Genomic DNA, 55,433 nt, shown 5'->3' with positions numbered 1-55,433 from the left:
CCGACACCCCAGCCCAGCGCAGGTCTCCGAAAGGGCGACCAGGGCTCTACCATTCAGGAGCAAAACGGCTCCGCCCCCACTGCCCGGGGGCGGAGCCGCAGTACCCGCCGGAGCGGGTCAGATTCCTTGGTTAGTCTACGCCGGGCTCACCGTTGTCGGAGCGGGTGTTGCCGGAACCGGCCTCGAACTCCTGCCGGTAGCCCCGAAGCTTCTCCTGGACCCTTGCCGCAGCCTCCGCCGGCAGCATGAACAGCTCCCGCATGCTGAGGCCCAGCTCGTAGGCGGGATCGACTTCCAGGGCCTGGGCGAGTGCGGCCCGGGCCACGACGTCCTCGTGGAGCAGCCAGCTGTTCCAAGCGAGAAGGGTCAAGGGAGCTGCGGCGAAGTTCTGGTACGGGGGCACGCTGCTGACGGCGAGGTGCCGCCACAGGGCGATGGCCCGGCTGCGTTCGCTCTCTTCGCAGTAGCCGAGGGCCACGTCCCGGAAGTCGCGGTTCTGGAGCGCGGCAAGCAGGGTGGCGGTCCGGTCGGCGGCGGGCATCTTGTCCTCTTTGAGCAGTTCGAGGAGTAGGGCGTGCGCGGCAGTCATTCCGATGGGGCGGAAGATGGCGGCCGGGATGGCGACCTCCATCTCCTTCTGGTGGAGTCCGTCGGCGGGTTGTAGCTGGCGCTGGACTTCCTGGAAGCTGGGGAAGGGCGCCCTGCCGACGAGCGTGTAGGCGACAGCTACCGGGCTCGCCGCGGTGCCCTGGAGGGGGATGCCGTTGGGCGGGCAGCAGGAGTTCTCCGCGCAGAGGTAGGAGCTCCAGGAGTCGTTGGACACGAGCAGGACCTCCAGCCGGGGAAGGTCCGCCTCGGAGGCTGCCTGCACGAAGTGCTGGACGAGGGTGGCCGTCTTGGTCCTCACGCCGGCGTGGTCTTCACCGGTGTCCGGCTCGCTGTAGAGAACGATGGCGATCTTCTCGATCGGCTCGTGGTGGTTGGCGTGCATCTGGGTGAGCATGCCGATGCCTGCGGAGGCGACGGCCTTGGGCTCCTCGGGCTGCGGGATGCTGACGCGGAATACCCCGCCGACGCGGTTCCCCTCGCTGATGCCGACCAGGGCAACCGCGTCCTTGGGGTGATAGCCCAGGTGGTACGGGACGAAGGCCACGACGTCGGCGGGCCCGTGGAGCGTCGCGATGAACGTGCTTTCGGTCACTGTGCGTCCTTCTTGGTGGTGGTGCGCCTGGGGAGGCGGGTCAGTCGGAGCCGGGGCAGGGGCTGCCCCGGGTCCCAGGAGGCAGTGTCGGACTTGGCCGCGTAGCGGGGTTTGTTGGTGAGCGCGGGGATCAGGTGCCTGGTCACGAGGGTGAGCAGGGCCTTGTGCGGGTCCCTGACGCGCTCCAGGCTGATGACGGCGTGTCGGGTCCGGTTCGGCTGCAAGCGCGCGTCGAGTGCGGTCTGCGCCTTCGCGGCCTCGTCCGGCGTGGAGGCGGCAGGCAGCTCGGGGAGCGGCCCGGCGGTGATCCAGGTCTGGATGGTGCCGTGGGACTGGAGGCGGAGGCCGAGGCGGTGACCGTCTGGGTGGGCGAGGTAGGCCGCTCCCGGGGTGCCGGCGGGGTCGTCGTAGCGGGTCCAGTCGGGCAGCTGGTCTGCGAGTTGTGCCGTGTAGGTGTGGGCGTTGGGCAGGGTCATGCTGTCCTTTCGAGGGGTTCGGTGAGCTGGGTGAGGAGCCGGATGGCTCGGCGGTGGGCAGCTTCGGTGGCGGCCAGCTCCACGACGCGGTTGCGGTGGGCGATGACCTCGGCGCGTTCGGCGCGGGCGCGGGTGGGCCAGCCGGGGTCGGCCAGGGAGTCGGCTTTGGCGATGACGACGTTGGGCCCGAGGCCCCAGATGATGGAGTTGACCGCGAGGCAGGCGACGGCGATCTCGTTGATGTCGTTGCCGTACCACTCGTAGTCGGCCGGGTCGTGGCCGTGGTCGCGCAGGTGGGCGGCAGCGGCGCGGAGCATGCCGCCGCTGCCTGCGGCGGGGTCCATGAAGCTCATGCCGGGCGTGAAGTCCTTTTGCCCGAGCAGGACTTGGGCCATTAGGTCGCATGCGGGGTCGGGCGTGTGGAACTCGCCGTCCGCGAGGCGCTTGGCCTTGGTGCTCATGTCCATGATGAGCCGGGAGAGGACGTCGGTGTCTGTGCGGAGACCGGGGTCCTGGTGGCTGGTGATCTGGAACAGGCCGCTGTTGATCGCGGCGTGCGCGGTCTTGTGGACGGCATGCAGGATCTCGGGGTCCGGCTCCGGCACGGTCAGCCACTCGTGCAGCGGCAGGGCGCACTGGATGAGGTAGGGGTGCCGGTACCAGGTGATGCCCCAGATGTCCTTGAGGACGGCGCCGAGTTCGGCCGGGTCCAGGGCAAGGAACTGGTCACCCAGGTCGGGCCCGGCCTCGTCCTTGACGACTACCAGGGCGAGGGCCGCGACGACGCCGATGGGGATGGCGTGCTGGGAGCCGCCGCGGGCCTTGAACCAGGCGTCGGTGACGTCTTCTGCGAGCCGGTTGGCGATCTCTCGGTGGCTGGCGAACGGAGCCCGTCGGCGCTGGCCCATGTGGATCTCGGGCTTGGGCGGTTCGGCTGCGGCCTGCTGGGCCGTCACGACCCAGGAAGGCAGGGGGCGGGGGACGACGACGGGCGCGGCTCCGGGGAGCAGGGGGGCAGTCATGTCATGCACCATCCGGAGTCGCAGGCCCCGTCCGTCTCGGAGTCGAAGAGGGTGTCGACGCCGTCGGGGATGGCGCTGCGCAGGGGCCTGCCGAAGGCGCTGAGGTAGACGTGGTCGCGGCCGAGGCGGTCGCGCCTCTCGTTCAGCAGGTCTTCGAGCTGGCAGGCCCGTTCGAAGAGGTCCGGGTTGGTCCGCCTCATGTCGAGCCAGCCTTCGACGCGCTTGAACGGGCAGAACCAGCAGGCCGACTTCGGTGGGACGGGCAGGCCGGCGTCGTTGATGATGCGCATGCAGTCGGCGCGGCGCAGTCCCAGTTCAAGGAGCGGGTAGGCGATGCGCTCGTAGGGCTCGCACCGCCTGTCGTTGGCGCGTTCGATCTCATCGAGGCTGATGCCGATGCCGACGGTGGCCGGGGTGTCCTTGGTGGCTCCTCGGCGTCGCAGCTCGCGGCCGATGACCCTGATCTTGCAGTCGAGCGTGCAGCTTCTGGTGCCGGGGGCCCCGTTGGACATGCGGACCGGGATTTTCAGGGAGCGCGAGCCTTCCCGGGTCAACTCGCTGTACAGGGTGCGGACTTCTCCGGTCCTGACCATGACGCGGTCCAGGGTGGTCAGTTCGAGGCGGTGCGCCTTCGCGAAGGGTCGGGCGTACTGCTCGACGTAGGCGAGGGTGGCGGGGTTCTCGGAGTCCGTGCCGACGTTGGCGAACAGGAAGGAGGTGTAGGGGATCTCCTTCCGGGCGGCGAGGACGAGCGCGGCGACGCTCTGGACGCCTCCCCCGAATGAGAAGGATCGGAGCTTCGTGGGTACTCCGGCCTGCCACAGGGGGGCCGGGAGCAGCGGGGTCGCCCCTGGCATCAGGGCGTCCTGGAGAAGGAAGGGCATGGGTGTCTCCGGTTCGTTGGAGTCGGGCGGGGTGCCGCCCGGGCCGGTCCGTGTTCGCGCGTCCGGTCCGGGCGGCACCGGTGTCAGCGGGCGGGCGAGGAACCGAGGGCCTGGCGGATGTGGTCGGGCAGGCAGATGGCGAGCAGGCCCGTGTCGGGCTCGGGGCGGGTGAGCCAGCCCGCGAAGCGCATGACTCGCTCGTAGCCGCTGGGGCCGCCCGCGAAGCCGGTCCGTTCGGCGTGCTGGCTGTCGCGGGCGATGAACAGCCAGCCAGGCAGCTCGGGTCCGGCGGGGACGACCTGGAAGCCGTCTCCGCGTGGCGTCTCGATCGGGGGCAGGCCGGCAGCAGCGAGAATGGCGACGGCGGCCTGAACGTCGGGGTGGTCCGCGTCCTCGGGGGCGCAGCCCGCAGTCGGGCGGATGCGCGGGGCACCGGGCTCGGGGTGGGCGGCAGCGCGGATCGCTTCCACTCGGGCGGCGTCCTCGTCCCGGTGGAGGAGCCGGAAGGAGGCAGCGGCGATGAGGGCCAGGGCGTAGCCGTCGGCGAAGGCGAGGCGGACGTACGTCTCGGCGGGCATGGTGGGGTGGTACTGCTGGCGGTGCCGGTCGAGCGCCTGGCGGACCGTGCGGTAGCTGATGGCGACGGCTTCGGCGGGCAGGTCTAGCTGTTCGGCGAGGCGCTGGACGGCGCTTGCGCGGGCGGTCACGGTTTCTCCTTCGCTCATGGGTCCGCCCCGGCTGGTTGGCCGGGGCGGAGGGGTTGGTGGGGTGCGCCCCCGGCTGGCCGGGGGCGCTTGGGGTCAGCGGCGGGGGCGGCGGCCGCCGCAGCCGGCGTGGCCGCAGCCGCCGCAGAATCCGCCTCGGTTGCACTCGCACGGGCAGGCAGTCATTTGATTTCCCCTCTCGTCGCATTCGGGGTTTCCCGAATTCCTTACTTATATCTTAGTCGCAATTACCACCTGATCAAGAAATGGACGGAATTGATTTACCGATTTCCTTGCATTTCCCGGCTTTCTTTCTCCGCTGCTTCGAGAGCCAGGCGGCGGCGGCGTTCCCGCTGGTAGACACGCTGCGCCTCGCGGCAGGCATCGCAAGCCCGTCCATCCCCGTGGCGCGAGTGGGCACGGGCACCGGCAGGCGTGCCGCAGGAAGCCCTGAGGGGCGGCTCGTCGGAATCGGGGCCGATCCCGTAGGCGGAGGCGACGGGCACGCCGTCGATCCACAGGTGACCGCCGCACACCCCGTCCAGCCCGCTCCGGCTGGGCTTGACCCGGACCACGCAGTCGACGCGGAACGGGCAGCCCTGGCACAGGCGCAGGAGTTCGTGGGCCCGAGCGAGCAGGACGAAGCGGCTGGAGTCGGGGCCCTCGGCGGGCGCGAAGCGCAGATCGCCGAAGCAGGGGGCGTCCCTCATCCAGCCGTTTCCGGCGGCGGTCACGGAGGTCAGCTCAGGACCTCCATCAACCGGCGGCCCAGGAACGCGGCCGCGTTGACGCTGACCGCGTTCCCGGCCTGCTTGGTGCGCTCCCCCTTGGTGCCCTTGACGATGTACTCGGCGGGGAACCGCTGCGCGGCAAGCTGCTCGCCGGGCTGCAACATGCGGAAGTGGCAGTCGTCCACCATCTCGGCGAGGGAGGCAAGCCCGGCGGAGTCACGGGTGGAGAGGGTGTGGACCGGCTCGGCGGCGGTCCGGACGGCCGCGCGCCGATAGGGGATGACCAGCGTGGAGCTGGCGCGGCGCTGGGCGACATACCGCGCCGCACCCGGGACGGTCAGCCCGTGGTGCCGGGCGGTGGCGAGCGCGGACAGCGGGACGCCGAGGGACCGCGCGGAGCCGTTGCGGCGCATGTCCACGATGAACGGCGGCGTCACCAGGGCCTCGGTGTCCCGGGTCATCCGGGTGCGCATCGGGTCCTGGGTGCTCTCCGGGGAGTCGGCCCAGGTGCCACCCACGGGGACGAGCAGGCCCTCGCCCTGCTTGGCGCAGCGCACCGGCACGGGGGCTTCGTCAGCGGCCATCGCCCTTCCGTCGTGGCCGGCGTGGTTGAGGGTCAGCACCGAGGCACGGTCGGGGAACAGCTCCAGGCCGCGGCGGATGCGCTCGATGGTCTTGGCGGCGAGCGGCCGGGGCCGGTCGCCGATGCGCTGCCCGAGGTTCGACCAGTCGATGATGTCGGCGGCCGGGCGGACGTACGGCTCGACCACCGCGTGTCGGCACTGGGTACGCGGGCAGCGGAAGTCGTACTGGACTCGGTACTTGCCGACCTTCCGGCCGTTGCGCCAGCTCTGGACGGCGTCCACGTCCATGCCGCAGTCGGCGCAGTAGGCGCGGGGCGTGATCCGCAGGTCCGGCAGCGGGATGCCCTTGCGGGTGAAGACCACGTAGATCCGGTCGCGCCACTGCGGGGCCGGCAGGTTGTCCGGGCCGCCGAGATGAGCCGAACTCGCCGACACGATCTGGTGGTTGTAGCCGAGCAGCGTCATACCGGACAGCCACCAGTCGAACAGGGGCCAGTCGGTGACGAACTCGACCACGTTCTCGACCATGACCGCGTCGTAGCGGTGGACTTCGACGGCACGGATCACGTCGGTGGCGGTGACCCGGGTCCGGACGAACGCCTCGGCGTCGACCGGGCCGTCTTCGAGCAGGGAAAGCTGGTTCTCAGGGATGCGGCGGCGGCCGCCGGCGGGCGATATCTCGGTGCAGATCGGGGAGGCCCAGAGCACGCGGGTGCGCGGCAGGCGCCGCATGTCGAGGCCGCTGGTGTCGGCAAGGAGGTGATCGGCGAGGCGGTGGTTCGACGCATGGGTCTCCAGGGCCGTTCTCCAATGATTGACGGCCAGGACGAGTTCGAACCCGGCTTCCACCAGGCCGGTGCTGGACCCGCCTGCTCCGCAGAACAGATCGGTGAAGGTGAGCATGTGGCTTCCAAGAGGGGTGGGCTGGCCCGCCGGTGCGGCGGGCCAGCGGGCGGTCAGCGCAGGGACGGGCAGCCGTCGACGCGCGCGAGGAGGACGAGCTGGTGATGCAGGTCGGGGCTTCCGGCCTGCCGCAACCGCTCGACGTTGGCCGCGAGGTCGTCGCGCACGGCCGGGTGCGGGAAGGCGCAGGGGCAGAGGGCGGGGCCGGGTGCAGGCCGGTCCTGCCGGATGGCGCTGGCGAGCGCCTGCTGCGCGGCCTGCATGTGGCGGACCAGGGGCGTGGCCGCCGGGCGGACGGCGGGGCGGCGACGGACGGGACGTTCGCGGGGTACCGGCGGCCGGACCAACTGGAAGGCCCAGTCAGGGGTTTCGGTCATGGATGTCTCCGGGGGTGGTCCCGGCCAGCCGGGCGGCTGGCCGGGATGCGGGTCAGGGGCGGCGGGTTCGGCGATGGATGCCGACGGGCTGGAAGGTCCTGCTCTCCCATGCGAGTTGCTCGATTCCGGCGACGACGATCAGGCCGAGTTCGACCAGGCCGACGGCGAGTAAGGCGAGAGAGATCACGGGGTCTCCCCCGGGGCGGCGAGCGAGAGCGGGCACAGCTCGGCCAGGTCGGTCCAGACGTGCATGACCGTCCCCTCCCGGCCCCACATGGTCCGGGGCCAGTCGGAGCAGGGGTGGGTCCACAGCCGCCGCCAGCCCTCGCGGGTCAGGCTCTCCTCGTGGCCCTGGTAGGCGACGAGGGCGGTCGCGAGGTCGGCGTACTCGCCGGCGTGCTCGACCGGCCCGAAGCGGGCGTCGGTGGCGTGGCTGTAGTGGATCGCCACCGGGTGCCCGCCTGGCGGCAGTTCTCCCAGGCCCCACGCCGCGATGTGCTTGTCCAGCGCGACGAGCAGCGGGGAGAGGATGGCGTTGGCCGACCGGTCGAGGCCGCTGGGCGTCGAGTCGTAGACGAGGACCGTGGCGTCCTCGCTCTTCGGCTTGTGCTCGACCACCCAGCAGCGGACGCGGCCAGGGTGCAGCGGGAGTCCGTTGCCCGTGGTGATCGTCAGGCGGGTGCCGTCGGGCAGTGCGGCAGTGATGGTGCGCGCGGCGGCCTTGGCGGCGTTCTTGATGTCCACGACGTAGCCGCGGGCGCGCAGCGGGGTGATCAGCCGCACGTAGTGCTGGTGCACGAGTAGCCAGGTCGGGTCGGCGTCCCGACCGGCAGGGATGGGTGCGAGGTTCATGAGGTCTCCAAGAGGAGCGCCGGGCCGCGCCTGCGGCCCGGCGCGGGGTCAGACGGCGGCGATCCGAAGGACGGTGACGTCCGGGCCGAGCGCCCAGACGGAGAGGGCAAGGGCGGGCGGCTCCGAGTCCGGGGCGGGGTCCGGGTCGGAGGGCTCCGGCCAGCTCGGCGCGTAGATGCGCGTCCACAGCTCGGTGGCCAGCGCCTCGGCGCAGGTCTCGTAGACGGAGAGAGCTTCGGCGCGCGACCCGGCCGGGTAGTGGTCCGTGGTGGCTCCGGCCGCGCGGTAGGCCGTGCTGACGATCTGGTAGGAGCGGCCCTCCGGGGGTGCAACTCGCAGGACCCTGCGGACCCGGCCGAGCATCGGGCCGATCTCCGCGCCGTGGTGGCGCTGTGCGCCGTCCTCGGTGGAGTCGTACAGGACGGTGAGGCCGGGGCGGGTCTGGTCCTCGGCCACGCGGGTGACCACCCAGCTCTTGACCTGCCGGGGGTCGAGGGGCAGTCCGGCGACGGAACCGATGTGCAGTTCGGTGCCGTCGCCGACGATGGCGCGGATGATGCGGACGCCGAAGCTGAGCTGGATGTCGGTGGTCCATCCGAACTGGCGCAGCGGGGTGATCACGTGGGCGTAGTTGGCGTAGTACGTCTGCCACGTCGGGTCGGTGATGTTGCCGTGGTCGGGCAGAGGGGCGAGCTTGAGCGGGTGTGACACGTGGGCTCCAAGAGGTGAGGGCACCGTTCACGAGAAACGGAGCCTGATTGCTTCGAGTCGTGTGACCTATCTCTAGAGCGAGAAGATCGTGAGGTCGGGAAGCACGATGACCGCCTGTAGCGTGAGTCGCAGGGGGGACCGGCTGCCCGGCGCGCCGGTGCAGATCGCCTCGGGGAGGCCGTGACGGGTCGAGAGCTGGACGTCGCCGCCCATGCCCACGCCGTACGCCATGCGGACGAGTTCGGCGGCCGCCCGCGGCAGCGAGAGCGGCTCGCCGACGAACGTGGGCTCACAACGGGAACAGCCGCAGCCCACGGCCGCGATCTGCACCAGGTACTTCCTGTCGAGGTTCACGCACTGCCTCCAGAGAGTGAGGGATTCCGACGAATCCGTTACTTATATCTTAGTCGCAAAGCGACCTGGGTCAATGGTTGTCGATCAAGGTCGCCCGCGTTCGCGCCGCTCCTGTGCGGCTCGCGCCGCGATCTCCCGCGCGGTGCTGAACGCAGTGGCCACCCTGTCGGGATCGGCGGCCCTGAGCTGGGCACGCTCCTCCTGGTCCTGGACGAAGGCCCGCACCCAGTCCTCCCGGTTCCGCCGGTCGGCCTCCGCCAGCTCCTTTCGCTGCGCGTCGCGCTGAGCCCGCGCATTCGTTCCGCAGCCCCGGCAGTTGGCGGCCGGACTCGCGTGCTTCGGGCAGCCGGAGGCTTGACCTTCGCCGGGGTGCGCAGCGGGCTCCCCCGCGGCGTCAGCCGTGGGGGTAGGGGGGAAAGGAAGGGAAGAGGAAGGAACAGGAAGAACAGGGGTTCCCGATCCGGAACCCCCGGGGTTCCCGTCTGGCGACCCCGGGGGTTCCGGATCGGAAACCCTGGAGGCCCTGACTTCAGGGTTCCCATTCGGCGACCCTGCTTGAGCAGGGTTTCCTTTCGGCAACCCTGCTCCCCCCTCGCTCCGACCCCACGGGCTGCCAGCGTCGGGGTTCCCCGCTGGCGACCCTGACGGCTCCCGGCGCGTCTTCGGCGCCTGCGCCGCCAGCCGCTCCACCCTCGCCTGGACGTCCGCGTGCGTCCGGGCGGGAACATCCGGCCTGCCCCTCGACGCCGGCACCCGCGCGAGCCTCCCGTTCTTCGGGGCACGCGCCTTGGCCGCACGAAGGGCCTCCAGCTCCTCCGTGGTGGGGATCGGCGGCACGCCGAGAGGGAAGACCCTGTACTCGGCGCGCTGCCCCGCCCGGCCGACCTTGACCCGCTCGACCAGGCCCCGGCCGATCAGGTCGGTGATGGTGCTCACCACGGTCTTATCGCTGACCATGGCCCACGCCATCAGCCGCGTGAGGCCGGGGTGCGAGATGCGAGTCTGGTCGTCCGCCGAGTCGGCGAGCTTCATCAGGACGAGCTTGTTGGTCTTCCCGCCCACCACCTCCTCTTCCAAGTAGCCTGCAACGAGAAGAAGTTGGATGCTCACGATTCCCCTTGAGTGGCATCCAGAGCAGCCCCGGGGCCCGCACCTCGCAGGCCCCGGGACGGTGCACTGGGGTCAGGTACGGGCCGGTTTGACGTTGATGGACCGGGCAGTCCTCTTGCCCGTAAGCCTCATCGGGACGGCGATGCCCTCCTGCTTGAGGAACGCGACCATCGTGTCCACGTCGGGCACCATTGGCACCGGCACGCTGGCGTCGTCGTAGAGGTCGACCATGGCCTCCTTGTCGGGCTCCTTGATCGGGTTCCCGCCGCTCCACGACAGGACGTTGGCCCCGTAGGTGTCGGCCTTGGTCTGGTCGAGCATGGCCCGCGCGAGCTTCTTCACCTTCTTGCCAGCGGTCTCCAGCTCGTGGCCGCGGACGTAGTCGGCCAGTGCCCGGACTCGGTCGTCGTCGTCCTTGACCAGGAGCGTCTGGACCGGGATACCCGGACCGGTCTGCCCCCAGCAGGCCGTGAGCCACGGGCAGAAGTCGCACGTTGCCGCAAGCCCGGGCCCGTCATGGTCGCGCGGCAGTTCTTCGGGATCGGTGACCTCGAGTACGCGCTCCACCCAGAACAGGGCCGCACTGGCCTCCAGGTCGTCATAGGCGAACTCCTGGACGTGCTCTTCGCCGTTGTCCCTGCACACGAACCGGAAGCGGATGCGCTGGACGTCGATAGGGCCGAGCCGAGCCAGCGCCTTCTGGCCCTGGACGTCCGCGAAGCCGTACTTGCGCAGGATCGCGGCGTAGAGGTAGACCTGCCGCAGCTCCGCCCTGGTAGCGCCGTACCGCAGCACCTGGTCCCACTTCCACGTGGACTTCGTCTTCACGTCCTCGACGGTGACGGCTTGGGCCGGGGCGCTGGGCCGCAGGGCCTTCGGCAGCCGGGCGGCCGTGGCCTCGTCCAGCTGGACAGCGTCGACGTGGCCCCGCACGCCGTCGCCGACCACCGTCCGCTCCACCTGCCAGCCGAACTCCTTGCGCGCGTCCTCCAGGAGGCCGGCGTGGATGTAGGTGCCCAGGATCGCGGCCTTCCCCTCGGGGAAGTTGGTGCGGGGGGTTCCGGTGACGATGTACGCCGCGCGGCGGGAGCAGACCGTGTCGGAGGCCCCCAGCTCGGTCTGCCGCGAGCGCGGTCGGCGCCGGTCGGCATTGTGGGCTGCCTGCCAGATGGAAGGGGTAGTGGATGCGCTGTCCGTCAGTGCGGTCATGCGGCCGCCTCCACACCAGATGCTGCCGCACGCTCCGCCGCCGCACGCAGCTTCTCCGCGTCGGTGGTCGGTGAACTGCCCATCTCGTTCTGCGGGTTGTCGATCTCAGCAACACGCTGCTCGATCGCGGCCCGCACCGTCAGTACCTCGTCGCGCGACAGCTGGACGTCCGGCTTGCCGACGGTCTTCCACATCTCCCCAAGCTGCGCTCGGTCGGAGACTCGGGTAACCCGCTCCAGCCACGGCTGGACGCGGTCCCCGGCCAGGGCGGGCATCACCCGGGGCTGGGAGTCCTGGGAGCAGCCGAGCAGGTTGAAGATCAGGTCTTCGATCGAGAAGTCAGGCAGCCGCAGCGGGCGCCTCTTCTCCACCCGGAGCCGCAGGGAGCGAACCTTGATGACCTGCGGGTCCTCGTCCCGGCGCATCCGGACCCAGACCGTGGAGTCGAAGCCGAGGTCCTTGTGGCCCTGGACCCGCCACTCGCTCTTGCCCCGGATCGGGGTGCCGTTGTCGTCAAGGGCGCTGATCTCCTTGCCCCTGGCCAGGACGATCGCGATGCCGGGCAGGGTGCGCAGCAGCCACATGATGCGCTGCCAGCGTTCGACCGAGTCGTTCCAGAGGTTCATGCCGATGTCGATCGCGGCGTCCGGGTCGGCCAAGAGCCGCTTCTTGTTCGCGTTGGCGCGCCGGGCCCGCTCGTGGGTCCAGTTGGTGAGCATCCGCCACAGCGCGGAACCGCTGTCGATGGTGAGGACGACCGGTGGCTCACCGGCGAGGGCAGCCCGCCGGGCTTCGGCATGCACCGCCTCGATCTGCTCCAGGATGTCCCGGTAGGTGCCGTCGTGCTCGATGATCAGGTAGCGGGTGTCGGGGATGGCGGCGTACTCGTCGGCCGACCCCTCGTCCAGGTCGATCCAGTACATCTGGCCGATCTTCTCGGACGCGCTGAATTCGGCGGCCGACCAGGTCTTGCCCGCCCCCTCCTCGCCCTCGATGAGGACGAGAGGCCACGGGACGATGCCGGTTGGGCGTCGGGTCTTGAGCTTCGGGCCGGACGGTGCCGGCGTCTTGGGCGCGGGTGCGCTCACGGTGGGTCTCCAAGATGTGTGTGGTTCAGGCTGCGCGCAGGGCGCGGACCTCGAACACGGAGATCCACTCCGGGTGCCGGTCTATGAGGAGCCGGACGTACCGGGAGCGGAAGTTGTTGTTGAGGCGGAAGGCATCGCCACGGGTGTGCAGCCCGTAGCGCCAGCGCAGGATCTCGAAGAGCATCCCGATGCCGACGTGGGGAAATCCCCTGGTCAGGCAGTCGGCCGTCAGCTCCTCCAGGGCGTCGAGCACCCAGGGGTTGAGCTGGTGGAACGCCTCGAACTGCTGCTGGATCGTCGCGCCGGGATTCCCGTCGGGCTCGTGGATCTCTTCGATCCACAGCCCCGGGATCTCGTCCTGGCTGACTTTCACGCATCCACCCCCATCGACTCGGTTTTCAGTCGTGTGACCTATCTTGGGGGTGGAGTGCGCTAGAGATCAATCCCAATCAGCAGTCGACGTCCGGACGGTGCACCTTGCCGCAGTGGTGCGACTCGACCGGCAGCTTCTCCCAGCGATCCACGGCGAGGATCGCACGGTCCCCCTCGATCCTGTACTCCATCATGCGCAGAGCCTCCTCGACTCGGATACAAACCCCCCTGTGGGGTTGCTTATATCTTAGTCGCAGATGGCCCCTAGGTACACTAATGTCCTATTTTGACGCCATGCGGCCGCGCGGAAGAACCACCGCACCCGGGCCGTCGTAGCGCCCCTCCCGCAGCGCACGGACGACCTCCTCGTCCGGCACCCACGGCAGGCTCCGAGCAGTCTCCCGCAACCGGGCCAACGCCTCTTCGCCCAGCACCGTGTCCAGCAGCCACAGCCCCCCCGATCCACCGAGCTGCCAGTCCGCCGGTGGGAACCGTCCGCTGTCGATCGCCGTCACCAGCGTCGGCTGCGACGGCAGGCGGAACACCTCCACGAGCTCCTGCTGGCCGACGATCGGCGGCAGCTCGGCCTTCGCAGCCGGCGTCCACCCAGGCCCCTGGGACTCCCGCAACCGCGCCAGCACCTCTTCGTCCAGCGCCTTGCCGCGCCCCTGCTTGCCGAACTCGACGGCGACGCCCAGCGGCCAGTACATCTGCCCGGAGATCACTACCGCGGTCTCCCGGTCGAGCGCGCCGCGGCTGATCCACTGGCGCGGCATCTGCTTCTCCACCCCGTACAGCGCAGCGAACTCCTGCGTGCCGACCAGGTACGGCTTCCCGCGACCCACCACCGTCGTCCCTCCGCGTTGTTGGCGAGGAGGCCACTCTAGGCGTCTTACCGGCCCGGGCCCGCTGCTATCGTGATCGACGGGTTTCCAAGAGCCCTGAGGCCCCCGTCCTGTGCAGGGACGGGGGCCTCACTTGTTCAGGCGCTGACCGGGATCAGCGGGTATCGGGCAGCTGCGCCTTGCCGGTGTCGTACTTCGGCGGCCGCGCGTAGCCGAGGAGCCAGCCGAACTTAGAGCTCAGGTGCTCCTCGGCCACGCGGAACACCGCGAAGTAGACGAAGCCGACGACCGCGGTCAGCAGGCCGGACAGTGCCGCCGGATCGAGGCCGAGGCCGTACTTGGCGGCGAGCGCGACGAGCCAGCCAGCGAGGGCCGGCACGCCCGTCCGGATGAGGGACACGAACAGGTTCACGGGCAGTCCTTGCTACGGGGTGGGGGGTTGATGGTCGACGCTGGCTTCGGCCAGACGCCGTAGGGCGGTTTCCACGAGGCGTCGGATCAGGCGCATCGCGAACTCCCTTCACTCGACGGGCGGCCGGGGCTCAGGTGACGGGCGCGGTCCAGGCCGCCGCCCACGTCACGGGGCCGATCACGCCGTCCACCTGGAGACCCTTCTCCTGCTGGAAGGCGCGGGCGATCCGCTCGGACTGCGGCCCGAACTGGCCGTCGACGCTGATCGCCCAACCGCGCTGGGCCATCTGCTGCTGCCAGGTCCGCACGTCCGACCCGGAGCTGCCGTTGCGCAGGTAGCGGCCGGGCCAGGCCGGGGCCCAGCCCGCAGCCGGGGGCGGCGTCACCGGCGCCGGGGCCGTCGAGGTGCCGTCGGGGCGCGGCGCGCCGGCCTGCACCCACCGGTACAGCGGCTCCCCCGGGCAGTCGGTGGCGTACCCGTCCCGGTGGCCCTTGATCTCGCTGCCCGCGCCTCCGGCGGAGCGCAGCCACTCGATCGCGTCGCGCAGGCCGCCGAGCTGCGCGGTGGTCGGCGCGGTCAGGCCCTCGTCGCCGAGCATCGCGCACACCGAGTAGTGCGCGCTGTTGAGTCCCGGCCCGTTGGCCGCCTGAAGGTGCCCCGGCCCGCGCCCCTCGAACACGAAGCCGTGCGGGCACACGACCGCGCTGTACGCGAGATCGATGTACTTCTCCTGTGTATTGGCCTGGTGTGACGCCTGGAGGTCGCGCATCCGGGCGGCGCACCGGCCGTGCTGGTCGGGGTCCGCGAGGGTGGAGGGCACGGCCGTGCCCTCGTAGTGGATCTTGACTCCCTGGGTGCCGGAGATCTGGGTGAACTGGGCCTTCGGAGGGCGAGCGCCCCACTGGTCCCGGGTGATGAGCTGCATGGCGTGCGCACTGTTCTCCCCCGCGCCTGCCTGGGTACTGCTGGCCCGCGAACGGGCTACGTGCTCCTCCCCTGTGCCAGGAGCCAGAGTTGGAGGATCGCGACGACGACCGGCGCGACGAACGCCCCGATCAGCCACCGACGGCTGACGGCCGCCGCCGTTTCAGCGTCCTCCCGGGCCTGGCGCTCACTGGCGATGTCGCGCTCGACCATGTCGATGCGCTGCGCCATGAGCCGCTGGTCTGCGAGATACACGTCCTTGGACACCGACTGCTCCAGCCTGATCGTGAGTGCCCGGAGGTCACCACGAAGATCCTCCCGAAGACCGGCGATCGAATCGCGCTGGTCCTCGCGGAGCTGTGTCAGGGATCGCTGGAGTTCCCACAGGGTGGGCTCGGCGGTCGGCGGGACGCTCACGGACTGCTCCTGAACTGCGCCCCCGCGCCGCAGCCCATCCTACGGGCACTCAGGGACGACACGAGATGTAAGTCACCGTTGACCCGCTTCATGCCGTCGCCCCGGGTCAGCCAGTCCAGCCGCACAACGGGTTCCAGAGGCGGCGGACCGCATCGAGGATCAGGTCGTCGCCGATGGCGGCCTGCACGTCGGTGCCGGTGGCGGTGCTGGCGGCGGCGCGAATCTCGGGGTCTCCGGCGGCGGCCGGTCCGTAGCCTGGGTCGCCTCCGACCTGGGGGCCGAGGGAGCGGACGGCCAGCTGAATCCGCATCGGCTGGCCGGGAGTTGAGGGGTCTTCGCCGAGGACGTCGCGGGCGACGCGACGGACGGCGGCCTGCACGCGGGCGGCGAAGTCGGCGTCCCCGCCAAGGCGGTGCTCGGCGATAAGGGGGAGGTCGGCCATGGATCTTCCCTTCCGGGTTGGCTACTTGGTGTAGGTGAGGCGCAGCAGCGGCGGGTTGGCCATGCCGGCTCCGTTGAACCGGCCGTAGCACGTGAGGTCGTTCGAGTTGGGGTCGAGGGCGATGCCGCGGCCCCAAGTCGGGAAGATCGAGCTGATGTCGACCCAGCGACCCTGGTTGGGGGGCCAACCGTTCTGCCACAGGGTGTCGCCGTCGGCGGAGAACGAGCCGGGTCGGGCGGTCCAGCCGTGGACGCGGATAGCCGCGTTGCCACCCGAGTTGTAGTACCAGTGCGTCGGGTACAGGTAGACCTCGGCCCTGTTGAGGGTCGCGCCGTTGAGGTCGCTGCCGATGGCGTTGCTATCGAATCCGACCAGGGACGCCTGGATGCCCCACCCGGCATCGGGGTAGTTCCCTTGCAGCATCTCGTTGTTGTAATACGAGTTGAAGGCGCTGCGGGTCTTGTAGGTGCCGGACCAGGTGGCCTGGTAGATGGTGGAGTAGGTGACGAGCGGCGGCGGGGCGGACGCGCCGCCGGTGTTCCACACCCCGGACGCGGGCTTCTCCGCGCCGATGTCCTCCACTACCGCGATCGTGGGCTGGTTGGCGTCGTGGTGCAGGACCGCACCCGAGGGCGCGCCGACCTGGGCGATGGTGAACAGCAGCCGGTTGAGTCCAACGGCGAGGCCCCGGCCGACGGCGGCGGAGGCCCGCACCGGCACCTGGAAGCCGTGCCCGACGGGAGAGGCGGCGGGGCTGGCATGGGAACGCAGCATCGGCGAGGAGACCAGCGGCGCACCGGCGCCGCCGTTGCGGACAGCGGTGACGACGGACCCGCCGGTCGCGGACGCCCACAGGATCGGGTCCCAAGTGATGCGGTAGTGCCGACCGGCCTCAGCGACGAACGGCAGCTCGTAGATACCGATCTCGACGCCGCCGCTGGTGGAGACGTCCTTCGCACCGGACGCCCAGGCGACGACGCCGCGCGGACGCCGGTCGAGGATGCGGTCCAGGCCCTCGCCGGCCACGCTCAGCCCAGCGACGGAGACCTGCTGGAAACCCGCGTCGCCGCGCTCGCTGATCGAGGCGACGCGGCTGGTGCCGTCCGAGATGGACAGGTACGTCGGCTGCCCGGTGACCAGGCTGACCGCCTCCTGACCGTCGTTGTCGAACAGCCGCAGGCCCTCCGGGGACAGTTCGGCGCGCTGGCCGGTGCCGGGGGTGGACAGGATCGGCCTGATCTCGGCGTTGTCGAAGGACAGCGCGCCGGCGAGAGCCTGGTACGCCTGCACCCACACCGTGGCGCGGACGGCCTGGGCGGGGGCAGTGCACTTGCTGGCGTAGCGGGTCCACGGCGAGGACGGGCCCGGGGTGGCGGTCGGGCCCTCGTACTTGAGGACCGCCCCCTTCGAGTCCTCCCACCGGCAGAAGAACTTGGCCTGCTGCCCGGCAGGCCACGCCGCGTCGGTCTTCATGTCGACGGCCAGCCACAGCCGCTCCCCCGGCACGACCGGCACGGTGGTCAGCTGCTTGGCGAAGCTGGTGGCTACCGTCGTCCCGGCGGGCACGGTCAGCGTCAGCGCCCAGCCGGAGTTGTTGCCGGGTGCGGTGCGGTCCCAGCCCCCGCCTACGAGCGCGGCGGCCTGCGGGCCCTCGAACGACGGGTCGGGGATCAGGTTGTTGCCGGTGCCGGTGTTCAACTGGGCCGGGCCGACAGAGCCGACGGCGAGGGCGTTGGTCGTGATCGCTCCGGCGGCAAGCTGCGCCGCCGTGATCGAATTCGCGGCGAGCCGGTCGCCGGTGATGGACAGGGCCTTGATCTCGCGCGCGGTCACCGCGTCTGCGGCGAGCTTCCCGGCCGTGATCGCATCCGTTGCGATCTTCCCGGCGCTGACGGAGTTGGCGGCCAGCGCCGTGGCGGTGACCGCCCCCGCCGCGATCTGGCTCGCCGTGACGGCCCCGGCCGCGAGCTTCGTGGTGCTCACCGAGCCTGCGGCGAGTTCCGCTGCCGTCACCGCGCCGGCGGCGATCTCGCGGGAGGTGATCGAGTCGGCGGCGATAGCGGGCCCGGTGACCGCGCCCGGGGCGAGGGCGGCGGCTTGGACGGCTGCCGCTCCGAGCTTGCTGGCGATGATGGCAGCGTCGGCGATGGCGTTGGCGTCGATCGCGCCGACGGCGACCTTCGCGGCGGTCACCGCGTCGTCGGCGAGGGCGAGTTCGGTGACGATCCCGGCCAGGACCTCGTCCGCGACGACCTTGGCCGGGGCCGCGCTCGCCGGGCCCGACGGCTCGGACGGCTTGCCGGAACTGGAGCGGGCCACCAGGAGCACCGTGACCGGCACCGTCGTGGGCACCAGGACGCTGCCGCCCTGCGGGGACTCGATGGTGCCGGCCAGCGTTTCGGGGCCGGGCGTGAAGTCGGTCCCCGTCGTGGAGGCGTGGACCTCGACCCGGGTGAAGTCCAGCGGCGTCGGCTCGCCACCATCGAACTGTCCGTCCCAGGACGCACGGACACCGCCGAGTACGCCGGCGGCCGTCGGGGTGGTCGGGGTCGGCGGCGGCGGCCCGTTGACGACGTTGACTGCGGTGGTGCCGTCGGGCTGCTGCCCGATGATGGCGCGCAGCTTCCCGTCGGCGGTGACGGTCAGCGCGCCGTCGTCCACGGAGGAGTAGGCGAGCGGGGACGCGCGGGACAGCTCGGGCAGAGCTGCTTCCAGGGCGGCGATGCGCCGCGCGAGTTCGTCCAGGGCGTTGGGCACGGTCAGGCTCCGGTGGTGTAGGCGCGGGCGAGGCGCAGGGTGGCGGTCTCGGGCTGCTCCCCCTCCGGGGGGTGCAGGGTCCAGCCGGTGATGCGCGCCCAGCCCTCGTAGTCCGCCCATTGGTCGTGGATGGAGAGCCGCACGTCGTCCCCGACCTGCCACGAGCCGATCGGCGCGGCCGGGTGGTCGTAGACGGTGATCTCCTCGACCAGCGCGGGCTGCTGGCGGCGGGCCCGCTCGGTGCGGGCCAGGGCGGCGAGGGTCGGCATGCTGGTGACGGACGGCCGGTCGAGAACGCTCTCCAGGCGGAGCCGACCGTTGCGCACCGCGTCCACGGTTCGGATCTTCACCGAGCCGGTGCCCGCGCCGAGGGCGATGACGACCTGCGCGTACTCGTCGGCGCTGGAGGTGATCTTCGGCTTCTCAGCAACGTTGATGCCGGTGGCGATCCACAGGTCGTCGCGGCGGGTGCCGAGCCTGGGCCAGTTCAGGGCGATGGTCCGGGTCGGCTGCTCCCCGTCCCAGGCGACGGTCTCCGTCCACTCCGGGCCGTTGTCGATCGTCGTGGCGTCGCGGATCACGCTCGACAGCGCGGTGGCCTCCCACGAGTTGACGGTGTAGGGCTGCTCAGCGGTGCCCAGGCGGGCCGGGCAGCCGCCGGACAGCACCTTGACGCGCACGCCGAGGTCGCCGTCCGGCTGCTCCTGGAGGTACGCCCACGTGTCCGCGATGACCTGGCACGGGTCGACCCCGGTGTACGGGCCGCGCCCGCCCAGGTTGTCGTGCAGGGCGTACCGCCGGGTCGGGTACGACCCGAACCCGGCTGCCTCGATCGGGAGTTCGTCGTCCTGCGGCTCGGCCGACCAGATCAGGCCGCCCCACATCAGCTTCCGGTTGCGCTCCGCCCACAGCAGCACCGACCCGGCGTCCGCCTGGGCTGGCGCAAGGTGAGCGAACCGCGGGGCCAGGGTGCCGCTCATCCGCCCCGGCCCGTTGAGCTCCGGCCCGAACGCGACACCCGACAGCGGCAGGTCGTGGGCCAGGACCTCGCCGGTCAGCGCGTGCGTCGTGAAGTACCGGTAGACCGCCGCCATCAGTACGTGCCTTCTACGAACTCGACGTCGAAGACCACCGCGGTGGAACTGTTGACGTTCGCGCCGCCCTGCACGTTGTTGTAGCGGCCGCCCTGGAGGCGCAACTCCTGCCGCTTGCCTCGGAAGTCCGGGGAAAGGGCAGGACTGTCGGCGACCACGGCCGTGATCCGCGAGGCCCACGTGATGGTGTCCGTGTCGACCGGGTACTCGTTGCTGATCCACGACGCCCCCCACCTGAGACGCAGGCCGAAGAAGGTCTCGCCGCTGACCTGGGCGCCGGTCAGGGTCGCGACCAGGTTGGCCCGCGTCGCCCAGGCAGGCACGTCGGTCTGCACCACGGCGTTCGGCGGCCAGTTGTCCTGCCACACGCCGGACTGCTCGGGCAGCGCGCTGTAGGGGAACCCGATGATGGTGTTCAGCTGCCGGTCACGGCGGGGGTTGGCGATTTTCCGCAGGTCGGTGATCATCGCCGCCGTGACGGTGGCGCAGTTCGGCGGCTGGGTGATCCGCGCGAGCGGGATCGCGCTCATGCCCGCCGGCGGCGCGACCGTGGTGGCCGAGACGCCGGGGATGACGTGGAAGTACCCGATGTCGTCGCGGGCCGGGTCGCGGCTGCCCTCGAACTCCGGGTCTTCGACCCTCAGGCACAGCAAGTCGGTGCGGCCGGTGCCGCCCGTCGGGGCGATCGGCACGACCTGGTCGCCGGAGTTGGCCTGGGTGTAGGAACCCTGTCCCCAGGTCGCTCCAGCGACGACGGCCGAGCCGGTGCCGACGCGGACCCCCGGGCCGGGGGTGGTCGTCGGGGAGACCCGAAGGTCGCCGCCCTCGGTGATGCCCTGGGAGCCGTGGGACAGATCCCGGATCATCATCCGCATGCTGCGGGCCGGGTGGGTGCCGCCGGTGACCATCAGCGGCGGCTGGATGAGCGTCATGGTGTTCTCCGGTGGGGTGGGGGTCAGAGGGCGGAGTGCGCATCGCGCCAGGTGATGGCGAGGCGGGAGGTGCCGGTGGCGTCCTGCGCGGACCAGCGGATCTCGGAGCGGCCCGCCGGGAGCCGGAACAGGTCCAGGCGGCTCGTCCTGGCCAGGGCGCCGGCGTAGGTGCCCTGCCCGTTGCGGACGATGTTGCGCAGACCGGGCCGGGTCTCGACGTCGAGGGTTTCCCCCGGGCCGAGGGCGACGGTGAACTCCAAGACCGCGTCGGGCTGGCCGTCGACCCAGATCCGCGGGTTGATGACGGGTCCGGTGATCCGCAGTGTCGGCCACGCCGGGCGGTTACCGGTGTTGACGGCCCAGCCGGGCCGGGCCGCCGCGCCGGGGGTGCCGGTGGTGATCGGGGCGCGCAGCGGCGCGGTGAACCCTCCGCCGCTGTGGGCGGAGGTGTCCAGGGACAGGGTCAAACCAGAGGTGGTGTCCGCGTACCAGGCCGGGTCGAACCCGGCGAAGGTGATCTCGACCGGGATCCAGCCGTGCGCGGCGTCGGCGAGGCTGATCGCGCGGGCACTGATCAGCCGCCCGTACTGGCGGCGGGTCGGCTGCCCAGGTCGCTGGACCCGCAGGACGTCCGTCGCCCCGGGGGTGAAGCGCACCTGCGTGTCGGCGGCCTCCTCCAGCTGCGCGAGCCGGTCGAACGCTGCGCCCGGGTCGCCGGGCGTGCGGATGCCTGCGGTGATCCGGATCGAGCGCGGCGCGAGGGTGTCGCGGCCCGGGTAGGAGCCGTCCTCCCCCGGGATCGCCCGGTCCCCGACGTGCTTGTCGGGCGTGCCGATGCCGTCGATGTCGCCGATCAGGACGTCGGTGCCATGGCCGATGAGCACACCTGCCACGTCGATCTGCCAGTCGGCAAGGGTGGTGGTCATCAGGCCCGCCCTCCCCGCTGGAGGTGGCGGAGGCGGCGCATCACGGCGTCGGCGACCTGCTCGCCGGTGACGGCGGAGCCAGTCACGGTGATCGGCATCGAACCGACCAGGGGGCCTGGCGGGGCGCTCTCGCGCACGATCACGGTCGTCGTTGAGGTGCTGCGGCCGGGGACGAGCTTGGCGACAGCCCGGTTCGGCTGTGCGGCACGGGCGCTGACTACTCCACCGTCAGCGAAGTGCAGCTGCCCGGGGGTGCCGTACAGGACGGTCCCGCCGAACCGGTGCGCGATCTGGCCCAGGATCTCCTTCGAACGGGCGCGCTTGGACTCGGCGAGCGGAATGTAGCCTTCGCCGCCGGTCTCCGGCTCCGCCCACACCCGCCAGTCCCCGGCCCGGGCGATCTGGGCGACGTGGCGCTCCCCACGCGGGGGCCGCAGCGCACCGTCGGCGAAGAAGTCCACGACGCCGCCGTCCTTCCAACTGCCCATGCCCGCGATGTGCCGGGAGCCGTCGGAGTTGAGGCCGTCGTAGGAGAAGTGCACGGGGATGTCGACGCTGGACGGGGCGTTCACCGACACGTTGATCGTCTTCTGCCCCGGGATCTCCTTCACCGACATGCCGATCTGGCCGAGCAGGTCGTTGACGGCCTTCATGTCGCCGGACATGAGGGCCTTGGTGAGGTTGGTCGCGGCCTCGCTGCCCTTCGCCTGGGAGACCTGGGCGATGAGGGTGAGCATGCCGCTCCACTCGTCCTTGGAGGTGATGCCGGCGTTGCGGAACGCGCTGACCACGTTGGTCAGATCGGGCGCATCCATCGCCGGGGTGTCGCCCCACAACGTCTTGAGCTGCACCATGGCCTTGTCCACGTCACCCGAGAGGAGGGCCGACGCGAGTGCGTTCGCTGCGTCGAGGCCGCGCGCCTTGGCGAGCTGGTTGATCAGGTCGAGGCCACGGCCGAGGTCGCGCCGTGCGGTGTCGCTGGCGGCGGTGACGGCCGTCGACATGTCGGTCACCGCCATCTGCTGCATGATCTTTCCGAACGCCGCGATGTCGTTGGTCTCGGCCGCAGTTGCCCACGCCCTGGCCGTCGCCTGCCCGTACTTGGCCGCGATCTGCGGAACCTGCTCCAGCCCGGCCCGGTACGCAGCCGTCGACCGGCTGGTGCTCTCATCGATGACCGAGGTCAGCTCGTCAGCGACCTTGCTGTTGCCGGACTGGAGCTGTTTCACCAGCTCATCGAGCATCCCGGCCGAGCTCACCCCGAGCTGCGCGAAGTGGTCGACCAGCTCGGTGCGGCCAGTCACAGCGAGTTCGCTCAGGTTGTGCTGGAAGTCGCGCTGGGCCTGGAGCTGGCGGCGCAGCTCGGCCATGTAGTCGTCGAGTCCGGCGCGGGTGACCTTGGTGAGATCGGCGAGCTGATCAGCTGCCCCCGTCTTGCCCTTCTTGAGGTTGTTGACGAGGTCGCGGGCCATGTTCGCGGAGGCGTCGCCCAGCTTGGCGAAGTGCTCGGCGAGCGGCCCATACCCGTGGGCCGTCAGCTCGTCCAGGTCAGACTGGAACTGCCGGGCGGCCTTGCCCTGGTCTGTGAGCGCCTCGATGTAGCCGCCGACCGACAGCTTCGACACGTCGAGCTGAGCCGCACCGGCGCGGCTGGACGAGGCGATCCTGTCCTGCGCGGCCTTCCACGCATCGGCAGGCTGGACGACGTCGCCCAGCGCCTTCGCGAGGGCCTTCATCTGCTCCGTGTACTTGGGGTTGCCGTTCTTGTCGACGGGCAGTGCCATGTCGGGCGTCCACGCGGCGAGGTTGGCCTGCACCGAACCCTTCACCTTGGCGGTGACGATGTCCATCGCTGCGGCGCTCTCCGCGTCGGCCTTGACCGCGGCATCCCACGACTTCCGGCGCTCCGAGAGGATCTTCTTCGCCACGTCGAACTTCTGGTCGAATCCTTGGAGTTCGGGAGTCCAGGAGGCGGCCTTGCCTATGTCGAGCTTGTCGTTCAGCGCGGCGAGCTTTTCGCCCCCGTCCATCAGGCCGTCGATGACCTCCTCCATCTGGAGGCCCGCGTCCTTGAGCTTCTTCATGTCGTCGCTGTTGGCAAGCGACTCGGCGAGCGCCCGCATGCCGGCGCCGACGTCGTGCTGCTCGCGCTCGGCGCGCAGCGCCGCAGTCAGGTCGTCGGTGACGGCCTTCGCTTTCTGCTTCGACGCCGAGTAGGCCGCGTAGCCGAGGACACCGAGGGCGAGGATGCCGGTCAGGCCGGACACGGCGAGGCTGGTGCCGCGCAGCAGCGCAGGCAGGACCGCCCCGCCGGCCTGTGCCTCGGTGACAGCCGCACGGAACGCGACGAGCTGAGTGGAGAGCTGGGCGATCCCGGCGCGGGTGACGAGGGCGACCGCACCGAGGGCGATGAGCACGCCGATCGCCGACTTCACGCCCGGCGGCAGGTCGTTGATGGCACCGGCCACCAGGGAGGCGTCCCGGGCGAGTTCCTGGAGGACGGGCAGCAGAATCCGAGCGATGTCCATGCCAGCGGCCGACGCCTTGTTGCGGAACAGGTCCCACTGGCCGCCGACCGTGTTCATCTGGAGGGCGTACGCCCTCTCGGTGGCTTGGGCACGCTCCACCGCGTTGCTGATCGCGCCGTAGGTGTCGGCGTAGTTCTTGCCGTCGGCGGCAGCCAGCGCCAAGGCGGCCCTGACCGCCCTGATGTCCTTGAAAAGATTGACCGTTGCCTCGGCCTGGCCGCCGGTCGCCTTCTCGATCTTGCCCATCACGACGTACAGGCCGTCCTGGGCGAGCGCGGTGGCCGCGCTCTCGTACCCGAGGTCGCTGATCAGGGCGGCCAGGTCGCCGGTGGGCTTCATCAGCCTGGACATCAGCATGTTGAGGCTGGTGGCGGCCTCGGCCGCGGGGATGCCGGACAGGGTGATCGCCGCCAGGGCGGACGACAGGTCGGCGAAGCTGATGCCGGCGGCGGAGGCCATCGGCACCACGTCGCCGAGCTGCTGTGCCAGCTCCTCGAAGCTGATGACGCCCTTGTTGACGGTCTGGAACATGATGTCCATCACGTCGCTGGCCTGGCTGGCGGGCAGGCCGTACGCCTTGAGGACGCCCAGCAGCGCCGTCGCCGATATCTCGGTGGTCGTCAGACCGGCAGAGGCGCCCTTCGCGGCCACCTCCACGATCCCCAGGGCCTCCGCGCCGTCGAATCCGGTACTGACGACCTGGTACAGCCCCTCCGCCAACTGCTTGGCGGTCTGTGGCAGTTCAGTCGAGAGCCGGACGATCTGGTCGGTGAATGCGCCAACGTTGCGCCCGTCGATCTGGTTGGAGATGGTCAGGACGTTCGCCATCTCCCGCTCCAGGGAGATCGCCCCGGCGATCCCGGCAGCGAGGATCGCACCGAGTACCAGCCCGCCCTTGACCAGGCTCGACAGGCGGGCGGTGGTCGCGGCCTGCGCCGCCGCAGCAGCCTCGGTTTGCGCCCGGCCGAGTTCGATCGCCGCCGCGCCCGCTCGCCGGGCGGCCTGCTCCTCCGTCGTCGCCAGCGTCGCGCGGGCGGTGCTCGCCGCCGCGGCGGCCTGTGCCGCTCCGGTGCTGGTGCGCTGCGCCAGGACGGCGGCTCGACCGGCGGCCTCCTGCGCGGCGGCAGCGCGGGCAGCTTGTGCGACCTGCGCCTCACTGGCCCGGGTCGCGGCCTCGGCGGCGGCGGCCGCGGTTCGCTGCGCTGCGACTGCCCCCGCGCCAGCGGTGGCCTGGGCGCGAGCAGCCATCGTCTGGGCGATCTCCTGCGCCCGTGTGGCGCGGGTGGTCGCCTCGATCGCGGCGGTCTGCTCCGCCTGCGCCCGGGCGGCTGACTGCGCCGCAACAGCCTGTGCCCGACTGGCCTTCTCTGCAGCGGCGGTCGCGGCCTGCTGCGCGGCGGCGGACCGCTCCGCCGCCGCGCGCACTGCCTGCTGGGATGCCGCGGCTTGCTCGGCGGCCGCGGCCTGAGCCCGGCCGAGGCGCACCGCCGCAGCTTCCAACCGCCCCATCTCAGCCCGGGTCGAGGCCAACTGGCCGTCGAATTGCCTGAGTTGCTGCCCGCCGCCGCGCAGCCCGGACGTCAACCCGCCCAGTTCCGCCTGAAGCTGGACGTACAGGGTGTAGGCGCCCGCCACCGGACTAGCTCCTTATCTGGGCCGCGCCAGCAGCCCGATCTTCACCCCTCGACCGTCGGCCCCTTCCGGGACCTGCTCCATCTCCATCTCCAGGACCTCGCAGCCCAGGCAGCGGTGCGTCTGCGCGACGTACGCCTGCCGGTCACCGCCTCGGTCCGGGTCCCACTCCTGCGGCCGGGTACCGCAGCCCTCGCAGACGTCCCGCTGGTACGCCGCCCACGCCAGCGCCTTCTCCCGGTCGAGTGCCGTCCACCGGCCGCCCACAGCGCCCATCAGCTGCGAGTGCGGGATGCGGTACGTCTCGCACAGCTCCATCTCCGCCCTGAATGCCGGGTCGGAGATCAGCCTTTTCCCAGGTCAGCCCGGGTGTGTTGGTTGACGAGCATCGCGCCGGTGAACAGCACCTTGGCGTCGGCGTCCGCCCACTCGTCCAGGAGCAGCTGTGCGTCCTCCACGCTCATACCGTCCACCTCGGTGCCGGCCTCGTCCCGCTCGACGTGGCTGGCGGCGATCAGCGCCGCCGGGAACGTGAGCACGTTGTAGTCCATGTTCTGCTCGGCCTGCTCCTCGGTCGGCGGGTGCTCGGCAAGCAGCGCCTCCCACACCGGCCGGGGCAGCGCCCGGAACGTCACCGCGATCGTGGCGTCCGAGAGGCGCTGCTCGGCCGTGGCGAGGAGGGAGCGGGCGATGACGACCAAGGGCTGCGACTCCACGTAGGAGTCGACCTGTCCGGCGTCAACGTCGTTGGCGGCGGCAGTGGTTCGTGCTTCGGCGAGCGCCTTGGCGAGCTTGAGCTGCGCGTCGGTGACGGCCAACTTGGCCTCGTCGTCGTCGCAGATCCGCACGGTTCGCTCCGGCAGCTTCCGGGCCCGCAGCCGGGCCATCTTCGCCCGCCAGTGCGCGTCCGCCGCGACCGCCGCCGCCGGCGGCTCGATGATGGTGGTCATCGCCCGCCCCCTCAGCCCGCAGCGGCGGCCGGGACCGCAGCGTCCAGGGTCGGGCTGTCCGTCACGGCGAAGACGACCTTGAACTTCGCCGGCTCCGTTCCGGTGCTGTACGCGGCGGCCCGGCTGGCCACCCGGACGGGGAAGGAGTCCAGGCTCTTGGACCCGGCGACGTCTCCCTTGCGCAGGATGACGATGAAGCCCTCGACTCCCTTGGCGAGCAGGGTCTCCACGACCTCGCTCGACAGGTCCTCGTAGAACGTCAGCGAGCTGGTGGCCGCCTTGTCCTCGCCGGGGATGCTCGAAGCGAAGGTGTTTCCGAGGTCGGGGGTTTCCAGGGGGGTGTTCTCCAGCGCCCAGCCTTCGACGTCGGAGATGAGCTTCGACAGGTCGGTGGAGCCGGGACCGCCGGTGAGTTCCGCCCGGGTCGGCACGTTGGTAGCCGCCGCGATGGCCTTGAGGAAGAAGATCCGGGTGATGCCCCGGCGCATGAAACGCTGCTGCGTGCTCGCCACGCTCGACTCTCAATCCGGGGATAGGGGCGCCCGGAGAGATCACCGGAGACCCGTCCCCTGGGGAAGCGCCCAACTGGGCGTTCAGGAGTCAGCCCGTGCCGGTGGCCGGGCGTCCGTGTGGGTCTCCACGGTGAGTTGGTGCAACGGCAGCAATTCAGCTGCCCGGCGTAGTGACGTGCAGGACGAACCGCTGTACGTAACTGTATACACCCGACGCGACGCTGATCCCCTCGTCCTTGTCGAGTTCCCGCCCGATGATCACATGTCCGACGGCGGTGATCGGGGTGACGAAGGCCCCAACTGAGGTCCTGCCGAGCAGGGCGGTACGGACCTTGTCGGCCATCCACTCGGCTTGCTCCGCTGTCGTGCCGATGCTCGTCACCTGGTAGATCATCCGGGCGTCACCGTCGGCGTCGCCGAACGGAGGTCCGTCGCCGCTGGTGCCGCCGAGGGGGTAGAGCACGCAGTACGGGATCGTGTTGCCGGTCGGTTTGTCGGCGGCCAGCGGCGCGGCCCCATAGCCGCAGCTGCGTCCGGTGCTGGCGACCAGCGCGGCCTGGACCCCGAGGGAGACAACTCGTGCCTGAACAGCCACTACTACTCCCCCTCGTCCTGTGCGGCGACGACGCGGGAGGCCGTGAGGTTCCCCGCCAGGTCGAGGGAGGCGTAGCGCACCATGCCCTCCCGGTCCCAGGGGCTCATGTCGTGGGGCGAGGTCTCCACAAACAGGCCAAGCCCGCCGTCTTCCTCATCGAGGACCTCGATGAGGAAGACAGCCCGCGAGATCATCCCGACCCCATGGGAGCGCAGAACCCCGGCCACCGCGTCGTGGAGGTCCTTGACGAACTGGGTCATCGGCCACCATCCGCGACCCTGCCCAGGGCTGCCAGGAACTCCGGTCGGATGCGTTCCACCGCCGGTCCCACGTGGGGGTAGGGGGGCTGGTTGAAGACCCTGCCGAGGACGTCCCGACCGACGAAGCCGAACTCCAACCGGCGCGCCTGCGGCTTGTTCGTGCCGACCACCGCTTCAACGCCGGTCGCGGTTCGCCGGAGTTCATGCGTCCAGGACCGGCGGTAGTCACCGGTCTGGACTTCGGGCCCGGGACGTCCAGAGGCACCGGCCTTGACCGCAGTCTCCAGCAGCATTGCGTAGTGGCGCACCACCGCAGTGGCTGCCGGAAGCAGCGCCGCCGCCCGCCCCTCCAGCGCGGCCGCGACCTGCGCGCCGTTGCTGTACGCACCCGAGCGGCCGCTAGGGTTCACCGGCGACGCCATCAGCTCTCGTCCTCGAGGACGATCTGCTCACCGAGCGCCCACTGCGCGAGCTGCACGAGAAGCGCCCTCGTGAACTCGTACTGGCCACCGTCCATCAGGTCGTGCCGGTTGAGGACGGCACGCTCCAGCTCCCCCGCATCGATCGCCGCGAGAAACGCCGCAGCGGCCGGACCCGGATCGGGCTCCTCGCCGATGGCGACCCGGGCCGTACCGTCCCAGCCGCCGAAGCGGTGGGGTGCGAGCAGGAGGGTCAGCTCGGGGAGCTGCCCAGCCTCGTGCTGAAGGCTGTAGGCGCGGACGTCAGGGCCCACATCACGGCCGTCCACCTCGACCCGGGCGGTCGGTCCGTCGGTGCTGATCCGGACGCTGCTGCCGCCGGCATCGCTGTTCTGATCCATGCCTTGACCCTAGGAACTGTGCAAGACACCTGTTCAGAGCCCTACGGTGCCACCATCTCGTCCAGCCGTGTCGCTCGGACGACCTGCACGGTGCTCGCCTCACCGGGGTCCAGGACCTGCCAGATCCGGCCCGCGGTCCCGGCGGTCGGCGAAGCGGCCTGCACGACCTCCACCAGGTCGTACCTCTGCGGGATCGGAGCGGCGAGTGGCGTCAGCAGCCCGTACCAACTGGTGCCGTCCTCCAGCCACTTCCCGCCGACCAGCTGCTCCACCGTGGCGAGCCCGTGCGCAGACAGCACCGCCCCCATCCCTTCCCACACCGGAGTGGTCGGCACCGGACCGACCTCGCCGGTGGCCACGTCCAGTACGGCGGTGCCGGTCGGGCGGGAGATCCGCACCAGGTCCACCATGACGGTCGCTTCCAGGTGCTGGCGCACTGCATCCAGGTCCACCGGGGCGGTCATGCCGCACCGCCGGGAGTTCGCTCGATGCGCATGTACGTGGCCCGAACCACCTGGAGGGTCGAGGTCTCCCCCGGGTCGAGGACGCGCCAGACCCGGCCGATCGCCGCACTGTCCTCACTCTCCACCACAGTCACCAGGTCATCGAGCTCGGCGACCGCCGCCGACAGGGGGGTGAACAGCAAGTACCTCGCGTCGCCGTCGTCGCGGTAGGGCTGCCCTTCCAGCCGCAGCACCACCCCCGGCCCTCCGGCCGGCCTGTGAGCTCCCGGCCCCTCCCAGATCACAGTGTCGGGGCCAGGCACCATCTGGCCGCTCTCCGGGTCAAGCACCAGCGGTCCGGCGCGGAAGATCCGGACGACGTCCTTGAGCAGCTTCTTCGCGACAATGGCCGCCACACCGTCAAGGCCCGGGACGGAACCGGTTGTAGGGGTCGTCATACCGCCGACCCTACGAGCCTTGCAAGACAGCCCCGGCTAGCCTCGGCCGACGACGGGTGCCGCCCCGCACCAGGAGGGGCGGCACCTCTCGAATCAGTGGCGGACGGTCTTGACCTTGGCGTTCATCACGTTCCACAGCGCGCTGCGGTCCCAGCGGGTGACCTCCGGGAGGTGGTCGGAGATCGCCTGCACCTCCGGTGACGCCAGGATCTCGGCGCTGACGAGCGCGGTCAGCAGTTCCTCGGTGACGTAGGTTCGGTCGATGGGGCCGAGGCCCGCGGGCGGCAGGTCCTCCTCCGGGATGCGCTGGCGCTCCTTGTCGAGACCGTGTCCGGTGCTGGGCCGGTCCGCGCCGGCCTGCTGGAGGACGGTGGCCGCGTGTCCGCCCACCCACACCATGCCGCGGTAGGCGAGCATCCGGTCGGCCTGGTCGTCGGGGCGGAAGACGCCGTCGTCGCCCAGGACGGAGCGGTCGAGGGCGTAGGCGCGGTCGGCGACGTTGTTCATGGTGAGCGGGGCGCGTCCCTCCGGCCAGGCGTTCCAGTCGCCGCTGATGAGGGCGAGCCGCTTGTCCTTGACCATGTTGGAGAGCAGCCAGCGGAGTTGGTCGCTCCGGGCCTCGGGGTTGCCGAAGTTCCCGTGGATGGAGGCGACCGACAGCTTCCGGTGGCTGAGGTCGCCAGCGGCCGGGTCGACCATGAACAGCCGCGCCGTGGCGGGGCGGTGCCGGATGCCCTCCACGTACGGCACCCACTCCTCGTTGCGCCGGAAGACGGCGGTGTCGTAGAAGAGGGCGTTGCGCGACCCGGGACGGACGTTGGGTTCCTCCACGAAGGCCAGGCCGAGCCGGTCGGCGACCTGTTGCGCCTGGCCTTCCTGGAGTTCCTGGAGCGTCAGCAGGTGCGGGCGGATACCGCTGTCCTGGGTGCGCTTCTCAATCAGCTCCAGGAACTCTCGGACCTTCTGGCCGTGCTGGATGTTCCCGTTGACGTGCTCGATGACGTCGCTGGGGAGTGGTGCGGTGCTCATGCGGATGCCTCTCGGTGTCGGGTCCTGGTGGAAGGCGCCGGGGAGTTGCGCCGGACCGACCAGCGGGGGGGTGCCCGCGCCGGTAGCCGTACGGGCGGGCGGGTCACGGCTGCGACGGGGAGAGGGACTTGGCGGCCGCGTTGGTAATGACGGCGGTGGCCAGCGCGAGAGCGGCAGTGATCCGGTCGTCGTGGTCGGTCGTCAGGGTGGCCGGGCCGCCGACGCCACACTCGGCGGCGATGGCTGCCAGTCGCTGGCGCTGTTCGGCGGGCAGACCGTCGGCGAGACGGTGGCGTTCCAGATCGCGGGCGCTATAGCCCTCGGGTGCAGCGAGCGTCCGGCCGACGGCGGCGACATACAGGCGGGCGGCATCGGGGAGTCGCCCGGCGGCGGTGGCGAGGTCGGCGACGGCGAGGGTGAGCCGGGTGTCGAACACCCCGGTGCCCTCCTGCGGGGTGACAGCGGCGTGGGCGCGAAGCATCGCCTCGGCCTGATCGGTGGCCGGGTCGCCGTCGAGCAGCGTGCACGCCACGGTCAGGGCGGCAGCGACCGCCCTCTCCCACGGCTCCTCGGTGGGGGTGTCGTGGACCAGGGCCCGGGCAAGGGCGGTGCGGCCGTCGAGGGCCATGGCGACGGCGGCGACCTGGCGGGCCTCGAACAGGCGGGGGCTGCGGTCGGTGGACTGTCTGAGGTGGAAGTGTGCCTCGGTCCAACGCCCGGCGCGGACCAGGGCACGGGCACCGTCGAAGACTTGGATGCCTGTGAGCCACTGGTGGACGTCGGCGCGGTCGGCGCTGCTGGCGGTCAGCCCGGCGAGCGGAACGATCAGACCGCCGAAGGTTGCGTCGTCGTTTTCGGCGACCGCGCGCAGCAGCTCGTCCAGGACGGCGAGTGCGGCGGTGCCGTTGCCCGCGCGGAGTTCGAGGTGGGCGAGGTTGACGAGGGGTTCGAGGGCGAGGCGAGCCAGTTCGGCGGGCAGCGGCGGGTGGGCGAGGTAGAAGCCGGCGTGGTTGAGGCACAGCACGCGGGCCAGGCCGGGCAGGCCGCGGTCGGAGGCGAGCAGCGCGGCGCGGTTATGGACGCTGGTGGCGGTGGCCGGGTTGTCGGTGTCGGCGGCCTGCCGGGCGAGATCGGTGAGCTGGTGCACCCGCTGATCCAGCGGTGCGGCAAGGGCGTGCCTGCGGGGGACGAGGGGCAGGCGGGCGAGGGCGTCGCCGAGCGGGCCGGTGGGCTGTGCGCTCATCGCAGCACCGCCTCGTTGGCGTCGACCAGGTCCAGGACCGCGCCGGCGGCTGCTGAGGCGAGGGCGGCCTGCTGCTGGTGGGGCAGGCCGAGGCGGTTGGCGGTGAACAGCTGGTGGTGGGCGAGGACGGCACGCTGCCCCCGCCACAGCTGGCCCTCGTCGACCAGGGCTCGCAGGGTCAGGCCGTAGACGGCGAACGCGCCGAACCAGGATGCGACGTGCGCGAGTCGGCCTTCCAGGAGCGCGGAGCCTGGGGTGGTGTCGGCCTTGAGCAAGGTGCGGGTGGCGTCGACCAGACGACGGTTCGGGACGACCAGCTGAAAACCGTCTGCGGGCCGGTTCTCGGCGACCTGCGCCCAGGTGTCGCCGATCTCGTACCAGTCGAATCCGGCACCGCGCATCGCGGTCGTGCCGAGAAGCAGCCACAACTCGGCCCGCTGGTCGGGGACTTCGTCGCGGTGAACGGCTCCCAGGTAGGTGAGGGCGTGGCGGCTGTCCTGGTGGAAGAGGCGATGGGCTGCGGGCAGCGCGGCATGGCCGCCGAAAGCGTAGGTCTCCGGCTCGTAGACGGCCGGGGTCCAGTCGCTGATCATGCCCGCCTCGCGGCACATGTCCAGGGCCTCGTTGACCGCGAACGCAGTGGCCGCGGGCTCCAGGGTGCCAGCGGCACTCTCCCGGTAGCGCAGCCGCCAGCGGTCGCCCTTGCGCAGGAAGTGCCAGGCGTCCAGCAGCCCCTGGTCCTCCAGGGCTATCAGGGCGGGGCCGAGGAGCCGGACGGCGTGCTCCTCGGGGGTGTCGGTGGCCAGGTGCAGGTGGACCTGCGTCCAGACTCGGTCGCCGGTGGCGAGCACGGGTTCTCCTTCTTCGGGTCAGACGAGCAGCAGCAGGGCGTCCCAGCCAGTGCCGGGAGTGTTGGCGCCCAGGGAGCAGCGGGTGAGGGAGATGCCGGCGCTGCCTTCGAGCAGGCCGGGGCCAGTGGCGTCGGTGCCGGGGTCGGGCAGGTTGCTGGCTGCGGCGAGGATGCGCATGGCGGTGGCGTGGTCATCGGTGCGCTCTGCGAAGCGCCGGGCGGCCAGCCGGACCCCGGCGGTGCCGTGGCAGACGGTGCCGTCGGTGAGGCTGTGAGCTTGGTCGGGGTCTTCGAGGGCGTCGAGGAAGGCGGCCTCGGCGGTGCGGGCACGGTCGGGGTCGCCGGTGGCGCGGGCGGCGTGGTGCAGGGCGGTGGCAATGCCGGGGGTGCCGTAGCACCAGGACGGGCGCAGCGGCTTCGACTGCCGGGCGCGGCCGCTGTCGGCCTCGGCGATGGTCAGCGCCTCGGGCCACCAGGCGCGGGCGGCGCCGTTCTGCTGCCAGGCGTCCAGCCAGTCGAGGATGCGCTCGATCGCCTCCAGCTGGCCGGGCACGCGGGTGCCATCGAGGTAGGTGAGGGCCAATAGGGCGAGCGGGCCGGGGATGCCGTGCGCGATGCCGAAGTTGCCGTGGCCGTCGGGGTACCGCTCGTCCCGCTCGCCGGTGGGCGCGAGGTGCGTCCACCAGCCCGAGCGCCCGCCCACCGGCACGGTCAGCCGCACCAGGTAGGCCAGCACTTCCCGCAGCAGTTCCTGCCGTCCCCGGGCTCGCAGGTGCACACCGAGACCAGTCAGGCCGCCGAGGAGGTCGAACTCGTGGAAGGCGGGGCGCTGCCCGGCGTCGATGCGGTGGTGGGCGGCGGCCAGGCGCTGCTCCACCACGTCCTCCACCACGGCATTCAGGCCCATGCGCGGCTGCTTGTAGGCGCGCGGCCCGTGAATCGCGGCGAGATGCAGGACGTGGGCGACGGCGGGCGCGCCGTAGAACACGCCGGCCTCGGCGAAGGAGTTCACGGGCTGGCGCACGCACGCGGTGATCCACTCGTGTGCGGTGTCCCAGTCACCTCGGCCGGTGGTGGCGCGCTCGATGTGCAGCAGGGCGGTGGCGAGGCCGCCCTTGGCCAGGGACTGGCCCCACTGGGCGGAGGCATCGGTGGGCGGTGCGAGCAGGTCGGCGGTCATGCCGGTTGTCCTTCCTCGGCGCGAGCGGTTCGGGCGGTGAGGGTGAGTGCGGCGGCGCGGGCCAGGCGGTGGCAGGTGCGCTCGCTGGCCGGGTTGAGGCCGACGGCGCGGGCGTGGTGCAGGTGCAGCAGCGAACCGAGGACGTCGGCGGGCTCCAACTCCCCGTCCCGGCCGAGCGCCCTGCGGTAGTCGGCCAGCTTCTTGGCCCGCACCTCCCACTCCGAGGCGAGGGCGCGGCCCTCCTCGGTGAGCGCCAACCGATCGGGCCTGGCAGCGAGTTCGGCGGCCAGCCGCGACGCGGAGCGCGGCAGCGCGATCTCGCTGCGCCTGGGCACCCGCTCCAGAAGCCAGGCGTGGCCGGCCTCGGGGCCAAGCAGGCCCGTGGCGAGGTCGAGCATGCTCGCCGCAGTGACGGTGGCCGGGTCGGTGGAGGTGGCGCGCTGGTAGGCGATTTGGGCCAGCGCCGCCCGGGAGTCGAGCGCGAAGAACTCCTCTGCCGCCCGCAGCGCCGCCCCGCGCCCGTACCGGCCGGACTCCGGCAGGTAGGTGTCGAGTTCCATCCGCGTCAGCAGGCCCTCCTCCCGCATCTGCTCGGCCCACCGGCCGATGCGCTCGGATGCCAGTGACCACGCGGCGACGGCGGAGACGGGGATGCGCAGGCGCAGATGCGGCTCGGGGTCGGTGTGCCGCAGGAACCACCACTGCGGCGGGACCGCCCAGCCAGCGGCCAACCCCGGGACGCGCGCGAGGAGTTCGTCGGCGCGGCGCGGGTTGCCGAACAGGCGGGCCGACAGCCACCCGGACGCTCCGGGCAGGTGCCCGGACCGGACGGTGGCCGGGCTCCCGGGCCGGGGGCGGGTGGCGGGCAGCGGAGTGCAGGTGGTGTGCAGCTGCACGGTGATCTCGTGTGCCCGGCCGCACCACCGGTTGTCGTCTGCCCGGGGGGCCTCGATCAGGATGGCGGTCGGCTCCCGCAGCAGGTGCTCGCGCAGCAGCACCAGGTGCTCCGGCAGGCGCACGTCCAGCGGCAGCCGCAGGTCGTTCTGCGACAGGTACACCGCCGCCCGGACGTTGTAGCGGGCGATCCACTCACCCGCCGCCGCCCGCCACTGCTCCCACTCGGCGTCCTTGCCCGGTAGGTCGGCGGCGGGCAGGTGCCAGCGCGCCGCCGACAGCACCACCTCCCCGTAGCGCACCCGCGGCAGGTAGGGCAGCTGCCCGGCCGCGCCCCAGTTGAACGCGGTCAGCCACGGGGTGTGGGCGTGGGTGATCTCGCACAGGAACCGCACCAGCGGGTCGGTGTTCGCCCGGAAGTCCACCGCGTTGAGCGCCCGCACTTCCACCGGGCGGCGGTCGGCGAGCCGCACCAGCCACATCCGCCGCTCGTCCGCACACACCCCCAACTCCTCCAGCCGCAACACCGATCCGATCTGCGGGTACTCCCCCAGCGTCAGTACGGGCAGCAGCGCCGGGGCGCGGGAGACGTTCTCCGCGCGGGCGTACAGCGGGGGCGCGGAGACCTGCACCACCAGTGCGTCCGCCCGCAGCGGCGGCGCGACGGCGATCGCCGCCTCCAGCTCGCGGCGGCGTTCGGGCTCCAGCAGGTACAGGAACCGGCCCGCGGTCGTGCCCGCTGCGCGCGGCACCGCCTGCACCACCGGGGTGAACGCCACGGCGCCGTCCGCAGCCAGCCGCACGGTCATCTCGGCGTGCGGCTGCACCGCTCCCTCCAACACCGGGGCAAGGCCCTCCAGCAGGGGGCCGTCAAGGTTGACCTCGTCCAGGCACTCGACAGCGGCCTTCTGCGCCAGCGCCATCAGCTGGGCGTCGCGCCGTCCGAACTGCGGCGGCACGTCGGGCAGGACCGCGTCCCGGTAGCGGGCGGGGAAGCCCATCCCGGTGTCCGGGTTCACCAGCTCGACCAGCGGCACCACCGCGCCCGGTCCGAACCGCTCCGCGAACCGGCCATGGTAGTCCACCCACGCCGGATGGCCGTCCGGGAACGGCGACAGCCGCGTCAGCACCTCGGCCGCGCCGGCCACCAGCGACGCCACCCGCCGAGGCAGGACCGCCGGACCCGCGTCCAGCCGCAGATCCACCATCAGCGGCGACGGCCCGTCCGGGGCTCTGCCCTGTTGGCGGGTCAGCTGCCGGGTCAACCGGGAACGTAGCGTCCGCTGCGCCGTCGGATCGTCAAGCTCGTTGTGCCGGGTCAGCTGCTCGCGGACCGTTCGCAGGGTGTTCCAGGAGGCGTCGGCTGCGGGGATCTGGTCGAGGCCGGTGGTGTGGGCGATGGCGAGCAGGTGGCCGAGCGGGTCGGTCGCGGTCGTCGGCAGCCGCAGGATGCTGATCAGGAAGCCCTGGCGCACCAGCTCGCCGAGCATCGCGTGCACCGTGTCCGGCGGGGCGGCCGCGAACAGGTCGGCGAGTTCGCCGAGCGTCACCGACATTGGGCCATCGGCCGCCTCCAACACGGCCAGCACCGGGCCGGTCGCGCGGACGGACACCTCCGCCGGTTCGCCGTCCTGCGGGTTCCGGGTCACCGGCAGGACGACGCGCCCCCCTCGGCGCACCCGCAGCTGGTTGGCCGTCACCGGCAGCAGGTCCCCGACCACCTCCTCCAACTCCCGAACCACGGACGACAGCCAGCGCGCCTCGGGCCGCGCCACCGCCCGGGACGTGCCCCAGCGGGGCGCGTCGGGGAAGTCGCCGAAGGGGACCGCGGTCACCCCGGCGAACAGCCCGAAGGGCGTGGCCCGCTGCTGGCGCAGCGCGTACTGCATCACCGAGGCCGTCAGCCGGCGTAGCCGCCGCCGAGGTACGTGGTCGAAGTTGAAGACCACCTCACGCACCCGGGCGGCCAGCTGCGGGCCCGCGGCGACCTCGACGGCCGCCGCAAACACGGCGTCCGACCAGACGTGCTGGAGCCAGGCCCGCCAGTTCCCGGTGGCGTGGGGGCCAGTGTCGGCCAGGTCGGGCCACCACCCCGGTCCGGCCCCGGCCGGACGGGCGGCGGCCCGCAGCAGGGCCGGTCCTGCAACGGCATACACGGGTATTCGCCTCGATTCCGGGAGATTTAAGGAGATTTCGGAAACGCCGGGGCCCGGCGTGCGGCGGCTTGACGGCCGCACACCGGGCCCCGGTCACACGGGGAGGGGGGCTGTCAGACGTTGCCGCCGAACGAGGTGCAGGCGGTGCCCGAGCAGGTGCTGCCGCAGCCGTCGTCGGTGGAGCGCAGCAGCGCGGCCACCGGGTCGGCGCCCTCGACGATCGTCACGTCGAGCTCGAAGTCGCTCGCGGCGGCGGTGCCGGTGAGGGCCTGGGTCATGGTGCTTCCTCCTTGAGTCGGTGGTGCAAGACCTGGTCGCGGACTACGGCCAGGAGATCGTGAGCCGGACGTGGGTCTTGTCGATGACCAGCCCGTCCGGGAGCTGGTCGTTGGGGGTGCCGATCGGCTGGGCGGTGAAGACCGGACCGTCGCTGGTGCGGTGGTCGCAGTGCCACGTGCGCACCTCGGTGTTGATCAGGGCGGCCAGGGGTCCCCCTTCGGGGCCGAAGCCGTGCGCGCCGAACTCGAACATCACCGGGTCCTCGCTGATCTTGCGCAGCGCGAGGTAGGCGAGGCTGCCGCCGTCCACGATCACCGGGCACGCCATCCGGTTCGCCGGGGCGACCGTCTTGGTGTCCAGTTCCGGGTCCACGGACATCAGGCCGAAGCCGGGCAGCGAGGACGCCAGCCACAGGTACAGCGAGTCGAAAGGCTCCTGGTTGCCGATCGTCACCCCGCTCCACCACTCCGCGCGGGGCGTCTCCAGCACGCCGCCCAGACGGCTGGTGTCCGGCCGCTCCAGCTCATCGAAGCGCAGACCGATCTCCTTCGTGCCGCGCGGCAGCACCAGGAACTCGTCGTGCGCGTCGGAGCCCTGGATCTTGACGAAGCCGGAGACCGTGGCGGACACGCTCACCAGCCGCTCGCCCTTCCGGCGGAAGGTGATCGAGCGGGTCAGCCCGTGCATCCGCAGCGGCACGGTGATCGTGCCGCCCTCGACCAGAGCACCGGTCCACGCCGGCGGCAGGTCCCACGCCCCGACCGTCACGATGATCCGGTCGAACGGGCGGCCCTCCACCGGCCCGGAGCCGTCCGCCAGCACCACCCGCACTCGCCCGTATCCGGCCTCGGCGAGGTACTTCTCCGCGCGCTCGGTGACGAACGAGTCGATGTCGACCGTCACCACCTCGCCCGCAGGGCCAACGAGTTCAGCGATCAGCGCCGCGTTGTAGCCGCCCGACCCGACCTCCAGAACCCGCATGCCCGGCAGCACGTCCGCCTGCTCCAGCATCTGCGCCTGGATGCGCGCGGCCGACACCGAGCTGACCGCCAGCCCGTACTCGTTCCGCTTTGTCACCAGCGCCCGCTCCGGCTCGTACGCCTCAGCGAGCGGCACCTCGGGGGCAAACACGTGCCGGGGCACGGCGAGCAGCGCGGCCGCTACCCGGTCCGTAGAGATCGCGCCGCTGGAGCGCAGCGCCTCGACCATCGCGGTGCGCAGCTGGTCGGGAGACGCTTGGCTGGTCGTTTCCGCCGTGGCGGTCATCACAACTCCTACTCGTCTGCCGCGGCAAGCGCGGCGCTTCTGTGCCGGGGACGTCGGGGCGTCCCTGCTCCGGGCCAGTGCAGTCGGCGCGACCCGGGAGACTATGTGCTGGGTCAGACGGCCACGGGCGTCCGCAACCGGCCCGGCATGCGGGGCTCCGCACCGGTGCTGGCCCCGGCCGAAAGCACGTACACCGTCTGGTCAACGAGCAGCGTCAGCGTGAAGTCCTCGCCGAACACCACGGCAGCCATCGCGGCCTCGTACTCCTCGCGAGTCGAGAAGGCGAGGCGGGGCCAGTGCGCGTCCGTCGCGTCGAAGTGCTCCGCCATCGCGTTCAACCGCGCCCTGATCCACAACACGGCGATCCGCGCGGAGGACGCCTCGAACGTGGCGAGCACCATCCGGCGACCCGCCCCTGGCGTCAGCGCGGTCACCTCGCACCAGTACGCCCCACCCGCCCTCTCCGCCTCAACGAGGGTCGTGCCGCTGTGATCCACCGGAGGTGTCGCCCAGCGGGGCAGCAGTCCGGTGCCGGAGAACGCCGGCGCGACCGGCGCGGGCGGGCTCGACCGGCGAAGCCGCAGAACGCGACGTAAGGCACGCCTCACTGTCTCTGGCCATCGCGCCGTCATGCCGCCGCCCCCAACTGCTCCCGGTAAGGCACCTCGGCCCACACGATCTTGTCCCCTCCCGATCTCTCGACGCCCATGGCCGCCGACAGCCTCTGCACCAGCAACAGGCCCCGGCCGCTCTCCTCAGAAGGGCGGAAAACCGCAGGCAGCAGCAAGTCCGGCCGACCGTCCACCACCTCGATCCGGCAGCGGTCCTCCGTCCACCGCAAGCGCACCACCACGTTCTTGTTAGGTACAGCTGCATGCCGCAACACGTTGGTGACCAGCTCGGACACGATCACCACGAGGTCTTCCGCCCCTGAACTGTCCGTCTCCCAGTCACACTCCTGGACAGCTCGGTCAACATCGCGTCGGGCGAGCCTGACCGAGTCCGGTGTTGCGGGGAACTTCCACTCCTGATCCTGGAGCTCCTGCTCTACCGCGCCCACGCCCGCTCCTTTCGCCACCACAGGTGTTGAATCCCGAGCCGTAACCCTGGCTGGGAGAGTCGATGCTCGGGCGGTACCGCCCGCCCGATCTAGACAACCGTGGTTGGCGACTGGGAGTAAGGTGTTGGCCACCCCCAGCGGTTTAACCGGTTTAACGGGCAGTCAGGGACTGTGATGGCAAAGCTAGTTCGCGTGAACGAGAGCCTGCAGAAGATCATCAAAGAGTCTCGTATGACGTACGATCGCCTGGCGTTGGAGCTGGGCATCATCGCAGGTCGCAATGGAGATCCTGCACGTCCCGGCAAGTCGCTGATCAGCCACTGGGTGCGCTACAGCGTGGTGCCGTCGGGCAACATGCCGCACTACCTCGCCACAGTCCTCTCCGCCCGGCTTGGACGCACGGTCACCCTCGCCGATCTCGGCCTGGCTGAGGCGGCAGTCGATCTCCGCGACTGGAGCTTGGATACGCTGAGCGTCCTGGCCGATCTCCGACGAATCGACGTGGACGACGTGGAAGTGGATCGCAGCACCGCCCTACAGCTGATGGCCTACTCCCTCGGCGCGCTCGCCCTTCCGGGAGAGAAGTGGTGGAGCGCCATGGCGCGCACCGGAACAACACGCGGTGGCGCTGGCACTCGGCGGGTGGGCGAAGCTGATGTCGAAGCAGTACGCGACATGACCAGCTTGTTCTCCCAGGTCGACCAGCGGCGCGGCGGGGGCCATGCCCGCACTGCTGTTGTCCAATACCTCACCAGCGACGTTGCGCGGTTCCTGCGTGGGACCTTCGCATCTGAACGCACTCGTCGGCAGATGTTCTCGGCAGCTTCCGAACTCGCCTACGTAGCTGGCTGGATGGCCTTCGACAGCACCGACCACGCAGCGGCCCAGACCTACTTCGGCCTGGCAGTCCGGCTCGCCGCAGAGGCGGACGACCCGGCGATGGCTGGCCATGTCCTACGGGCGATGGCCCACCAGGCGCTCGACCTAGGACACGCCAAGCAGGCGCTCGACATCGCCACCGCGTCGATCAGCGGCAACCGATACGCTCTCGCCTGCCACCGCGAACGCGCCCTGCTCGGAGTGATCCACGCCCGCGGCCTGGCAGCGACCGGTCAGCACACGGCGGCGACCGGTGCCCTGCTCAAGGCCCAGCGCGACCTCGCCGCGGCCGGACCGGGAGACGACGAACCGGCCCGGGTCTTCTTCTTCGGCGAGGCCAGCCTCGCGCACGAGACCGCCTCAGCCCTGCGCGACATAGGTGATCTCCCGGGAGCTGTGAAGGAGTTCGAGCACAGCGTCGAGACCCGGAAGGCCACTTCGTTCGCCCGAACCCACGCCGTCACTCTGGGATACCTGGGCGCCGTCCACGTCCGGCTGAAGAACATCGAAGAGGGCTGCACGGTCTGGTCAGCAGCCCTCGACGCCATGGAGTCCGTTCGCTCGGGCCGGACCCGGCAGACCGCGATGCACATGCGGGCCACGCTGTCGCCGTTCCGGCACCGCGGTATCCGGAGCATCGACCGAGTCGACAGCAGGGCGGCCGCCTACCTGGAAGCTACCGGCTGAACAGATGGACCGTCACATACCGATCCACAGGAGGGGAACCGACCATGACCGACCGCGAGATTTTCGAAGTCGAGGCGCTGGGCCACGTAGTGGGCGGCCGAACCGAGCCCACGGACGATTTCTGGGGCGGCACGCGGGCAATCATCCGCCTCGACAGCACCCGCTTCACCGCCGACGCCACCAAGGGTCTCGAAGACTTCTCCCATCTGGAGGTCGTTTTCCGGTTCCACCTCACCGACCCCACTGACCTCAACCTCGGTGCCCGACGCCCACGCGACAACCCCGACTGGCCCGAGGTCGGCATCTTCGGCCACCGCAACATGCGCCGCCTCAACTGGCTCGGCGTCTCCCGCTGCCGCCTTATCAAGGTCGACGGCTTGGACCTCCACGTCGAAGACCTCGACGCCGTCGACGGGACGCCGATCCTCGATGTGAAGCCCTGGTTCATCGACTTCGGGCCACGCGGCGATGTTCATCAGGCCCAGTGGACCACCGACATGCTTGGCGACTACTTCGCCTCGCGTCAGGAAGCCTGACCGACCGGAACACAGTCGGAAAACCACGCGGGGGTGCGGGTGGCCGCCAAGAGCCCCCCGCCCCCGGCGTGACCCGAGCGTTGCCCCTTACGCCACCGGGTCAAGGCCGGCGTCGGGGCGTAGCCCGAACGCCCGGCCGCAGCGCGGGTGGGAGATCGGCCACTGGGCGGCTTCTTCGAGGGAGCGCAGGCTGCGGGTCGCCTTGTCGGGGTCGGTGTGCGACGTCCATCCGCAGTCGGCCCCGTCGAAGACCTCGACCACCCGGACCCCGGCTTCGCGCCCCACGCTGAGCGTCCCGGCGTTGTACGCGACGCCGGACTTCGCGAGGGTCGCCGCCTCTGCCCACGCGCGCACGGGCACCCTCGCTCCGCCGCGGTAGACGACGTGCCCGAGCTGGTGCTCGGCGAGGAGGCGATTCGCCAGCTGGCGGGCCGCCTGACGGGCCGTCGTGTTGCCGGCGGCCAGGTGCGGCAGCTCCTGGCGGGCTGCACGCCGGGCCGCCCGGTAGAAGACTCCGGCCATCCGCTCCGCTTCCTCGGACCGCCGCAAGAAGTCCGCGTAGGAGTCCGCCGCCAGGGACTGGAGTGCTTCCCGGTGGATGAGCGTCCAGGTGAAGCTGGCCCCGACCGCGTCGGCGGCCTCCGCCGCGCCTCGGGCGTACAGGCTGGGCAACTGCCGCTGGACGAACGCCCGCGCCTCGCCGTCCACAGCCTTGTGGAAAACCTCGATCGCCGCCTTGAACTCCTCGATCGTGGCCAGCACCTGCGGCGTCCGCTCGTGCTGGGCGAACGCGGTCGCCACCGCCGTCTGCCGGTCGGCCAGCCGCTGCCAGGCGTCCTCGAGTACGGCCGCAACGCGGCGGGCGACTTCGTCCGCGTCGCCCGGCACGAGCGGGGGCCACGGGTGGGGCACGGTCACCGCCTCCGGTTCGCGGGCCGCAGCGGCGCGGTGACGAGGTAGGTAGCTGCCTCGGTGGGCGCGTCGTCCGGGGCCTGGCCATCCTGGACGGAGGCGATCTGGCGCTCCAGGCCCGTGAGGTTCCCCGTGTTGTCCATGGTGACCACGCCGTCGACAGTCAGGCGCAGCGGGTCGGCGAGCAGCTGGGCCCGGCGCTCGGCCAGGACCTCCAGCGCGACTGCGCGGGCGGACCCGAGCCGGGTGTAGCGGGCTGCCAGGTCTGTCTGGTCGGTGCTGGGACCGAGTTGGGCGAGCAGCCACGCCAGGGTGCCGCTGTCCATGGTGAGCTCCAAGAAGAAGGACCGGCACCCGCGGGGCGGGCGCCGGTCGGGTCAGGCAGTGGTTCGGGGCTTCCGGGAGCGGCGGGCCGGCTCCGGCTCGGACTCCGGCTCCGGTTCTGGTTCCTGCTCCGGCTCCGGCTCGGGCTCGGACTCCGGCTCGGCTTCGGGCTCTTCCTCCCGTTCGGGCTCCGCGTCACCGTCCCCTTCCGGCTCGGGCGGCTGGCCGCCCTCCCACGCCGCCGGGTTGGTGATCAGCGCGGCCACCTCAGCCTCCGGTTCTGTGCCGGGCTCCAGCACCAGGCGCTCGTGGCTCACCGGGTGCTCGATGTGCACCGCGGCGGCGAGTCGGCCGCCCATCACAGCACCGTCGCGCAGACGTAGGCGTCCGCTGTGTACAGCACCGGCATCGCGGCGGCGTGGCCCGCGGTCCAGATCTGGACCGGGTCGTCCTGGGCACCTCGGGTGACCACGATCCCAGGCGCGTCCTCCCGGACGATCTGCGGGTTCGACCCCCGCGACAGGGCGAGGGCCTGCGCGGTCGTGCCGTACTGAGTCTGCCCGAAACGGTCCCGGTTCGGGGGCAGGAGAATCCACCGGTTCTCCGGCAGCACGCGGGTGGCGACGTCGTCCACGTCGATCTGCACGTCGTAGGTGACGATCTGCGGCAGGTTGTACCGGGCCCGGACGGAGGCGACCTCGGTCGGCGTCAGCGTCGCCGTGGGCGTGCTGGAGCCCACCACGGAGCCGTAGTACGCGGCCCGGTACGCCGCGTTGCCCGCGAGGTAGGTCTGCGCCTTGTACGAGGTGAGGGCGATCTCCGGCAGCGGCCTGCCGGTCGAGCGCAACAGCTCGATCCACCGCAGCTCGTCCGCGAGCGGGTCGGAGGTCGGGTCGGACCACACCTTCGCGGCGACCGGCAGGTTCGCGGCCGGCACCTGGAAGTCCGCCTCGGTGACCAGACCGTTCTCCGCCAGCGTCAGCTTGCCGTCGACCAGGAGGTCACCGGCCGCCAGCTCCAGCCGGTCCTTGATCGCGCCGACGTGCTGCTCCACGTCGTCGTACATCGTCTCGATCAGCCGCTCCTGGTCGGCTCCGCGGGCCTGCTCCTGGAGGATCAGCTCCTGCTCGTCCACGAGCAGCTTCTCCCCCAGCGGCGGGAAGAGGCCCTGCGTGACGGTCTGCGCGACCTTGCGGGTCGCGAACGGCACGCTCGCGGAGAACGACCGGTACTTCGCGGCGTTGCGGCGGCGGGACGTGGACTTGATCCGCCACATCACCTCGTTGACGTGGGTCTCGGCGAGGACGGACCGGGTCAGGAAGTAGTCGTCCGGGGTCTGGATCGAGCGCGCGAAGGTCGTCAGGTCGTTGACCGTGATGTCCTTCACGAGGTCCTGGATCGTCATGGGTCTCTCCTCTCAGACGAAGCGGATCTGGGCGCCGGTGCTGCTCGGCGTCACCTTGGTCGGGTCGATGCCCCCGGGCACCCGGGCGGCGCGCACGACGCCGTGCCACAGCAGCGCGGCCGGGACGCGGGTGGAGTTCGGGGAGAACAGGGCCTCCGCGTACACGACGCCGGCGAGGACCTGGCGGCCGTCGACGGCCGTCGGGTCGAACGCGCCGTACAGGCCGCTGGCGGTGATGCGGCCGACGGGGACGCCGGACAGGACCCGGCTGTAGGGCTGCCGGGTGTCGGCGGACGCCTGGTAGTGGGTGTTGGGGGTGAGCTTGGTGACGTCGAGCGTCACGGTCTCGGTCGTGTCGGTGCCGTGCAGGCCGACGAGCCAAGCCTTGTCGGCGGTCAGCGTCGTGCTCGACGTGATCGGCTGGATGGTCATGCGGGGCCCCTCCTTCGGGGACGGGTGAGAGCGGTCTCTCGCACTCACCCGGGCGGTGGTGCCGTCCACGAGGAGGGGCGTGGTCCCGTTGTCCCGGTGACTGCCGGGTCAGAGGGGCGGGTTACTGCGTGATGTGGCCGCGCCGCTTGGCCATGGCCAGACCTGCGGCCCCCAGCGTGCTCGCGCCGGTGCCCCGCGGCGGCGGGCCTCCGGCGGGTGCGCCGCCGGGCGCGGGCGGGGCGGCGGCGGGCTGGCCGAACAGCTCCTTGCGGCGCTCCTTCAGCGCGGCGACCGCGTCGACCACGGCCTGATCGTCGGCGTCGTCCGGGAGGCTGATCAGGCGTTCGGCGTCCGCCAGGTCATCGCCCGTAGCACCAGCACCAGCGAGGACGGCGCGCAGCCGTGCCGAGCGGAGCGCGGCCTCGGCGGCCTCCTCGCGGGCCTTCGCGGCGGCGATCGCCTGCTCCGCGGCCTGCTCCCGCCGCTGTACCTCGGTCAGCGCGGCTTCGTCTGCTGCACGCCGCTCGGTGATGTACGTGGTGAGGGTGTCGGTGTCCGGGAACCCGAGGTCGGTGGCGAGCTTCTTCAAGGCTGTCCGCGCTCCCTGCGACTTCTCCCGCGCGAGGAGCCTGCTCAGGTCGGCCTGCGTAACCGCGGGCAGCTGCGGGTCGCCCGGGTTCGGGTCGTTGGACGGGTCGTCCGGCGAGGCACCGAGGATGGGGAAGATCGGGCGGCCATCGCGGCGGTAGCCGACGGGCACGACGGGCGGCAGGGAGCGGTGGGCCATGCGGACGTCCTCCGGAGCAGCGCCCCCGCGCCAGTGGCCCAGTGTAGCCACCACGGCGCGCCGCCTGCGCAAGCGAACTCACCAACTCGGCGAAACTGCTTGCTCATTCACGAGACAGAGCGTGATGATGCAAGGTTCATTCAAGCCCAGGAGGTACAGAGCGGTGGAGTTCGAGACGTTCAGTGACATGCAGGCCCCCGACCCTCGGGGGCTCGTCTTCACCCCGCGCGGGCTCGGCGGGCCGATGAGCCCGGAAGCCGCTGCCGAGTTCCGCCACAAGGCGGTTACCCGCTTCGAACTCGCGCCCGACGTCTCGGAGGAGACACGGCTACGCTTCGAGCAGGTCCAGCGGATCTACTCGTACGGGCTGCTCTGCTACGACCTCTACACCGCTGCCAGCGACGCCGCTCTCCTGGTCCTCGAACAGGCGCTTCGGGACAGGTTCGTCTCGTTTCACAACGGGCTGATCACCTTCCGCACTCCCCGGGGGGTGGAACACACGGTGCCGGCAGACCGCTACAACCACTTCTTGGACAGGTACAAGGCCGAGAAGGGGAACGAGGTCAAGACCGGTCCGAGCGGCGAGTGGGTCAAGTTCGGTGGAGGCATGCTGCACTCCTTGAAGACCTGGGCTCGGCACGTCGGGCTGCTGCAAGGACAGCGCAATCGCGGCATGGAGAAGATGCTCAGCGAACTGCGAAACGCCGTGGCCCACCCGAACGGCTTCACCCTGCTCAGCCCCATTGAAGCGACGCAGCGCATCTGGGACCTGGCCGAGATCATCAATCACTTGTGGGGCCACAAGACCCCAGGTGGGCGTCTCTACCCGGCCGGGCTGCCCCAACGTGTCTGCTGGCTGGGTTGGGACCCGCGCACAGGAAACATCGCCGCGGGGGACGCAGAGAACCTGCAAGGCTTCCGCGACGACTCCGACTTCGAGTTCATCGTGCTTCGAACCGTCCACGAACCCGGTGGCATCAGCGATCCGCACCTGTTCGAGTTCGACTCGTGGTACGAGGCGACCCAGTACCCGACCGAACTGCTCTGGGGTCCCGGCTCCAAGGCGGAAGCCGTGGATTGGCTGGCCAACGAGTCCCCAGAGGACAGCACTTGCCACTACCTCGACCGCATCTTCCTGGTCCGGCAGCACGCTGGCCGGGCCTTCCTGCCGATGCGGCCCGAGGTAGCCGCAGGACTTCCGGCAGAGGAGCAGGACGGCGTCTGGCATGTCCTTCGCGCCGACTACCCGACGGACGCCTTCGTACATGCGCGCTACCTCAACGGCTCCCCGAAGCATGACACTTCCGGCGAGTGCAGTGAGTGCTGGGTGACAGCTCTTGGGCAGGGTGACCTGGCAGAGGCCCTTCAGGTGGCCGAGAAGGCGGGAGCGAGTGTTGTCCCTGTCTCGCCGCCGGATTTCCGCACACCGCTCGCCTTCCCTCGCTCCCAGCCCCTCACCTGAATTCCCGCCACCCCGTCCGCGATCAGTGATCGTTCCCGCCAGCTGCGGTCACCAACGGCAGTGCGGGAATGTCCGGTCCTGTCTCGGGCAGTCCCAGGAACTGACGAACGGCGGCGTTGTCGCCGGTGGCATCGGCGAGCCGGGCCGCCGCGTCGAACGCGCGGGCCTGGATGCGCTGTACCTCCTCGGCCGCGTCCTCGATCGGGTACCCGGCGTCCATCAGCATCCTCACACCGGTCTCCAGCGAGATCACGCTCGCGCCAACGCCCTTGACGACTTCCTCCAGGACGGCCGCCCGGTCCTGCGGCGTGTGCGGGCCCCACGCGACCCGGGCCGTCACGCTCTCGCCGGTGGGCCAGCCCTCCGCGTGCCCGGCCTGGAACAGCCGCTGGACGAAGCGCAGCAGCAGCTTGTACTTGTGCTCCCGCGCCAGCCGCATGCTGGCCACCAGCGAGTCCAGTGGGCCGAGGGCGAGTTGGAGCGTGTACCCCGACGGCACGTTGGACGGGTCGAGCGTGCCCAGGCCGGCGGCCGTGAGCCGCGACGACGCGGCGATGCGGTCCATCAGGTGCTCGCTCCGGGCACGCAGCTCGGCGAGCTGCGGCGAGGTGTCGAGCGCGTCCATCCGGCCGCTCTCGCCGAGCTGCCACACTGCACCGGCGCGCACCTCCACCGGCACGGGCTGGCCGGTGGCGCGGTCGCGCGGAAGCTGCGCACCGGCAAGGCCAATGATCGGCGTGCCGGTCGTCGCGCTCGCCGACGAGCCGTCGGAGTCAGTTGCCGCCAGCTCGTCCAGTCCCTGGAGGACCTTGGCGAGGATGGACTGCCCCCACCGGTCTCCCGAGTGCGGGATGGTGTTGCTGAGGTGGATCACCGGGATGAAGTCGATGCGCAGGTCCAGCCGGTCCAGCTCCACGCCGTCCGGCCGCGTCCGGTAGCGGGCCTTAGCCGGCGGCAGGTTGTAGACCGTCTCGCCTCGGCGGAGGTCGTCGAGCTGCCACTCCGCGTCGGTCAGGTAGCACGTCACCCCGGACAGGCGCTCCGGCTGCCACGGGTACCGCCGGACCGCTCGCCCCGCGGAGTCGAGCTGGTCGCCGTCCGCCGCCCGCACCGAGCCGCCTGCTTCCTCGGCGGGCTCGATGGGCGCGATCTCCCACGTGATCCGCCGCACCCGGGCCTTCACCCCCCGGGCCGGGTCCTCCGGCAGCTCCCACGCCAGGTGAACCCGGTCCGGGAACTCGTTGTCGTACTCGTCCGGCCACTCCGGAAAGTAGAAGCCCGGGTCATAACTCCGCACGGTCGGGCGGAGCTTGGCGGGGTCCCACGCCAGGACGTACACGCCGTCGCCGCTGAGAACGGCGGTGCGCTCTGTCTGCTGCATCCGCAGCGGCAGCAGCTCATCTTCGGCCCACTGGCGGAGTCGCCCTTGCGCAGCCGCCGCCTCGACGGCGCCCTCGGGTGGGACCTCGTCGTCCGCGTGCTCGGCCCCGGTGACGACGATGTGCTGCTCCGCACCGAGCAGGTAGCCGAGCGCAGCCTCCACCAGCCGCGACGCATCGCCCAGTTCACGGCGCTCCAGCCCGGAGTCGTCCCCTGTCGCGGCTGCGAGCTGGCCAGCCTGGTTCGAGTCGTAGGCAGCGAGCAGCTTGTACGCGGCGAGCCGCCGGAGGTCTTCCTCCGGCAGCCACGTGGCGGTCAGCTCCGGGAACACTTGGGCCCCTGGGCGCCGGTCGTTCATCGGAGCCTTGTAGTTCAGCCAGCTCCAGGCGTCGATCAGGACGGAGCGCAGGCCCACAGTGCCCTCCAGGCAGTCGGCCCCACGCCAGGGCTCAGCCTATGCGGTTGAGCCACACATGTTGGGTTGCGGCAGCTGACACTCCCTCTGCCGCTCCTTCAACTTGTTCAGAATTGTCCAGATTTCCTACGAGAATCGCACTGCCATAGATGGTGTGACGGGCAGTCCCCGACGAGGCCCCACGCCAGCGGCGCACCTCCTCCCTTCGCCGACTCAATCGACTTCAAGCTGCTTTCTTTCACCCGATGTACCACCCATCCGAGGAGGGCTCGGCCATCCCTAGGACTTCGAGTTCATAGCGGTTGTCGAGTTCGATCCCGCAGATATAGCAGTCAAAGTAATCGGGGAAAACATTCTCTGCACGCCGACCCCTTCCCCCATTTCCGCCCTTTTTGGAGCGTCGAGGTCGCCTGTTAATGGATGCCCTGACATCGCCCGGCGTGCCACACACCGGGCACTTTGCGTCCCGGGAAAGGCATTCCCCATATTCACTCCACCTATCCGCCTCCGGCTCCACAAGATCGGCGTTCAAAATTTCCTGCTGCGTCATCCCGTAGTAGAGCATGCGGTAAAGCTTCTTGGCACACCTGATCTTCACTGAAACTGCCAGTTGAGCCGCCTGAAAGCCTTCACTCCGAAAATCTTCGGCCATGGGTTCCAAGAGGCCGTCCTCCCATGCCTCCATCAGGCGCTCATCTGCAGCCTCGACTCCCTCCTGTGTCAGAGCCTGCTCCACCGCCATCTGAGCATCCCGCTGCATTGCTTCAAGGTCATGGCGGCGTTCTGCCCGCGAGCCCCAGAAGGCCGACACCTCTTCCTGGAGGTCCATCAGAACGGCGTCCGCCACGGTGACCGCGACAGCTAGAGCCTCATGGGTGATGGCGTCGTCATGTGCTCCAAGGTGCGCCACCCCATTGCGGGCCGTCAGAAGCGGGTCGAGGTCGCGCTCCTTGATCGGCATATTGATTAGGGCGGCGGCGCGCTTGAAAGCGTCAAGAGCCCCAATTGTCTTGATCTTAGTCTGAGGAGAGGCGGCGGAGGCACTCTGGCCAGTGGCGTGAAGAAGACTGTTGAAATCTCGGCCGTCAACAAGGAGGGACGGGTGGCGAGCGGCAAGGAGTGCTTTGAGTAGGTGTTCGGTGCCAATGCCTCCATGGAGCACCGCCATGTCATTATCACCAGTGCACCAGGCACTCAAAGCTCGGCTCATCTGACGTTGCGCCGAGGCGATCAGGCCACTCTTTTCCATGTCCCCACCTGTTGTCCGTCGTACCTTCGGATGGCAGGCTATCCACCAACTACCCGTCCGCGCACAAGGAATCACCGTCGGCCGACGAGGCGCTGGTCGTCGGTCTTGCGCGGTGGCGGCATCGCTGGGTCGAGGAACAGGTCCCAGATCGCCCAGACCATCGAGTCGAGGAGGTCCGGGGAGTCCTCGGTCTCGCCCTGGCCGACGAAGGTGGTCATCTGCTCCTCCAGCTCGGCGTACAACCGGGCCGGGCCGACGTGGTGGACGCGGGCCTGCTCGTACAGCTGCGCCACGGGCGCGGCTCGGGCCCGCTTGCCCCTGGTCGCGTGGACGATCCGCCAGTTCACCGTCGGGTCTACCTCCATCAGCAGCGCCGGGAGGTAGTCGCCGCCGTTGTTGGCCTCGATGACGACGCAGTCTGCCTCGTGCTGGTGGTACAGCTCGGCGGCGCGGCGCATCGCGGCGGTCGGCGTGAAGCGGTCCTGTTCGGCGTGGAGAACGTACCCGCGGGGCCGGTTGTCGCCGAACGCCGTGGTGAGCGGCCAGCCTCGGCCGGCCACAGTGAAGGCGGTCATGTCGGCGTTCTCGTGGCTCTTCGTGGCCGGGTCGACCGAGACGACGAGGCGCTGCATCTCGGGCAGGTTCGCGGCGTGCTGGCGGAAGCCTTCGACCTCCAGCATCCAGCCCTGCCACAGCGCGCCCTCGACGTCCTCCAGCAGTTCGCCGGACAGCTCCTGCCGGCCGAGGCGCGTCCCGGCGTACTCCTCCTCCAGCTCGTCCCGGGCGACGGCGGACAGGTTGGCGTCGTTCTCGCTCATGTGGCCCCGGGTGAGGACCACCCGGGGTTCGGGCCCGCCGTCGCGGTGCTTCTGCTCCTGGCGGCGGCCACGCTCGACCAGCCGCTTCACGTGCGGCAGCGGCTTCGGGGTGGTGGAGATCAGCATCTGCGGGGCGTCCGCTTCGCGGAGGCAGAACCACGCCATGTCGTAGACGCTCTGCGCGGTGTTCCTGCTCCAGGCCGCGTACTCGTCGCACCACACCTTGTCGAACGCCCAGCCGCGCAAGTTGTCCGGGGTCTCGGCACCGAAGCCACGGATGAGCGTGCCGTTCTTCAACCGGATCGTGGTCTCGCCCAAGCTGGAGTTGTACTTGGCGATGTCCTCGGGCGGGATGACCGCGAGCAGCCCGGACTTCGGGGAGTCGAAGCAGATGTCGCGGACCAGGGTGGCGTTCTTCGCGATCACCGCGATCTGCAGCCCCGGGGTTTTCGCCCAGTCCCGGACGGCCTCGGCTGCGGTGCGGGTCTTGCCCCAGCCTCGGCCGGTGAGCAGCATCCACACCGTCCACGCCCACGCCGGTCGCCGCTGGGACGCGCGGGCGTGGTTGTGGAGCCAGCCCGGGTGCGGGAGGCCGTCGCAGTCTGCCCGCTCGCAGGCCCAGCGGCGCCGGGACTCGTCGTCCGCGCGGGTCAGGGCTGCGACCTCGGCCTGGAGCTGACGCAGGCTCATTACCGCCGGGTCGGCCATCGCCTCCACTCCCCGGCGGCGTGCCCACCCGCTGGAACGCCCGGTCGTCTTCCGGCGGCTCACGCGCCTTCCTCCTCTGCGGCGATCCGGCGTTCCAGCTCGCGGCGCAGCTGGTCCATGCGGGCTCGTCGCTCCTCGTCGGTGAGGTCCGCGGCGTCCAGCGCATCGCTGTCCTGCTGCTCCGGGAGCGCGGAGGGTTCGTCACCGATGGCCCGGCGCTCGATGTCGGCGGCGACCTGGAAGTAGCGCAGCAGGTCCCCGGGGGTCAGCTCCCGGGGGTCGAGGGTCTGGAGGCGGGCGACTGCTTTGGACAGGAACGCCTGCGCGAGGCGGGCATGCCGGCGCGCCAGGTCACGGCGGGCCTGGCGCTGCTCGGCGAGGAACAGCCTGTCCTGGTCGCGGTCCCAGGCGGCGGCGCGCAGGACCCAGGCATACGAGCGCGACCAGCGGCCGATCAGGGCCCTGGACTTGTCCAACTCCTGTGCGACCTTCGTGATACTGCGCGCAGGGCCCTGATCGCGGTACGCCGTGAACGCCTCGTACGCCTTGGTGGGCTCGCCTTCCTGCCGCTCCCAGGGGTCTGCCGTGTTCGCGGCCACCGCTCACCTCCGGGTCGGTCTACTGGGTGTCGGCCGGGCTCGGGTCGGCGGCCAGGATGTCCAGGGCCCGCCACGGCTCGGTCTCGGGAACGCTGCCGTCGCGGACCAGGCGGTTGATGGCCCGGCGCAGCGTGGCGGCGGTCTCGACCGGCAGCTCCCGGACGCCGAGGACGCTCTCCACCGGGGCGTTGCCCCCGCGGGTCGGCTCTCCGCTGTCCGCGTCGAACCAGCCGTCGGCCAGCTCCGCCAGGTGGCGTTCGAACACGGTGAGGATCACGCCCAGGGCGGTCGCCGAGTTGCCGATCTTGTACGCGGCGCGGGCGGTCTCCAGCGCGTCGAGCATCGGCTCGTACTGGGAGAGTCCGGCCAGCCACCGCTGGTCGGCGCTGGCTGCGCTCCGGGCCGCGTCGAAGGCAGCTTCGGCACGCTCCAGCTCGTCCGGCAGGAACATGATCTGGACGCTGGCGAAGTCGAGGTTCGCCTCGCCGAGGCCGGTGACGTCGACCTTCTCCAGGAGGTCCAACGCCTTGTCGTCCAGGCCGCTGTACTGCCGCCACTCGACGGCCTCCAGCTCCTCGTACAGCTCCTTGAGGATCGCCGGGTCGTCCTGGCCCGTGATCGCGTTGTGGGAGAGCTGGAGGGCGATCTGTCGCTGACGGGGCAGCGGCTCGGTGATCTCCAGCCAGCCGATGGTGGACAGGCCGGCTTCGATGCTGGCCAGGGTGCGGTGGTTGCCGGACAGCACGATGCGGCGGCCCGTGTCGACGTCGTTCCACACGAGCGGGGTGGAGGTGAGGCAGCCGTCCTGCGTGATGTTCTCGACCAGGCGGCGGAACTGCTCGTGCGGCATGAACCGGGCGTTGATGTCGAGGAGGGTCAGCTCCCGGGGGTCGCCTTCGACGTAGCGGGGCGGGGCGAGCTGTTCGGTCACGGGGTGTTCTCCAGGGCGTAGCCGGAGCGGCGGGCGCGGCCGGTCCGGGTGGTGGGGGTGGGGTGGAGGACGGTGACGCGGATCGACCTGGGCCGCTTACCGGTGTCGGCGTCGACCACGGTGGCGGTGGCGTGGCCGGGGATGTGCGACTCGATCCGGATGCGGCGCCCCTCGTCCATCGGGTGGCAGGCGGCGTAGATCTGGCCGGGCAGGACCGTCATGGCTGGGTCTCCGGGTTGTTGGGGGTGGGGGTGCCCCACCGCTCGGTCCAGGTGGCGAAGGCGGTGGCGAGGTCGTGCCCGCCCATCGGTCCCTGGTACTGGAGTTGGAACTTCCAGGCGTCGTCGGCCGAGGGACCGCGCTTCGTCAGCCGCAGCAGCCCGCGGTACTTCATCGACACCGGGTTGTTGCTGAACGCCGTGGTGGAGACGGCGCGGACGCGGCGGGAGAAGGCGCGCTGGCAGAGCAGCTGAGCCTCGGTGCTGGTCGCGGCGAGGACGACCAGCTTGGACAGGCGGGGGTAGTTGGTCGGGGCCACCGCGAAGTCCGAGAGGAGGTACGCCTCGTCGGGGGTGTAGCTGCTGGGCGACATCGCGAACACGCCGACGATCCGGCCGCCGGCCTTCACAGCGACGGCGAGGTTCGCGGCACCGGGGGCGATGCGGGGGTTGAGGTAGCGGGAGCGCAGCGCGTTGAACTGGCCAGGCTTCAAGAGCGACAGCGTCAGGGGCCCTTCGATCTGCTCTCCCTTGCGGAGGCGGGGCGCGGTGACGGGCTCGATGGGCTGGCGGGGCGCGACGATCCGGGTCGGTGCCTTGGAGGCGTAGACGTAGAAGGGCGCGGCGCGCGGGGTGGCCTTGATGACGCCGCGCAGGTGCGGGCGCAGCTCCTCGACGTCGTGGTTGGAGGCGGTCAGCCAGTAGGGCCGGTCGGTGATCGCGCCGAGGACGCTGACCACGTCGTCGTCCGACAGAGGCGCGTACTCGGGGGCGTCCCAGTCGAAGTGGGTGTTCAGGGGCTCGTACAGCTTCTCGTAGCCACCGCCGTAGAAGGGAGGGAAGCTGCACACCGGGGCGTCGCTGGGGACCGTCTGGAGCCACGAGCGGACGTCTTCGGCCTGGTAGGAGGCGAGCTGGAGGTCGGTGCGGCTCAGCTTCTCGGTGGTCTCGGCGTGCTTGGCCTGCCACTGCTCCCGGTAGGAGTGGACGACCCGCTGGTGCCAGAGCCCGGCGCGGTCGACGGAGGCGAGGAAGCGGGTGCCGAGCATGAGGGTGGCGACGGTGCCGATCCCGTCGTCCAGCGAGTCGGCGAGCCAGCCAAGTTGGTCTCGGGATTCGTCGCGGAGACGGATGCCGACGGGCTGACGGGTGAGCCAGCGGCCGATGGCGGTGGTATAGATCGAGACGTCGGAGGAGTGGAGGGCGAAGCCCATCCTGGAGAGGGACCTCTCGATGGTGAAGTTCCCGCAGCACGGGATGTAGACCGGGCCGGTCGGCCACTGCTGCGCGGTCTCGCGGACGATCGAGCGCATCGGACCGGGGATCGTGCCCTGGAACATCGGTCCTCCTCCGGACGTGAACGTGGAAACGCCCGGTCCGGAGGGGTGAGGTCCGGACCGGGCGTTGTGCTGGAACCTAGCACAGTTCGTCTAGCTCAGCTTCGAGTCGTGCACCCTATTTTACGGTCGTCTGGTGCTTCGATCAGCGAGGCGGTACCCATCGGATCAGGCTCGTCGTCCGCCACGAAGAGGAGCTGCACGGGCTTCGCCTCGTGGCCGAACTCCTCGGGGGTGAACTCCAGCCAGCTCCGACGCCCACTCACAGGAGGGTGCCCTGTTCGTAGGGGCTGGGGCCGGCCATCGGCCCGAGCTCGCGGACCTGGTCCCCGGTGACGTCCTGCCACCAGTCGGCGAAGATCCGACGGTGGCACCACACGTCCGACTTCGCCAGGTCCTCGAAGCACAGGAGCACGAGGCGCTGCTCCCCTTCCTGCTGGGCGATGCGCCCCAGCCGCTCCGCGATGCGCGCCGCTCCGAGTGCCGCGAGGTCCGCCCGGTAGCTGGCGGTGAACTCTGGCCGGGGCCGGTGGAAGTAGGCGGCTGCCGGAGCCAGCTCGGCCACGGTGTGGGTGATCTGGTAGGGCAGCCGGAATCGCGGCGCACCGCGGGTGATGCGAACGGGAACGCCTTGCCCTGGCCGGTACCCCTGGAACCTGGAGGTGAACAGAGTGATTGCCTGCATCTTCGCTGGCCTTTCCTTTCAGCCGAGGAGAAAAGCCCGCCGCCGAGGCGACGGGCTTCATCCCCATTGCGCTCCTCGGAATTTCCGAGGAATTCTCTGACTCTTGCGATCGGGGCGGGGCGGGCGGCCTGGACCGCCCGCCCGCCGTCCGTCACGCCTTCACGGGCTCGGCGGCCTTCGCGGTCGG

62 protein-coding genes are annotated in these 55,433 nt (G+C 70.8%); 4 read left to right on the top strand and 58 right to left on the bottom strand.

The features are described 5' to 3' along the window. Positions 1-130: 130 nt before the first annotated feature. The 44 genes from AB0K51_RS09540 to AB0K51_RS09325 form a co-directional block, all read right to left on the bottom strand. The gene (locus AB0K51_RS09540) at positions 131-1,201 is read right to left on the bottom strand and encodes a DUF4192 domain-containing protein (protein WP_363452378.1); all 1,071 of its coding nucleotides are present in this window, start codon (positions 1,199-1,201) and stop codon (positions 131-133) included. Further along, on the bottom strand, positions 1,198-1,677 hold the full coding sequence (locus AB0K51_RS09535; RefSeq protein ID WP_363452376.1) for a hypothetical protein: 480 nt from the start codon (positions 1,675-1,677) through the stop codon (positions 1,198-1,200). Before AB0K51_RS09535 ends, AB0K51_RS09540 begins: the two co-directional genes overlap by 4 nt. Beyond that, positions 1,674-2,699, bottom strand: coding sequence for an N-6 DNA methylase (locus AB0K51_RS09530; protein WP_363452374.1), 1,026 nt, complete (start codon positions 2,697-2,699; stop codon positions 1,674-1,676). The genes AB0K51_RS09535 and AB0K51_RS09530 overlap by 4 nt, the downstream gene beginning before the upstream one ends. Then, positions 2,696-3,583: a phosphoadenosine phosphosulfate reductase gene (locus AB0K51_RS09525; RefSeq protein ID WP_363452372.1), complete on the bottom strand. Its 888-nt coding sequence runs from the start codon at positions 3,581-3,583 to the stop codon at positions 2,696-2,698. The genes AB0K51_RS09530 and AB0K51_RS09525 overlap by 4 nt, the downstream gene beginning before the upstream one ends. Before the next feature lie 83 nt (positions 3,584-3,666). Further along, on the bottom strand, positions 3,667-4,290 hold the full coding sequence (locus AB0K51_RS09520; RefSeq protein ID WP_363452370.1) for a hypothetical protein: 624 nt from the start codon (positions 4,288-4,290) through the stop codon (positions 3,667-3,669). A 278-nt stretch (positions 4,291-4,568) separates the two neighbouring features. Continuing rightward, a complete protein-coding gene (locus AB0K51_RS09515) occupies positions 4,569-5,021 on the bottom strand; it encodes a hypothetical protein (RefSeq protein WP_363452368.1) in 453 nt (150 codons plus the stop codon). Positions 5,022-5,026: 5 nt separating this feature from the next. Then, positions 5,027-6,505 carry a DNA cytosine methyltransferase gene (locus tag AB0K51_RS09510; RefSeq protein ID WP_363452366.1) on the bottom strand — a complete coding sequence of 493 codons (1,479 nt, stop codon included), beginning with the start codon at positions 6,503-6,505 and terminating at the stop codon, positions 5,027-5,029. A 53-nt stretch (positions 6,506-6,558) separates the two neighbouring features. Beyond that, complete coding sequence (locus tag AB0K51_RS09505) at positions 6,559-6,882, bottom strand: hypothetical protein (RefSeq protein ID WP_363452364.1); 324 nt, start codon at positions 6,880-6,882, stop codon at positions 6,559-6,561. A gap of 52 nt (positions 6,883-6,934) precedes the next feature. Further along, the gene (locus AB0K51_RS09500) at positions 6,935-7,069 is read right to left on the bottom strand and encodes a hypothetical protein (RefSeq protein WP_363452362.1); all 135 of its coding nucleotides are present in this window, start codon (positions 7,067-7,069) and stop codon (positions 6,935-6,937) included. Next, positions 7,066-7,734: a hypothetical protein gene (locus AB0K51_RS09495; RefSeq protein ID WP_363452360.1), complete on the bottom strand. Its 669-nt coding sequence runs from the start codon at positions 7,732-7,734 to the stop codon at positions 7,066-7,068. Before AB0K51_RS09495 ends, AB0K51_RS09500 begins: the two co-directional genes overlap by 4 nt. 48 nt (positions 7,735-7,782) lie before the next feature. Next, positions 7,783-8,445, bottom strand: a complete 663-nt coding sequence (locus AB0K51_RS09490; protein WP_363452358.1) for a hypothetical protein — start codon at positions 8,443-8,445, stop codon at positions 7,783-7,785. Positions 8,446-8,517: 72 nt separating this feature from the next. Continuing rightward, positions 8,518-8,799, bottom strand: coding sequence for a hypothetical protein (locus AB0K51_RS09485; RefSeq protein WP_363452356.1), 282 nt, complete (start codon positions 8,797-8,799; stop codon positions 8,518-8,520). An 84-nt stretch (positions 8,800-8,883) separates the two neighbouring features. Beyond that, complete coding sequence (locus tag AB0K51_RS09480; protein ID WP_363452354.1) at positions 8,884-9,909, bottom strand: helix-turn-helix domain-containing protein; 1,026 nt, start codon at positions 9,907-9,909, stop codon at positions 8,884-8,886. Positions 9,910-9,981: 72 nt separating this feature from the next. Next, positions 9,982-11,118, bottom strand: coding sequence for a PD-(D/E)XK nuclease family protein (locus AB0K51_RS09475; protein ID WP_363452352.1), 1,137 nt, complete (start codon positions 11,116-11,118; stop codon positions 9,982-9,984). Beyond that, positions 11,115-12,206, bottom strand: coding sequence for an AAA family ATPase (locus AB0K51_RS09470; protein WP_363452350.1), 1,092 nt, complete (start codon positions 12,204-12,206; stop codon positions 11,115-11,117). The genes AB0K51_RS09475 and AB0K51_RS09470 overlap by 4 nt, the downstream gene beginning before the upstream one ends. A gap of 25 nt (positions 12,207-12,231) precedes the next feature. Then, positions 12,232-12,579 (bottom strand): hypothetical protein, encoded by a 348-nt coding sequence (locus tag AB0K51_RS09465; RefSeq protein ID WP_363452348.1) that lies wholly within the window; start codon positions 12,577-12,579, stop codon positions 12,232-12,234. 280 nt (positions 12,580-12,859) lie between these two features. After that, the gene (locus AB0K51_RS09460) at positions 12,860-13,426 is read right to left on the bottom strand and encodes a hypothetical protein (RefSeq protein ID WP_363452346.1); all 567 of its coding nucleotides are present in this window, start codon (positions 13,424-13,426) and stop codon (positions 12,860-12,862) included. 151 nt (positions 13,427-13,577) lie between these two features. Then, positions 13,578-13,835, bottom strand: coding sequence for a hypothetical protein (locus AB0K51_RS09455; protein WP_363452344.1), 258 nt, complete (start codon positions 13,833-13,835; stop codon positions 13,578-13,580). 130 nt (positions 13,836-13,965) lie between these two features. Next, on the bottom strand, positions 13,966-14,760 hold the full coding sequence (locus tag AB0K51_RS09450) for a peptidoglycan-binding domain-containing protein (protein WP_363452342.1): 795 nt from the start codon (positions 14,758-14,760) through the stop codon (positions 13,966-13,968). Between the two features lie 56 nt (positions 14,761-14,816). Continuing rightward, positions 14,817-15,176 carry a hypothetical protein gene (locus tag AB0K51_RS09445; RefSeq protein ID WP_363452340.1) on the bottom strand — a complete coding sequence of 120 codons (360 nt, stop codon included), beginning with the start codon at positions 15,174-15,176 and terminating at the stop codon, positions 14,817-14,819. A 106-nt stretch (positions 15,177-15,282) separates the two neighbouring features. After that, the gene (locus tag AB0K51_RS09440) at positions 15,283-15,618 is read right to left on the bottom strand and encodes a hypothetical protein (protein ID WP_363452338.1); all 336 of its coding nucleotides are present in this window, start codon (positions 15,616-15,618) and stop codon (positions 15,283-15,285) included. 21 nt (positions 15,619-15,639) lie between these two features. Further along, positions 15,640-18,375, bottom strand: a complete 2,736-nt coding sequence (locus tag AB0K51_RS09435) for a hypothetical protein (protein WP_363452336.1) — start codon at positions 18,373-18,375, stop codon at positions 15,640-15,642. A gap of 2 nt (positions 18,376-18,377) precedes the next feature. Beyond that, positions 18,378-19,469: a hypothetical protein gene (locus AB0K51_RS09430; protein WP_363452334.1), complete on the bottom strand. Its 1,092-nt coding sequence runs from the start codon at positions 19,467-19,469 to the stop codon at positions 18,378-18,380. Next, positions 19,469-20,401, bottom strand: coding sequence for a hypothetical protein (locus AB0K51_RS09425; protein WP_363452332.1), 933 nt, complete (start codon positions 20,399-20,401; stop codon positions 19,469-19,471). The genes AB0K51_RS09430 and AB0K51_RS09425 overlap by 1 nt, the downstream gene beginning before the upstream one ends. A gap of 23 nt (positions 20,402-20,424) precedes the next feature. Further along, positions 20,425-21,327: a hypothetical protein gene (locus AB0K51_RS09420; protein ID WP_363452330.1), complete on the bottom strand. Its 903-nt coding sequence runs from the start codon at positions 21,325-21,327 to the stop codon at positions 20,425-20,427. Then, entirely contained in the window at positions 21,327-25,490 is a 4,164-nt protein-coding gene (locus tag AB0K51_RS09415; protein WP_363452328.1) for a phage tail tape measure protein, read from the bottom strand. Before AB0K51_RS09415 ends, AB0K51_RS09420 begins: the two co-directional genes overlap by 1 nt. A 12-nt stretch (positions 25,491-25,502) precedes the next feature. Then, entirely contained in the window at positions 25,503-25,805 is a 303-nt protein-coding gene (locus AB0K51_RS09410; protein WP_363452326.1) for a hypothetical protein, read from the bottom strand. Positions 25,806-25,831: 26 nt separating this feature from the next. Then, entirely contained in the window at positions 25,832-26,437 is a 606-nt protein-coding gene (locus AB0K51_RS09405) for a hypothetical protein (protein ID WP_363452325.1), read from the bottom strand. A gap of 11 nt (positions 26,438-26,448) precedes the next feature. After that, complete coding sequence (locus AB0K51_RS09400) at positions 26,449-26,949, bottom strand: hypothetical protein (protein WP_363452323.1); 501 nt, start codon at positions 26,947-26,949, stop codon at positions 26,449-26,451. A gap of 154 nt (positions 26,950-27,103) precedes the next feature. After that, positions 27,104-27,544 (bottom strand): hypothetical protein, encoded by a 441-nt coding sequence (locus AB0K51_RS09395; RefSeq protein WP_363452321.1) that lies wholly within the window; start codon positions 27,542-27,544, stop codon positions 27,104-27,106. Positions 27,545-27,546: 2 nt separating this feature from the next. After that, complete coding sequence (locus AB0K51_RS09390) at positions 27,547-27,804, bottom strand: hypothetical protein (RefSeq protein ID WP_363452319.1); 258 nt, start codon at positions 27,802-27,804, stop codon at positions 27,547-27,549. Next, on the bottom strand, positions 27,801-28,226 hold the full coding sequence (locus AB0K51_RS09385) for an HK97 gp10 family phage protein (protein ID WP_363452317.1): 426 nt from the start codon (positions 28,224-28,226) through the stop codon (positions 27,801-27,803). The genes AB0K51_RS09390 and AB0K51_RS09385 overlap by 4 nt, the downstream gene beginning before the upstream one ends. Continuing rightward, complete coding sequence (locus AB0K51_RS09380; protein WP_363452315.1) at positions 28,226-28,624, bottom strand: hypothetical protein; 399 nt, start codon at positions 28,622-28,624, stop codon at positions 28,226-28,228. Before AB0K51_RS09380 ends, AB0K51_RS09385 begins: the two co-directional genes overlap by 1 nt. 41 nt (positions 28,625-28,665) lie before the next feature. Beyond that, positions 28,666-29,076 (bottom strand): DUF6093 family protein, encoded by a 411-nt coding sequence (locus AB0K51_RS09375; protein ID WP_363452313.1) that lies wholly within the window; start codon positions 29,074-29,076, stop codon positions 28,666-28,668. 8 nt (positions 29,077-29,084) lie between these two features. After that, positions 29,085-29,483 carry a DUF6093 family protein gene (locus AB0K51_RS09370; protein ID WP_363452311.1) on the bottom strand — a complete coding sequence of 133 codons (399 nt, stop codon included), beginning with the start codon at positions 29,481-29,483 and terminating at the stop codon, positions 29,085-29,087. 135 nt (positions 29,484-29,618) lie between these two features. Further along, positions 29,619-30,554 carry a hypothetical protein gene (locus AB0K51_RS09365; RefSeq protein WP_363452309.1) on the bottom strand — a complete coding sequence of 312 codons (936 nt, stop codon included), beginning with the start codon at positions 30,552-30,554 and terminating at the stop codon, positions 29,619-29,621. Between the two features lie 103 nt (positions 30,555-30,657). Continuing rightward, the gene (locus tag AB0K51_RS09360; RefSeq protein WP_363452307.1) at positions 30,658-31,797 is read right to left on the bottom strand and encodes a hypothetical protein; all 1,140 of its coding nucleotides are present in this window, start codon (positions 31,795-31,797) and stop codon (positions 30,658-30,660) included. After that, positions 31,794-32,648, bottom strand: coding sequence for a thiopeptide-type bacteriocin biosynthesis protein (locus AB0K51_RS09355; protein WP_363452305.1), 855 nt, complete (start codon positions 32,646-32,648; stop codon positions 31,794-31,796). Before AB0K51_RS09355 ends, AB0K51_RS09360 begins: the two co-directional genes overlap by 4 nt. 18 nt (positions 32,649-32,666) lie before the next feature. Beyond that, positions 32,667-33,827, bottom strand: a complete 1,161-nt coding sequence (locus AB0K51_RS09350; protein WP_363452303.1) for a lanthionine synthetase C family protein — start codon at positions 33,825-33,827, stop codon at positions 32,667-32,669. Continuing rightward, on the bottom strand, positions 33,824-36,877 hold the full coding sequence (locus AB0K51_RS09345; protein WP_363452301.1) for a lantibiotic dehydratase: 3,054 nt from the start codon (positions 36,875-36,877) through the stop codon (positions 33,824-33,826). Before AB0K51_RS09345 ends, AB0K51_RS09350 begins: the two co-directional genes overlap by 4 nt. 113 nt (positions 36,878-36,990) lie before the next feature. Beyond that, complete coding sequence (locus tag AB0K51_RS09340) at positions 36,991-37,155, bottom strand: FxLD family lanthipeptide (protein ID WP_363452299.1); 165 nt, start codon at positions 37,153-37,155, stop codon at positions 36,991-36,993. Positions 37,156-37,198: 43 nt separating this feature from the next. Then, positions 37,199-38,422 carry a methyltransferase, FxLD system gene (gene fxlM, locus AB0K51_RS09335; RefSeq protein ID WP_363452297.1) on the bottom strand — a complete coding sequence of 408 codons (1,224 nt, stop codon included), beginning with the start codon at positions 38,420-38,422 and terminating at the stop codon, positions 37,199-37,201. Positions 38,423-38,535: 113 nt separating this feature from the next. Further along, entirely contained in the window at positions 38,536-38,856 is a 321-nt protein-coding gene (locus tag AB0K51_RS09330; RefSeq protein WP_363452295.1) for a hypothetical protein, read from the bottom strand. A gap of 194 nt (positions 38,857-39,050) precedes the next feature. Beyond that, positions 39,051-39,482 carry an ATP-binding protein gene (locus tag AB0K51_RS09325; protein ID WP_363452293.1) on the bottom strand — a complete coding sequence of 144 codons (432 nt, stop codon included), beginning with the start codon at positions 39,480-39,482 and terminating at the stop codon, positions 39,051-39,053. Between the two features lie 192 nt (positions 39,483-39,674). Here AB0K51_RS09325 and AB0K51_RS09320 point away from each other — a divergent pair, with 192 nt between their 5' ends. Then, positions 39,675-41,048: a Tat pathway signal protein gene (locus tag AB0K51_RS09320; protein ID WP_363452291.1), complete on the top strand. Its 1,374-nt coding sequence runs from the start codon at positions 39,675-39,677 to the stop codon at positions 41,046-41,048. 44 nt (positions 41,049-41,092) lie between these two features. After that, positions 41,093-41,584, top strand: coding sequence for a TrmO family methyltransferase (locus AB0K51_RS09315; RefSeq protein WP_363452289.1), 492 nt, complete (start codon positions 41,093-41,095; stop codon positions 41,582-41,584). Positions 41,585-41,671: 87 nt separating this feature from the next. Here the strand turns inward: AB0K51_RS09315 and AB0K51_RS09310 are convergent, their stop codons facing one another. From AB0K51_RS09310 to AB0K51_RS09285, 6 genes are all read right to left on the bottom strand, one after another. Further along, a complete protein-coding gene (locus AB0K51_RS09310; RefSeq protein WP_363452287.1) occupies positions 41,672-42,502 on the bottom strand; it encodes a hypothetical protein in 831 nt (276 codons plus the stop codon). Further along, positions 42,499-42,822, bottom strand: coding sequence for a hypothetical protein (locus AB0K51_RS09305; protein WP_363452285.1), 324 nt, complete (start codon positions 42,820-42,822; stop codon positions 42,499-42,501). Before AB0K51_RS09305 ends, AB0K51_RS09310 begins: the two co-directional genes overlap by 4 nt. 51 nt (positions 42,823-42,873) lie before the next feature. Beyond that, positions 42,874-43,179 carry a hypothetical protein gene (locus AB0K51_RS09300; protein WP_363452283.1) on the bottom strand — a complete coding sequence of 102 codons (306 nt, stop codon included), beginning with the start codon at positions 43,177-43,179 and terminating at the stop codon, positions 42,874-42,876. After that, positions 43,179-44,225, bottom strand: a complete 1,047-nt coding sequence (locus tag AB0K51_RS09295; protein WP_363452282.1) for a major capsid protein — start codon at positions 44,223-44,225, stop codon at positions 43,179-43,181. The genes AB0K51_RS09300 and AB0K51_RS09295 overlap by 1 nt, the downstream gene beginning before the upstream one ends. A 12-nt stretch (positions 44,226-44,237) precedes the next feature. Beyond that, entirely contained in the window at positions 44,238-44,657 is a 420-nt protein-coding gene (locus AB0K51_RS09290; protein ID WP_363452280.1) for a head decoration protein, read from the bottom strand. A 121-nt stretch (positions 44,658-44,778) separates the two neighbouring features. Continuing rightward, positions 44,779-45,444 (bottom strand): hypothetical protein, encoded by a 666-nt coding sequence (locus AB0K51_RS09285; protein WP_363452275.1) that lies wholly within the window; start codon positions 45,442-45,444, stop codon positions 44,779-44,781. Between the two features lie 163 nt (positions 45,445-45,607). On the opposite strand from AB0K51_RS09285, the gene AB0K51_RS09280 reads away from it, so the two are divergent. Then, complete coding sequence (locus AB0K51_RS09280) at positions 45,608-46,906, top strand: hypothetical protein (protein ID WP_363452272.1); 1,299 nt, start codon at positions 45,608-45,610, stop codon at positions 46,904-46,906. 22 nt (positions 46,907-46,928) lie between these two features. On the opposite strand, the gene AB0K51_RS09275 is transcribed toward AB0K51_RS09280, so the two are convergent. The 8 genes from AB0K51_RS09275 to AB0K51_RS09240 form a co-directional block, all read right to left on the bottom strand. After that, a complete protein-coding gene (locus AB0K51_RS09275) occupies positions 46,929-48,701 on the bottom strand; it encodes a hypothetical protein (protein WP_363452270.1) in 1,773 nt (590 codons plus the stop codon). A 238-nt stretch (positions 48,702-48,939) separates the two neighbouring features. Then, positions 48,940-49,950 carry a hypothetical protein gene (locus AB0K51_RS09270; RefSeq protein ID WP_363452267.1) on the bottom strand — a complete coding sequence of 337 codons (1,011 nt, stop codon included), beginning with the start codon at positions 49,948-49,950 and terminating at the stop codon, positions 48,940-48,942. A 71-nt stretch (positions 49,951-50,021) separates the two neighbouring features. Then, the gene (locus tag AB0K51_RS09265) at positions 50,022-51,458 is read right to left on the bottom strand and encodes a terminase family protein (protein WP_363452265.1); all 1,437 of its coding nucleotides are present in this window, start codon (positions 51,456-51,458) and stop codon (positions 50,022-50,024) included. 77 nt (positions 51,459-51,535) lie between these two features. Continuing rightward, positions 51,536-52,075: a hypothetical protein gene (locus AB0K51_RS09260; RefSeq protein WP_363452263.1), complete on the bottom strand. Its 540-nt coding sequence runs from the start codon at positions 52,073-52,075 to the stop codon at positions 51,536-51,538. 19 nt (positions 52,076-52,094) lie between these two features. Next, complete coding sequence (locus AB0K51_RS09255; RefSeq protein ID WP_363452261.1) at positions 52,095-53,006, bottom strand: ParB N-terminal domain-containing protein; 912 nt, start codon at positions 53,004-53,006, stop codon at positions 52,095-52,097. After that, positions 53,003-53,227: a hypothetical protein gene (locus tag AB0K51_RS09250; protein ID WP_363452259.1), complete on the bottom strand. Its 225-nt coding sequence runs from the start codon at positions 53,225-53,227 to the stop codon at positions 53,003-53,005. Before AB0K51_RS09250 ends, AB0K51_RS09255 begins: the two co-directional genes overlap by 4 nt. Continuing rightward, positions 53,224-54,564 (bottom strand): hypothetical protein, encoded by a 1,341-nt coding sequence (locus AB0K51_RS09245; protein WP_363452257.1) that lies wholly within the window; start codon positions 54,562-54,564, stop codon positions 53,224-53,226. Before AB0K51_RS09245 ends, AB0K51_RS09250 begins: the two co-directional genes overlap by 4 nt. 259 nt (positions 54,565-54,823) lie before the next feature. After that, positions 54,824-55,246 carry a DUF488 family protein gene (locus tag AB0K51_RS09240; protein WP_363452255.1) on the bottom strand — a complete coding sequence of 141 codons (423 nt, stop codon included), beginning with the start codon at positions 55,244-55,246 and terminating at the stop codon, positions 54,824-54,826. Here AB0K51_RS09240 and AB0K51_RS09235 point away from each other — a divergent pair. Then, the coding region (locus AB0K51_RS09235; protein WP_363452253.1) for a hypothetical protein at positions 55,237-55,433 on the top strand (197 nt) is incomplete at its 3' end. The genes AB0K51_RS09240 and AB0K51_RS09235 overlap by 10 nt on opposite strands.

This window comes from Kitasatospora sp. NPDC049285, from assembly GCF_040678815.1.
In the GTDB taxonomy this organism is placed as follows: Bacteria; Actinomycetota; Actinomycetes; order Streptomycetales; family Streptomycetaceae; genus Kitasatospora.
This window is presented reverse-complemented; position numbering and strand designations above follow the sequence as displayed.

Coding starts and splice junctions, on each gene's coding strand:
- AB0K51_RS09535 (WP_363452376.1), bottom strand. CDS start 1,677: ATGACCCTGCCCAACGCCCACACCTACACGGCACAACTCGCAGACCAG.
- AB0K51_RS09530 (WP_363452374.1), bottom strand. CDS start 2,699: ATGACTGCCCCCCTGCTCCCCGGAGCCGCGCCCGTCGTCGTCCCCCGC.
- AB0K51_RS09525 (WP_363452372.1), bottom strand. CDS start 3,583: ATGCCCTTCCTTCTCCAGGACGCCCTGATGCCAGGGGCGACCCCGCTG.
- AB0K51_RS09510 (WP_363452366.1), bottom strand. CDS start 6,505: ATGCTCACCTTCACCGATCTGTTCTGCGGAGCAGGCGGGTCCAGCACC.
- AB0K51_RS09505 (WP_363452364.1), bottom strand. CDS start 6,882: ATGACCGAAACCCCTGACTGGGCCTTCCAGTTGGTCCGGCCGCCGGTA.
- AB0K51_RS09495 (WP_363452360.1), bottom strand. CDS start 7,734: ATGAACCTCGCACCCATCCCTGCCGGTCGGGACGCCGACCCGACCTGG.
- AB0K51_RS09475 (WP_363452352.1), bottom strand. CDS start 11,118: ATGACCGCACTGACGGACAGCGCATCCACTACCCCTTCCATCTGGCAG.
- AB0K51_RS09450 (WP_363452342.1), bottom strand. CDS start 14,760: ATGCAGCTCATCACCCGGGACCAGTGGGGCGCTCGCCCTCCGAAGGCC.
- AB0K51_RS09440 (WP_363452338.1), bottom strand. CDS start 15,618: ATGGCCGACCTCCCCCTTATCGCCGAGCACCGCCTTGGCGGGGACGCC.
- AB0K51_RS09430 (WP_363452334.1), bottom strand. CDS start 19,469: ATGGCGGCGGTCTACCGGTACTTCACGACGCACGCGCTGACCGGCGAG.
- AB0K51_RS09425 (WP_363452332.1), bottom strand. CDS start 20,401: ATGACGCTCATCCAGCCGCCGCTGATGGTCACCGGCGGCACCCACCCG.
- AB0K51_RS09420 (WP_363452330.1), bottom strand. CDS start 21,327: ATGACCACCACCCTTGCCGACTGGCAGATCGACGTGGCAGGTGTGCTC.
- AB0K51_RS09410 (WP_363452326.1), bottom strand. CDS start 25,805: ATGGAGCTGTGCGAGACGTACCGCATCCCGCACTCGCAGCTGATGGGC.
- AB0K51_RS09405 (WP_363452325.1), bottom strand. CDS start 26,437: ATGACCACCATCATCGAGCCGCCGGCGGCGGCGGTCGCGGCGGACGCG.
- AB0K51_RS09390 (WP_363452319.1), bottom strand. CDS start 27,804: ATGACCCAGTTCGTCAAGGACCTCCACGACGCGGTGGCCGGGGTTCTG.
- AB0K51_RS09385 (WP_363452317.1), bottom strand. CDS start 28,226: ATGGCGTCGCCGGTGAACCCTAGCGGCCGCTCGGGTGCGTACAGCAAC.
- AB0K51_RS09380 (WP_363452315.1), bottom strand. CDS start 28,624: ATGGATCAGAACAGCGATGCCGGCGGCAGCAGCGTCCGGATCAGCACC.
- AB0K51_RS09365 (WP_363452309.1), bottom strand. CDS start 30,554: ATGAGCACCGCACCACTCCCCAGCGACGTCATCGAGCACGTCAACGGG.
- AB0K51_RS09360 (WP_363452307.1), bottom strand. CDS start 31,797: ATGAGCGCACAGCCCACCGGCCCGCTCGGCGACGCCCTCGCCCGCCTG.
- AB0K51_RS09350 (WP_363452303.1), bottom strand. CDS start 33,827: ATGACCGCCGACCTGCTCGCACCGCCCACCGATGCCTCCGCCCAGTGG.
- AB0K51_RS09340 (WP_363452299.1), bottom strand. CDS start 37,155: ATGACCCAGGCCCTCACCGGCACCGCCGCCGCGAGCGACTTCGAGCTC.
- fxlM (WP_363452297.1), bottom strand. CDS start 38,422: ATGACCGCCACGGCGGAAACGACCAGCCAAGCGTCTCCCGACCAGCTG.
- AB0K51_RS09315 (WP_363452289.1), top strand. CDS start 41,093: ATGACCGACCGCGAGATTTTCGAAGTCGAGGCGCTGGGCCACGTAGTG.
- AB0K51_RS09305 (WP_363452285.1), bottom strand. CDS start 42,822: ATGGACAGCGGCACCCTGGCGTGGCTGCTCGCCCAACTCGGTCCCAGC.
- AB0K51_RS09300 (WP_363452283.1), bottom strand. CDS start 43,179: ATGGGCGGCCGACTCGCCGCCGCGGTGCACATCGAGCACCCGGTGAGC.
- AB0K51_RS09295 (WP_363452282.1), bottom strand. CDS start 44,225: ATGACGATCCAGGACCTCGTGAAGGACATCACGGTCAACGACCTGACG.
- AB0K51_RS09290 (WP_363452280.1), bottom strand. CDS start 44,657: ATGACCATCCAGCCGATCACGTCGAGCACGACGCTGACCGCCGACAAG.
- AB0K51_RS09285 (WP_363452275.1), bottom strand. CDS start 45,444: ATGGCCCACCGCTCCCTGCCGCCCGTCGTGCCCGTCGGCTACCGCCGC.
- AB0K51_RS09270 (WP_363452267.1), bottom strand. CDS start 49,950: ATGGAAAAGAGTGGCCTGATCGCCTCGGCGCAACGTCAGATGAGCCGA.
- AB0K51_RS09265 (WP_363452265.1), bottom strand. CDS start 51,458: ATGAGCCTGCGTCAGCTCCAGGCCGAGGTCGCAGCCCTGACCCGCGCG.
- AB0K51_RS09250 (WP_363452259.1), bottom strand. CDS start 53,227: ATGACGGTCCTGCCCGGCCAGATCTACGCCGCCTGCCACCCGATGGAC.
- AB0K51_RS09245 (WP_363452257.1), bottom strand. CDS start 54,564: ATGTTCCAGGGCACGATCCCCGGTCCGATGCGCTCGATCGTCCGCGAG.
- AB0K51_RS09240 (WP_363452255.1), bottom strand. CDS start 55,246: ATGCAGGCAATCACTCTGTTCACCTCCAGGTTCCAGGGGTACCGGCCA.